Source organism: Streptomyces sp. NPDC089424 (genome assembly GCF_044749345.1).
In the GTDB taxonomy this organism is placed as follows: domain Bacteria; phylum Actinomycetota; class Actinomycetes; order Streptomycetales; family Streptomycetaceae; genus Streptomyces.
The window spans coordinates 1-54,831 of record NZ_JBIVHU010000005.1; the positions used below are offsets into that span (position 1 = coordinate 1).

The 54,831-nt window shown below is 71.9% G+C and carries 58 protein-coding genes (1 of these 58 only partly in view); 25 read left to right on the forward strand and 33 right to left on the reverse strand.

Going from position 1 to position 54,831, the window contains the following annotated elements; all coding sequences use genetic code 11:
- Nucleotides 1–333: 333 nt before the first annotated feature.
- Entirely contained in the window at nt 334–984 is a 651-nt protein-coding gene (locus ACIP2X_RS22550) for a DNA-3-methyladenine glycosylase (protein ID WP_401675850.1), read from the reverse strand.
- Between the two features lie 138 nt (nt 985–1,122).
- Between ACIP2X_RS22550 and ACIP2X_RS22555 the strand changes: the two genes are divergently transcribed.
- From ACIP2X_RS22555 to ACIP2X_RS22565, 3 genes are all read left to right on the forward strand, one after another.
- Nucleotides 1,123–1,905 (forward strand): sporulation protein, encoded by a 783-nt coding sequence (locus ACIP2X_RS22555; RefSeq protein ID WP_401675852.1) that lies wholly within the window; start codon nt 1,123–1,125, stop codon nt 1,903–1,905.
- Nucleotides 1,906–1,945: 40 nt separating this feature from the next.
- On the forward strand, nt 1,946–2,485 hold the full coding sequence (locus ACIP2X_RS22560) for a YbhB/YbcL family Raf kinase inhibitor-like protein (protein ID WP_401675854.1): 540 nt from the start codon (nt 1,946–1,948) through the stop codon (nt 2,483–2,485).
- Nucleotides 2,486–2,671: 186 nt separating this feature from the next.
- Nucleotides 2,672–3,178, forward strand: a complete 507-nt coding sequence (locus tag ACIP2X_RS22565; protein ID WP_401675856.1) for an HNH endonuclease — start codon at nt 2,672–2,674, stop codon at nt 3,176–3,178.
- 112 nt (nt 3,179–3,290) lie between these two features.
- Here ACIP2X_RS22565 and ACIP2X_RS22570 read toward each other — a convergent pair whose 3' ends face one another.
- The 3 genes from ACIP2X_RS22570 to ACIP2X_RS22580 all read right to left on the reverse strand — a co-directional run bounded on the left by ACIP2X_RS22570 (nt 3,291) and on the right by ACIP2X_RS22580 (nt 5,716).
- A complete protein-coding gene (locus tag ACIP2X_RS22570) occupies nt 3,291–4,232 on the reverse strand; it encodes an SPFH domain-containing protein (protein ID WP_401675858.1) in 942 nt (313 codons plus the stop codon).
- Between the two features lie 162 nt (nt 4,233–4,394).
- Complete coding sequence (locus ACIP2X_RS22575; RefSeq protein WP_401675860.1) at nt 4,395–4,826, reverse strand: NfeD family protein; 432 nt, start codon at nt 4,824–4,826, stop codon at nt 4,395–4,397.
- 92 nt (nt 4,827–4,918) lie between these two features.
- Entirely contained in the window at nt 4,919–5,716 is a 798-nt protein-coding gene (locus tag ACIP2X_RS22580) for an ABC transporter ATP-binding protein (RefSeq protein WP_401675862.1), read from the reverse strand.
- 150 nt (nt 5,717–5,866) lie between these two features.
- Between ACIP2X_RS22580 and ACIP2X_RS22585 the strand changes: the two genes are divergently transcribed.
- Nucleotides 5,867–6,649 (forward strand): hypothetical protein, encoded by a 783-nt coding sequence (locus tag ACIP2X_RS22585; RefSeq protein ID WP_401675864.1) that lies wholly within the window; start codon nt 5,867–5,869, stop codon nt 6,647–6,649.
- 188 nt (nt 6,650–6,837) lie between these two features.
- Here the strand turns inward: ACIP2X_RS22585 and chpE are convergent, their stop codons facing one another.
- From chpE to ACIP2X_RS22600, 3 genes are all read right to left on the reverse strand, one after another.
- The gene (chpE, locus tag ACIP2X_RS22590; RefSeq protein ID WP_401675866.1) at nt 6,838–7,083 is read right to left on the reverse strand and encodes a chaplin ChpE; all 246 of its coding nucleotides are present in this window, start codon (nt 7,081–7,083) and stop codon (nt 6,838–6,840) included.
- Between the two features lie 170 nt (nt 7,084–7,253).
- Complete coding sequence (locus ACIP2X_RS22595; protein ID WP_401675868.1) at nt 7,254–7,895, reverse strand: response regulator; 642 nt, start codon at nt 7,893–7,895, stop codon at nt 7,254–7,256.
- Nucleotides 7,888–9,033 (reverse strand): GAF domain-containing sensor histidine kinase, encoded by a 1,146-nt coding sequence (locus ACIP2X_RS22600; RefSeq protein WP_401675870.1) that lies wholly within the window; start codon nt 9,031–9,033, stop codon nt 7,888–7,890. The genes ACIP2X_RS22595 and ACIP2X_RS22600 overlap by 8 nt, the downstream gene beginning before the upstream one ends.
- A gap of 212 nt (nt 9,034–9,245) precedes the next feature.
- Here ACIP2X_RS22600 and ACIP2X_RS22605 point away from each other — a divergent pair, with 212 nt between their 5' ends.
- The 3 genes from ACIP2X_RS22605 (at nt 9,246) to ACIP2X_RS22615 (ending at nt 12,089) form a co-directional block, all read left to right on the forward strand.
- On the forward strand, nt 9,246–9,944 hold the full coding sequence (locus ACIP2X_RS22605; RefSeq protein WP_401675872.1) for an SDR family NAD(P)-dependent oxidoreductase: 699 nt from the start codon (nt 9,246–9,248) through the stop codon (nt 9,942–9,944).
- Nucleotides 9,941–11,089, forward strand: coding sequence for an S-adenosylmethionine:tRNA ribosyltransferase-isomerase (locus ACIP2X_RS22610; RefSeq protein ID WP_401675874.1), 1,149 nt, complete (start codon nt 9,941–9,943; stop codon nt 11,087–11,089). Before ACIP2X_RS22605 ends, ACIP2X_RS22610 begins: the two co-directional genes overlap by 4 nt.
- A gap of 274 nt (nt 11,090–11,363) precedes the next feature.
- Nucleotides 11,364–12,089 (forward strand): transglycosylase SLT domain-containing protein, encoded by a 726-nt coding sequence (locus ACIP2X_RS22615; protein WP_401675876.1) that lies wholly within the window; start codon nt 11,364–11,366, stop codon nt 12,087–12,089.
- A 125-nt stretch (nt 12,090–12,214) separates the two neighbouring features.
- On the opposite strand, the gene ACIP2X_RS22620 is transcribed toward ACIP2X_RS22615, so the two are convergent.
- On the reverse strand, nt 12,215–14,719 hold the full coding sequence (locus ACIP2X_RS22620; protein ID WP_401675878.1) for an FHA domain-containing protein: 2,505 nt from the start codon (nt 14,717–14,719) through the stop codon (nt 12,215–12,217).
- Nucleotides 14,720–15,053: 334 nt separating this feature from the next.
- On the opposite strand from ACIP2X_RS22620, the gene ACIP2X_RS22625 reads away from it, so the two are divergent.
- Together ACIP2X_RS22625 and serB are read left to right on the forward strand one after the other, a co-directional pair.
- Nucleotides 15,054–16,811: a streptophobe family protein gene (locus tag ACIP2X_RS22625; protein WP_401676552.1), complete on the forward strand. Its 1,758-nt coding sequence runs from the start codon at nt 15,054–15,056 to the stop codon at nt 16,809–16,811.
- Nucleotides 16,812–16,952: 141 nt separating this feature from the next.
- Nucleotides 16,953–18,161: a phosphoserine phosphatase SerB gene (serB, locus tag ACIP2X_RS22630; RefSeq protein WP_401675880.1), complete on the forward strand. Its 1,209-nt coding sequence runs from the start codon at nt 16,953–16,955 to the stop codon at nt 18,159–18,161.
- A 113-nt stretch (nt 18,162–18,274) separates the two neighbouring features.
- Here serB and ACIP2X_RS22635 read toward each other — a convergent pair whose 3' ends face one another.
- The 4 genes from ACIP2X_RS22635 to ACIP2X_RS22650 all read right to left on the reverse strand — a co-directional run bounded on the left by ACIP2X_RS22635 (nt 18,275) and on the right by ACIP2X_RS22650 (nt 20,793).
- Nucleotides 18,275–18,793, reverse strand: coding sequence for a SixA phosphatase family protein (locus ACIP2X_RS22635; RefSeq protein WP_401675882.1), 519 nt, complete (start codon nt 18,791–18,793; stop codon nt 18,275–18,277).
- Nucleotides 18,794–18,858: 65 nt separating this feature from the next.
- Nucleotides 18,859–19,065, reverse strand: a complete 207-nt coding sequence (locus tag ACIP2X_RS22640) for a hypothetical protein (RefSeq protein WP_401675884.1) — start codon at nt 19,063–19,065, stop codon at nt 18,859–18,861.
- A gap of 177 nt (nt 19,066–19,242) precedes the next feature.
- Complete coding sequence (locus ACIP2X_RS22645) at nt 19,243–19,359, reverse strand: SGM_5486 family transporter-associated protein (RefSeq protein ID WP_401675886.1); 117 nt, start codon at nt 19,357–19,359, stop codon at nt 19,243–19,245.
- 45 nt (nt 19,360–19,404) lie between these two features.
- Nucleotides 19,405–20,793 (reverse strand): CynX/NimT family MFS transporter, encoded by a 1,389-nt coding sequence (locus ACIP2X_RS22650; RefSeq protein WP_401675888.1) that lies wholly within the window; start codon nt 20,791–20,793, stop codon nt 19,405–19,407.
- A gap of 73 nt (nt 20,794–20,866) precedes the next feature.
- On the opposite strand from ACIP2X_RS22650, the gene ACIP2X_RS22655 reads away from it, so the two are divergent.
- Nucleotides 20,867–21,562 (forward strand): FadR/GntR family transcriptional regulator, encoded by a 696-nt coding sequence (locus ACIP2X_RS22655; RefSeq protein WP_401675890.1) that lies wholly within the window; start codon nt 20,867–20,869, stop codon nt 21,560–21,562.
- On the opposite strand, the gene ACIP2X_RS22660 is transcribed toward ACIP2X_RS22655, so the two are convergent.
- From ACIP2X_RS22660 to fabG, 3 genes are all read right to left on the reverse strand, one after another.
- Nucleotides 21,537–21,890, reverse strand: coding sequence for a hypothetical protein (locus ACIP2X_RS22660; protein WP_401675892.1), 354 nt, complete (start codon nt 21,888–21,890; stop codon nt 21,537–21,539). The genes ACIP2X_RS22655 and ACIP2X_RS22660 overlap by 26 nt on opposite strands.
- Nucleotides 21,891–22,105: 215 nt before the next feature.
- Nucleotides 22,106–22,873: an enoyl-ACP reductase FabI gene (gene fabI / locus ACIP2X_RS22665; RefSeq protein WP_401675894.1), complete on the reverse strand. Its 768-nt coding sequence runs from the start codon at nt 22,871–22,873 to the stop codon at nt 22,106–22,108.
- 5 nt (nt 22,874–22,878) lie between these two features.
- Nucleotides 22,879–23,583, reverse strand: a complete 705-nt coding sequence (fabG, locus tag ACIP2X_RS22670) for a 3-oxoacyl-[acyl-carrier-protein] reductase (protein WP_401675896.1) — start codon at nt 23,581–23,583, stop codon at nt 22,879–22,881.
- A 253-nt stretch (nt 23,584–23,836) separates the two neighbouring features.
- Here fabG and ACIP2X_RS22675 point away from each other — a divergent pair, with 253 nt between their 5' ends.
- Genes ACIP2X_RS22675 through tyrS form a run of 3 tightly spaced genes read left to right on the forward strand, consistent with a single transcriptional unit; the run spans nt 23,837 to nt 28,077 of the window.
- Nucleotides 23,837–25,360, forward strand: a complete 1,524-nt coding sequence (locus ACIP2X_RS22675; RefSeq protein ID WP_401675898.1) for a TldD/PmbA family protein — start codon at nt 23,837–23,839, stop codon at nt 25,358–25,360.
- The gene (locus ACIP2X_RS22680; RefSeq protein ID WP_401675900.1) at nt 25,357–26,751 is read left to right on the forward strand and encodes a metallopeptidase TldD-related protein; all 1,395 of its coding nucleotides are present in this window, start codon (nt 25,357–25,359) and stop codon (nt 26,749–26,751) included. Before ACIP2X_RS22675 ends, ACIP2X_RS22680 begins: the two co-directional genes overlap by 4 nt.
- Before the next feature lie 57 nt (nt 26,752–26,808).
- Nucleotides 26,809–28,077 (forward strand): tyrosine--tRNA ligase, encoded by a 1,269-nt coding sequence (tyrS, locus tag ACIP2X_RS22685; protein ID WP_401675902.1) that lies wholly within the window; start codon nt 26,809–26,811, stop codon nt 28,075–28,077.
- 63 nt (nt 28,078–28,140) lie between these two features.
- On the opposite strand, the gene ACIP2X_RS22690 is transcribed toward tyrS, so the two are convergent.
- Complete coding sequence (locus ACIP2X_RS22690; protein ID WP_401675904.1) at nt 28,141–28,416, reverse strand: GlsB/YeaQ/YmgE family stress response membrane protein; 276 nt, start codon at nt 28,414–28,416, stop codon at nt 28,141–28,143.
- Nucleotides 28,417–28,658: 242 nt separating this feature from the next.
- Here ACIP2X_RS22690 and ACIP2X_RS22695 point away from each other — a divergent pair, with 242 nt between their 5' ends.
- Together ACIP2X_RS22695 and ACIP2X_RS22700 are read left to right on the forward strand one after the other, a co-directional pair.
- Nucleotides 28,659–29,045, forward strand: coding sequence for a DUF3099 domain-containing protein (locus ACIP2X_RS22695; RefSeq protein ID WP_401675906.1), 387 nt, complete (start codon nt 28,659–28,661; stop codon nt 29,043–29,045).
- Between the two features lie 219 nt (nt 29,046–29,264).
- The gene (locus ACIP2X_RS22700) at nt 29,265–29,480 is read left to right on the forward strand and encodes a hypothetical protein (RefSeq protein ID WP_401675908.1); all 216 of its coding nucleotides are present in this window, start codon (nt 29,265–29,267) and stop codon (nt 29,478–29,480) included.
- Nucleotides 29,481–29,506: 26 nt separating this feature from the next.
- Here ACIP2X_RS22700 and moaA read toward each other — a convergent pair whose 3' ends face one another.
- From moaA to ACIP2X_RS22715, 3 genes are all read right to left on the reverse strand, one after another.
- Nucleotides 29,507–30,496 carry a GTP 3',8-cyclase MoaA gene (gene moaA / locus ACIP2X_RS22705; protein ID WP_401675910.1) on the reverse strand — a complete coding sequence of 330 codons (990 nt, stop codon included), beginning with the start codon at nt 30,494–30,496 and terminating at the stop codon, nt 29,507–29,509.
- A gap of 180 nt (nt 30,497–30,676) precedes the next feature.
- The gene (locus tag ACIP2X_RS22710; RefSeq protein ID WP_401675912.1) at nt 30,677–32,302 is read right to left on the reverse strand and encodes a cation acetate symporter; all 1,626 of its coding nucleotides are present in this window, start codon (nt 32,300–32,302) and stop codon (nt 30,677–30,679) included.
- On the reverse strand, nt 32,299–32,658 hold the full coding sequence (locus tag ACIP2X_RS22715) for a DUF485 domain-containing protein (protein ID WP_401675914.1): 360 nt from the start codon (nt 32,656–32,658) through the stop codon (nt 32,299–32,301). The genes ACIP2X_RS22710 and ACIP2X_RS22715 overlap by 4 nt, the downstream gene beginning before the upstream one ends.
- 335 nt (nt 32,659–32,993) lie before the next feature.
- On the opposite strand from ACIP2X_RS22715, the gene ACIP2X_RS22720 reads away from it, so the two are divergent.
- Together ACIP2X_RS22720 and ACIP2X_RS22725 are read left to right on the forward strand one after the other, a co-directional pair.
- Nucleotides 32,994–34,517: a S8 family peptidase gene (locus ACIP2X_RS22720; RefSeq protein WP_401675916.1), complete on the forward strand. Its 1,524-nt coding sequence runs from the start codon at nt 32,994–32,996 to the stop codon at nt 34,515–34,517.
- 136 nt (nt 34,518–34,653) lie between these two features.
- Nucleotides 34,654–36,168 carry a S8 family peptidase gene (locus ACIP2X_RS22725; protein WP_401675918.1) on the forward strand — a complete coding sequence of 505 codons (1,515 nt, stop codon included), beginning with the start codon at nt 34,654–34,656 and terminating at the stop codon, nt 36,166–36,168.
- A 3-nt stretch (nt 36,169–36,171) separates the two neighbouring features.
- Here the strand turns inward: ACIP2X_RS22725 and ACIP2X_RS22730 are convergent, their stop codons facing one another.
- Nucleotides 36,172–36,918 carry a lysoplasmalogenase gene (locus ACIP2X_RS22730; protein ID WP_401675920.1) on the reverse strand — a complete coding sequence of 249 codons (747 nt, stop codon included), beginning with the start codon at nt 36,916–36,918 and terminating at the stop codon, nt 36,172–36,174.
- Nucleotides 36,915–37,796 carry a sterol desaturase family protein gene (locus ACIP2X_RS22735; protein WP_401675922.1) on the reverse strand — a complete coding sequence of 294 codons (882 nt, stop codon included), beginning with the start codon at nt 37,794–37,796 and terminating at the stop codon, nt 36,915–36,917. Before ACIP2X_RS22735 ends, ACIP2X_RS22730 begins: the two co-directional genes overlap by 4 nt.
- Before the next feature lie 127 nt (nt 37,797–37,923).
- On the opposite strand from ACIP2X_RS22735, the gene ACIP2X_RS22740 reads away from it, so the two are divergent.
- The 5 genes from ACIP2X_RS22740 to ACIP2X_RS22760 all read left to right on the forward strand — a co-directional run bounded on the left by ACIP2X_RS22740 (nt 37,924) and on the right by ACIP2X_RS22760 (nt 42,783).
- Nucleotides 37,924–38,925, forward strand: a complete 1,002-nt coding sequence (locus ACIP2X_RS22740; protein WP_401675924.1) for a DEDDh family exonuclease — start codon at nt 37,924–37,926, stop codon at nt 38,923–38,925.
- Between the two features lie 79 nt (nt 38,926–39,004).
- Nucleotides 39,005–39,238, forward strand: a complete 234-nt coding sequence (locus ACIP2X_RS22745) for a hypothetical protein (RefSeq protein WP_365452796.1) — start codon at nt 39,005–39,007, stop codon at nt 39,236–39,238.
- Between the two features lie 88 nt (nt 39,239–39,326).
- Entirely contained in the window at nt 39,327–40,121 is a 795-nt protein-coding gene (locus ACIP2X_RS22750; protein ID WP_401675927.1) for an SURF1 family protein, read from the forward strand.
- 50 nt (nt 40,122–40,171) lie between these two features.
- Nucleotides 40,172–42,022 (forward strand): glycoside hydrolase family 15 protein, encoded by a 1,851-nt coding sequence (locus ACIP2X_RS22755; protein WP_401675929.1) that lies wholly within the window; start codon nt 40,172–40,174, stop codon nt 42,020–42,022.
- A gap of 5 nt (nt 42,023–42,027) precedes the next feature.
- On the forward strand, nt 42,028–42,783 hold the full coding sequence (locus ACIP2X_RS22760; protein WP_401675931.1) for an SDR family oxidoreductase: 756 nt from the start codon (nt 42,028–42,030) through the stop codon (nt 42,781–42,783).
- Between the two features lie 5 nt (nt 42,784–42,788).
- Here the strand turns inward: ACIP2X_RS22760 and amaP are convergent, their stop codons facing one another.
- The 5 genes from amaP to ACIP2X_RS22785 all read right to left on the reverse strand — a co-directional run bounded on the left by amaP (nt 42,789) and on the right by ACIP2X_RS22785 (nt 45,222).
- Complete coding sequence (amaP, locus tag ACIP2X_RS22765) at nt 42,789–43,376, reverse strand: alkaline shock response membrane anchor protein AmaP (RefSeq protein ID WP_401675933.1); 588 nt, start codon at nt 43,374–43,376, stop codon at nt 42,789–42,791.
- Nucleotides 43,373–44,047: a DUF6286 domain-containing protein gene (locus ACIP2X_RS22770; protein WP_401675935.1), complete on the reverse strand. Its 675-nt coding sequence runs from the start codon at nt 44,045–44,047 to the stop codon at nt 43,373–43,375. Before ACIP2X_RS22770 ends, amaP begins: the two co-directional genes overlap by 4 nt.
- Complete coding sequence (locus tag ACIP2X_RS22775) at nt 44,044–44,463, reverse strand: Asp23/Gls24 family envelope stress response protein (RefSeq protein WP_401675937.1); 420 nt, start codon at nt 44,461–44,463, stop codon at nt 44,044–44,046. Before ACIP2X_RS22775 ends, ACIP2X_RS22770 begins: the two co-directional genes overlap by 4 nt.
- On the reverse strand, nt 44,460–44,642 hold the full coding sequence (locus ACIP2X_RS22780) for a hypothetical protein (RefSeq protein ID WP_189701844.1): 183 nt from the start codon (nt 44,640–44,642) through the stop codon (nt 44,460–44,462). The genes ACIP2X_RS22775 and ACIP2X_RS22780 overlap by 4 nt, the downstream gene beginning before the upstream one ends.
- Nucleotides 44,643–44,739: 97 nt before the next feature.
- Nucleotides 44,740–45,222 carry an Asp23/Gls24 family envelope stress response protein gene (locus tag ACIP2X_RS22785; protein WP_401675940.1) on the reverse strand — a complete coding sequence of 161 codons (483 nt, stop codon included), beginning with the start codon at nt 45,220–45,222 and terminating at the stop codon, nt 44,740–44,742.
- Nucleotides 45,223–45,304: 82 nt separating this feature from the next.
- Here ACIP2X_RS22785 and ACIP2X_RS22790 point away from each other — a divergent pair, with 82 nt between their 5' ends.
- Nucleotides 45,305–46,045 carry a nucleopolyhedrovirus P10 family protein gene (locus ACIP2X_RS22790; protein ID WP_401675942.1) on the forward strand — a complete coding sequence of 247 codons (741 nt, stop codon included), beginning with the start codon at nt 45,305–45,307 and terminating at the stop codon, nt 46,043–46,045.
- A gap of 4 nt (nt 46,046–46,049) precedes the next feature.
- Here the strand turns inward: ACIP2X_RS22790 and ACIP2X_RS22795 are convergent, their stop codons facing one another.
- From ACIP2X_RS22795 to ACIP2X_RS22810, 4 genes are all read right to left on the reverse strand, one after another.
- Nucleotides 46,050–46,841 (reverse strand): enoyl-CoA hydratase/isomerase family protein, encoded by a 792-nt coding sequence (locus ACIP2X_RS22795; RefSeq protein WP_401675944.1) that lies wholly within the window; start codon nt 46,839–46,841, stop codon nt 46,050–46,052.
- A 131-nt stretch (nt 46,842–46,972) separates the two neighbouring features.
- The gene (locus ACIP2X_RS22800; RefSeq protein ID WP_018567695.1) at nt 46,973–47,194 is read right to left on the reverse strand and encodes a helix-turn-helix domain-containing protein; all 222 of its coding nucleotides are present in this window, start codon (nt 47,192–47,194) and stop codon (nt 46,973–46,975) included.
- Between the two features lie 393 nt (nt 47,195–47,587).
- Complete coding sequence (locus tag ACIP2X_RS22805; RefSeq protein ID WP_401675947.1) at nt 47,588–49,186, reverse strand: ABC-F family ATP-binding cassette domain-containing protein; 1,599 nt, start codon at nt 49,184–49,186, stop codon at nt 47,588–47,590.
- A 159-nt stretch (nt 49,187–49,345) separates the two neighbouring features.
- A complete protein-coding gene (locus tag ACIP2X_RS22810; RefSeq protein ID WP_401675949.1) occupies nt 49,346–50,053 on the reverse strand; it encodes a hypothetical protein in 708 nt (235 codons plus the stop codon).
- A 186-nt stretch (nt 50,054–50,239) separates the two neighbouring features.
- On the opposite strand from ACIP2X_RS22810, the gene ACIP2X_RS22815 reads away from it, so the two are divergent.
- A complete protein-coding gene (locus ACIP2X_RS22815; protein WP_401675951.1) occupies nt 50,240–51,130 on the forward strand; it encodes a neutral zinc metallopeptidase in 891 nt (296 codons plus the stop codon).
- A gap of 194 nt (nt 51,131–51,324) precedes the next feature.
- Entirely contained in the window at nt 51,325–51,738 is a 414-nt protein-coding gene (locus tag ACIP2X_RS22820) for a VOC family protein (protein WP_401675953.1), read from the forward strand.
- 10 nt (nt 51,739–51,748) lie between these two features.
- Here ACIP2X_RS22820 and ACIP2X_RS22825 read toward each other — a convergent pair whose 3' ends face one another.
- The 3 genes from ACIP2X_RS22825 to ACIP2X_RS22835 form a co-directional block, all read right to left on the reverse strand.
- A complete protein-coding gene (locus tag ACIP2X_RS22825; RefSeq protein WP_401675955.1) occupies nt 51,749–53,176 on the reverse strand; it encodes a hypothetical protein in 1,428 nt (475 codons plus the stop codon).
- Between the two features lie 189 nt (nt 53,177–53,365).
- On the reverse strand, nt 53,366–54,493 hold the full coding sequence (locus ACIP2X_RS22830) for an alpha/beta hydrolase family protein (RefSeq protein ID WP_401675957.1): 1,128 nt from the start codon (nt 54,491–54,493) through the stop codon (nt 53,366–53,368).
- A 138-nt stretch (nt 54,494–54,631) separates the two neighbouring features.
- Nucleotides 54,632–54,831, reverse strand: partial view of a class II aldolase/adducin family protein gene (locus ACIP2X_RS22835; RefSeq protein ID WP_401675959.1) — the 3' end only. The gene runs 565 nt beyond the window's last position; only the last 200 of its 765 coding nucleotides appear in the window; the start codon falls outside the window, past its right edge — the gene reads right to left on this strand; it ends in the stop codon at nt 54,632–54,634.

The window sequence follows — 54,831 nt, forward strand, 5'->3', positions numbered from 1 at the left end:
TGTACTCACCCGAGAATCTCTCTCGCGGCTTTCCTCCGGGCGCTTCCCTTCGGTCTTGCGTTTCCGACTCTATCAGATCTTTTCTCGATCCGATTCCCGGTCGGCGGGGTTTGTCTTTCGGCCTCGCGGCCTTTCGACATTCACTACGTTAACCGATTCCCCCGCCCGATTCATAATCGGGGGCTGCGGATTCGAATTCAGGCATGCGAACACACCGGAAACGACCCCGCTGAAGGGGTGCTCGTGAAGTAGTGGTTTGGCCGCTCCGGCTGCTGACGATCGCAGTACCCGGTTCAGCGGCTCGGGCTACATTACGCACCTTCCCAGGGCGCGTCAACTTCGGCGGCGCCTCGGCACATGGGCCCGATACGGGCTCACCGTCGGGTCGTTGGCGATCCAGAAGCGCCAGGGGTGTGCCTCGCCGTCGCCTCCGTCACCGGCCACTCCGGTGCGGGGGCCGTTGCGTACCTGGTCAGAGGGGGCCGGGGTGCCGCTCAGCATGCGCAAGGGGGTGTCACCGGAGGCACAGGCGTCGGTGCCGTCCAGGGCACGGTCCACCTCCAGGGCCGTGGCCAGACGGGCCGGGCCTTTGGCCAGTTCCTTGTCATTGCGGGCCGAGAGTCGACGTACGCGGGCCAGCTCGGCGCCCTCGACGATCTCGCCGGCGCGGAGCAGGACGGCGCTCGCCGTGTCCTCGGGACCGCACACCAGATTCATGCAGTGCCACATGCCGTAGGTGAAGTAGACGTACACATGACCGGGCGGACCGAACATCACGTCGTTGCGGGGAGTGCGTCCGCGGTAGGCGTGGGAGCCGGGATCGTTAGGGCCGTCGTAGGCCTCGACCTCTGTCAGGCGCAGCGCGATCGGACCGTCCGGCGTCGTGCGTACGAGGATGCGGCCGAGGAGGTCGGGGGCCACTTCCAGTACGGGCCGGTCGAAGAACTTCCGGGGCAGGGGCGTACGGTCGGGGGTCGCGATCATGCCGTCCGAGGGTAGTGGACACGGTGGGCGCGGACGGGGTGGTCACGGGACGTTCGTCTTGCCAGGGTGGGTTCCCGGAACCGGCCACGGCCGGATCGCGTTTGTAGTGATCAGAGACGTAGTGAACGAGGGAGAGACATGCCGTTCAAGAAGCTGCTCGCGAGTCTGGGGGCCGGTGGGGCCTCGGTCGAGACCGTGCTGACCGAGGTCAACGTCGTTCCGGGTGGCGTCGTCCAGGGCGAGGTGCGCATCCAGGGCGGGTCGGTGAACCAGCGGATCGAGGCGCTGTCCGTCGGGCTGCAGGCCAAGGTCGAGGTCGAGGGGCAGGACACCGAGTACAAGCAGGACATCGAGTTCACGAAGGTGCGCCTCGGCGGTGCCTTCGAGCTCCAGGCGAACGCCGTGCACGCGGTGCCGTTCGGGCTGGAGATCCCGTGGGAGACGCCGATCACGACGATCGACGGTCAGCCGCTGCGCGGAATGCACATCGGTGTGACCACCGAGCTGGAGATCGCGCGCGCGGTGGACTCCGGTGACCTGGACCCGATCAACGTCCACCCGTTGCCGGCGCAGAAGGCGATCCTGGACGCCTTCATCCAGCTGGGCTTCCGCTTCAAGAACGCGGACATGGAGCGCGGTCACATCCGTGGCACGCGTCAGAAGCTGCCGTTCTACCAGGAGATCGAGTTCCTGCCGCCGCAGCAGTACCGGGGACTCAACCAGGTCGAGTTGAGCTTCGTGGCCGACGCGCAGACGATGGACGTCGTGCTGGAGATGGACAAGAAGCCGGGCCTGTTCAGCGAGGGCAGCGACACCTTCCGCTCGTTCCAGGTGGGGCTGCACGACTACCAGGGCACCGACTGGGTGGCCTACCTGAACCAGTGGCTGTCCGAGGTCGGCAGCAAGCGCAACTGGTTCTAGGCTCGAAGCCCACTGAACCATCCGATCAGGAGGTACCGAGGTGACCGAGCTCAAGAGGCGGCCGCTCCCCCACGACTTCCATCCGCCCGTGCCGTCGTTCACGGTCACGAGCGAGGACGTGCAGGAGGGTGCGACCCTCAAGGACGCTCAGGTCCAGGCGGCCGGCAACGTCTCCCCGCACTTGCGGTGGGCGGGGTTCCCGGCCGAGACCAAAAGTTTCGCCGTGACCTGCTACGACCCGGACGCCCCCACGGGGAGCGGGTTCTGGCACTGGGTCCTGTTCGACATCCCGGTCTCGGTGACGGAGCTGCCGGAGGGTGCGGGCAGCGGCAAGTTCGAGGGCCTGCCGGAGGGCGCGGTGCACGCGCGCAACGACTACGGCACGAAGGACTTCGGCGGTGCCGCGCCGCCGCCCGGGGACGGGCCGCACCGCTATGTGTTCACGGTGTACGCCGTGGACCAGGAGAAGCTCGGTCCGGACGCGGACGCCAGTCCGGCAGTCGTGGGTTTCAATCTGCGGTTCCACACGCTGGGTCGCGCCCAGCTCATCGGTGAGTACGAGGTGCCCGCGGAATCCTGACGTTCACCGAACGTTTGCCCGTCTCTGGTCTGGGAGTGATCGGAGGCGGGCATTTTTGTCGCCAGGGGGACACGGGGTTCGACCCCATGGAGCAGCGGATATTGCGTTGTCCATCTCGGCGTGCACGGCCAGAGTTGATCCCAGCCCGCCATGGGGTGGGCCGGTGCACACGGGAGGTGGGCTGGTATGCGGGACACGCTGGTACTGAACGCGAGCTTCGAGCCGCTGTCGACGGTGACGTTGAACCGAGCCGTCGTTCTGGTGCTTCAGGACAAGGCCGTCGTCGAGCAGGCCCACCCCGAACTGCGTATGCGCGGAGCCGCGGTCGACATACCGGCGCCCCGGGTCATCAGGTTGTGCCGATACGTACGGGTGCCGTTCCGAAGACAAGCGCCGTGGTCGCGGCGGGGTGTGCTGGTGCGGGACCGGCACCGGTGCGCGTACTGCGGGCGTCGGGCGACGACCGTGGACCACGTGCTGCCGCGGTCCCAGGGGGGTCAGGACACCTGGCTGAACACGGTGGCCTCGTGCGCGGAGGACAACCACCGCAAGGCGAATCGGACGCCGGACGAGGCGGGGATGCCGCTGCTGCGGGAGCCGTTCGAGCCGACGCCGGCGGACGCGATGCTGCTGGCTCTGGCCCTGGACGACCACGAGGCGCTGCCCGAGTGGCTGGTGTCCGCCGCGGCCTAGGCCGTCGGGCGCGGGCCTGTTCCGTCGTCCGCAGGTTGTATGGCTTGTCGCGCGGTTCCCCGCGCCCCTCGATGACGGGGGCGCGGGGGGTGCCCGGTTGCTCCTGACTCCGTCAGTCGATCGACGGCTTCTCCCTGCGTTCCGTGCCGGAACCCGTGCCGTTGCCCGATCCACCCAGGCCCGAGCCGAAGTTGCCCATGGCGCCGGACAGGCCCTTGAGGGCGTCGCCGATCTCGCTGGGGACGATCCAGAGCTTGTTGGCGTCGCCCTCGGCGATCTTCGGCAGCATCTGGAGGTACTGGTAGCTGAGGAGCTTCTGGTCCGGGTCGCCGGCGTGGATGGCCTCGAAGACCGTACGCACGGCCTGGGCCTCGCCCTCGGCGCGCAGCGCGGCGGCCTTGGCCTCACCTTCGGCGCGCAGGATCTGGGACTGCTTCTCGCCCTCGGCGCGCAGGATCTCGGACTGCCGGACACCTTCGGCCTGGAGGATCGCGGCGCGCTTGTCACGGTCGGCGCGCATCTGCTTCTCCATCGAGTCCTGGATGGAGGTGGGCGGTTCGATCGCCTTGAGCTCGACGCGGTTGACGCGGATGCCCCACTTGCCGGTGGCCTCGTCGAGGACACCGCGCAGGGCCGCGTTGATCTCCTCGCGCGAGGTGAGGGTGCGCTCCAGGTCCATGCCACCGATGATGTTGCGCAGGGTGGTGACGGTCAGCTGCTCGATGGCCTGGATGTAGCTGGCGACCTCGTAGGTCGCGGCCCGCGCGTCGGTGACCTGGTAGTAGATGACCGTGTCGATGTTGACGACCAGGTTGTCCTGGGTGATCACCGGTTGCGGCGGGAACGGCACGACCTGTTCGCGCAGGTCGATGCGGTTGCGGATGGTGTCTATGAACGGCACGACGATGTTGAGGCCCGCGTTCAGCGTGCGCGTGTAGCGGCCGAAGCGCTCCACGATGGCGGCGCTGGCCTGTGGGATGACCTGGATCGTCTTGATCAGGGCGATGAAGACCAACACCACCAGAATGATCAGGACGATGATGACCGGTTCCATCGTCGCTCCCCGTACCCTTCTCCGCCTCGGCGCTTTCGGTGGATCCGCGCTGCGCGGATCCTATTGGTGCAGATCTTATGGTTGTTGAAGATCTTGCTGGTCGAGTCTGACAGACCGTCGCACAACAGGTGCGGTGTTCGGCCACGTTGGGGTCGGGCGAGGTCACATGACGATCGCCGTGGCTCCTTCGATGTCCACGACGTCGACCTGCTGGCCCACTTCGAAGACGTGGCCGCTGTCGAGGGCGCGGGCCGACCAGACCTCGCCGGCCAGTTTGATGCGTCCGCCCGATCCGTCGACGCGTTCCAGGACGACGGCTTGTCTGCCCTTCAAGGCGTCCACCCCGGTGACGAGTTGGGGCCGTTGGGCACGGTGCCGGTTGGCGATGGGGCGTACCACCGCGATGAGGGCGGTGGAGACGACGGTGAAGACCACGACCTGAGCGACGGCGCCCCCGCCGAAGATGCCGTCGGTCGCCGCGGCCGCGACGGCGCCCACCCCGAGCATGCCGAGTTCGGGCATCGCGGTGATCACCAACCCGATGCCGAGTCCTGCCGCCGCGATCAACCACCATACCCACGCGTCGATTTCCACACGGTCATCGTAGGACCGCGGCACGTGCGCGGACAGGGCGCGATCGGGTTTGCGCGGGCTGCTCGCCCGCGCCCGCGCGGGACTTCAGCGGCTCACGCCATCGGAAGGCCCTGCGCGGTCCAGCGGTCACCGACCTGCTCGACGACGAGCGGGAGGCCGAAGCAGAGGGAGAGGTTGCGGGAGGTGAGTTCGAGCTCCAGCGGTCCGGCGGCGAGCACCTTGCCCTGGCGGATCATGAGGACGTGGGTGAAACCGGGGGCGATCTCCTCGACGTGGTGCGTGACCATGATCATCGAGGGGGCGATCGGGTCGCGTGCGAGGCGGCCGAGGCGGCGTACGAGGTCCTCGCGGCCGCCGAGGTCCAGGCCGGCGGCCGGCTCGTCGAGCAGGAGCAGCTCGGGGTCGGTCATCAGGGCGCGGGCGATCAGGGTGCGCTTGCGCTCGCCCTCGGAGAGGGTGCCGAACCTGCGCTCCAGGTAGTCGGACATGCCGAGGCGGTCGAGGAAGGCGCGGGCGCGCTGCTCGTCGATCTCCTCGTACTCCTCCTGCCAGCCCGCGGTCATGCCGTAGGCGGCGGTAAGTACGGTCTCCAGGACCGTCTGGCGCTTGGGGAGCTTGTCGGCCATGGCGATGCCGGCGATGCCGATGCGGGGGCGCAGCTCGAATACGTCGGTGCCGGGGGTGCCGAGGGTCTCGCCGAGGATGGTGGCGGTGCCCTTGCTGGGGTAGAGGTAGCTGGACGCGACATTGAGGAGGGTGGTCTTGCCGGCGCCGTTGGGGCCGAGGATGACCCAGCGCTCGCCCTCCTTCACCGACCAGGAGACCTGGTCCACCAGAGCCCGGCCCTCACGGACCACGGATACGTCCTGAAGCTCCAGAACATCGCTCATGAGCGCGTTGTCTCCCCTTGCAGTGTGGCCGGTCTCGGCTGTCGCGTACGCCTGTGGCTCGGTCCGCCGCGCCGGTGGGCGAGCCCTCAAGGAAATCTACGCCACCGGTCGGCCGGTCCATTCCCTCGGTCCGGTACTTAGGCTGGGGGCATGCTCTCGGAACCGCGCTCTGGACGCCTCGCCGCTTGGGGAAATGCCCTTTTTGCCGGACTCGTTTCGCCGGACGACGCCGTGCTCGCCATCGTCGGTGAGGACGCCGTGCACCGGGTGGAGGGGCTCCCGGGTGAGTCGGCACCCGTCGGGCTCACGCTGGCGCTCGGGCGGCTGCGGGCGCTCGGCGTGACCGGTCTGCGCGTCGCGCTGCCGGCGCCCGGGCATCCGCTGGGGCTGAGCGGGCCACCGGAGTTCAACGCGCGCGCCCTGGAGGCCGAGGAGGCGGTGGTCTGCCACGGCGGAGCGCTGGGGCTGGTCCCGGAGGTGCGTGAGGCCGGGCCCGCCGGTGACGTACATGTCGAGGTGGTGTGGCACTGCCTTCCGGTGCGGGAGGCCCCGCCGGCGGACGTGCCCTCGCTCGGGGAGGCGGAGCGTGAGCTGGCCGAGGCGCTGAGGGAGGCGACCGAGGTGCTGACGCGGCTCGACGTCGCCGCGTCGGGGCCGGTGGCCGAGGCGGCGATCGACGCGTACCGGGCCCGGTCCGAACGAGGGCGGGAGGTGCTCGCTCCGGGGTATCCGGGACGTGCCGTGCGCGTGCTGGAGCTGGCACAGCGGATCGGGATGCTGGTCTCGGTCGCGTACGAGAACGGGCACGGGGGTGCGGTGAGCGCCTCGGAGATGGCCACGCGCGCGGAGGTGCTGCGGCCGGTGGAGCGGACGGCCCGGCGCGCGCAGGTCGCGGCGTACAACTCCGTGGTGGAGGAGCGGGAGCGACGCTGAATCACTCCGGGCCCGGCGTCCCCTGCCGGGGCCGGCGCACGGGGGCCGGGCGGGGCTCGTACGGCGAAGGGCCCCGCGAGTCGTCCCGTGACTCGCGGAGCCCTTCGATGCGGCCGGCGTCAGGCCGTGGGGACGTGGGGTGGGAGCTTGCCCGCGTCCTTCGGGCCGACGGCCGGCACGACGGAAGCTCAGCGGTTGATGCCGAGGTTGCCGAAGGCGGGGTTCAGCACGCCGACGACGTTCACGCTGTTGCCGACGGCGTTGACCGGGATGTGCACCGGGGCCTGGACGAGGTTGCCCGAGACGACGCCCGGCGAGCCCTCGGCCTTGCCGGTGGCCAGCGATCCGTCGGTGGCGGAGGCCATACCGGCGCCGGCGGCCATCAGACCCCCGGCCACCATCGTCACGGCCGCTGCCTTCTTCAGGTTCTTCACTTCGTAAGCCCTTCTGATGCGATCGCCACGGCCAGTCGCCGTAGCACGCACTGAAGAACGCCGCCGCCGCCCGGAGGATGCGCCATCCGGGGGACATTCCCACGACGGTATGAATCTCAGCTCGGAGCTAGACCCTCCGTATTGCCGTACGGAGTGCTTTTCTGCCTGTTTCAGCCAGTCACGCCATGGCGAACGGCCCACAGGGCCGCCTGGGTGCGGTCCGCCAGGTCGAGCTTCATCAGGATGTTCGACACATGGGTCTTGACGGTCTTCTCGGAGAGCACCAGCGCGCGGGCGATCTCGCGGTTGGAGCGGCCGTCCGCTATCAGACCGAGCACCTCGCGCTCCCGGTCGGTGAGCGAGCCGGCCCGGCCCTGGCCGGGGCTCGTCTCCTCCTGGGACAGCAGGGCGCCCGCCACCTCGGGCTGGAGCAGGATGTGCCCGGCGTGCACCGAGCGGATGGCGCCGGCGAGCGCGTCGGGGTCGACGTCCTTGTACACGTACCCGGCGGCGCCGGCGCGCAGGGCCGGGACGACCGTGCGCTGCTCGGTGAAGCTGGTGACGATGAGCACGCGCGCGGTGTTGCCCAGCTCGCGCAGTCTGCGCAGCGCCTCGACGCCGTCCATGCCGGGCATCTTGACGTCCATCAGGACGACGTCCGGCTTCAGTTCCTCGGCCTGGGCGACGCCCTCGGCGCCGTCCGCGGCCTCGCCCACGACCTCGATGTCGTCCTGCACCTCGAGGAACGTGCGCAGCCCGCGGCGGACCACCTGGTGGTCGTCGACGAGCAGCACCCTGATTGCGTCAGCCACCGGGGACCTCCATCTCGATCGTGGTGCCCTTGCCGGGCGCCGACTCCACGGTGAGCGTGCCGCCCACGCCGCCCGCCCGGTCCCGCATGGAGACCAGGCCGAGGTGGCGTCCGGCACGGCGGGTCGCGCGCGGGTCGAAACCGCCGCCGTCGTCGGTGACGCGCAGCACCACCGCGCCGTCGCGCCTGCACAGCGTCACGCCGACGCGCTGCGCACCGGAGTGCCGCAGCGCGTTGTGCAGGGCCTCCTGGGCGACGCGCAGCAGGGCCTCCTCCTGCGCGGCGGGCAGGGCGCGCACGCCCTCGGCGGTGAACGTGACGCGTGCGCTGTGGGCGCGGTCGAGGACGTGCACCTGGGTGCGCAGGGTGGCCACGAGGCCGTCCTCGTCGAGGGCCGCGGGCCGCAGCTCGACCACCGCCGCGCGCAGTTCGTCGGCGGCCTCGGCGGCGAGCACGGCCACCTGCTGCAGTTCGCCCTTGGCGCGGGCCGGGTCCCGGTCGACGAGGGCGGCCGCGGCCTGGGCGGTCAGGCGCAGGGAGAACAGCTTCTGGCTGACCGCGTCGTGCAGCTCGTGGGCCAGGCGTGAGCGTTCCTCGGCGATGGTGAGCTCGCGGCTGCGTTCGTAGAGCCGGGCGTTGGTGAGGGCGATCGCGGCGTGCTGGGCGAGGATGGCCAGCAGTTCCTCGTCGTCGGCGTCGAAGCCGCAGGTGCCCTCCGGTTTGGGGCAGTTCTTGTTGGCGAGGAAGAGGGCGCCGATCACCTCGTCGCCGTCGCGGATGGGCAGGCCCAGGAAGTCGGCCAGGTCGGGATGGGCGGCGGGCCAGCCCTCGAAGCGGGCGTCCGTGCGGACGTCGGCCAGGCGCTGCGGCTTCGCCTCGCGGAGCATCGCGGCGAGGACGCCGTGCTGGCGCGGCAGCGGACCGATCCGCTTCCACTGGTCCTCGCTCACCCCGTCGACCACGAACTGCGCGAATCCGCCGTGGTCGTCCGGGACGCCCAGCGCGGCGTACTGGGCGTCGAGCAGCTCGCGGGCCGAGGCGACGATCGTCTTGAGGACGTCGCGCACCTCCAGATGCCTGCTCATGGCCAGCAGCGCGGTGCTCACCGCGGAGAGGCCGGACCGGGGACCTTGACTCATGCCTTCCACGCTACCGGCGGGGTGTGACAGCGCGGATCGGACCGGTGACGGCCGCCGCCTAGGCCGCTGGGCCTAGGCCCGAGGTCCCGGCCCGCCGGCGTAGGTCGAAGGGCCCCGCCGCTCTGCGGCCCGCGTCCGAGGCGGAGCGGGGCCCGCGGTTCCTACGTTGAGGGCACGCCGATCGACGGCGTCGAGGACGAGGGGAACCTGTCATGCCGGTAGCGATCATCACGGGGGCGTCGAAGGGGCTGGGACGGGCGCTCGCCGAGGCCCTGGCCACGCGCGGCTGGGACCTGGTGCTGGACGCCAGGGGCGAGCGGGCGCTGAAGGAGGCGGCGGCGGCGCTCGCGACGTACGGGACGCGGGTGGAGGCGCTCGCCGGGGACGTCACGGACGCCGGGCACCGGGCCGGGCTGGTGGCCGCGGCCTGGAAGCTGGGCGGCGTCGATCTCGTGGTGAGCAACGCGAGCGCGCTGGGCGCCGAGCCCCTGGTGCGGCTCGACCACCTGCCCCTGGACGGGCTGCGGCGGGCGCTGGAGGTGAACGTGGTGGCCGCGCTGGGCCTGGTCCAGGAGGCGCTCCCCCTGCTGCGGGTCTCCCGGCAGGCCGCGGTGATCACGGTCAGCTCGGACGCCGCCGCCGAGGCCTACGCGACATGGGGCGGCTACGGGGCGTCGAAGGCGGCCCTCGACCATCTGGCGGCGGTGCTCGCCACCGAGGAGCCCCGGCTGCGGGTGTGGGCGGTCGACCCCGGGGACATGGCGACGGGGCTGTACGCGGCGGCCGTCCCGGAGGACGACGATCCGCGGCCGGAGCCGGCGAGTGTGGTGCCGGCGTTCCTGCGGCTGCTGGATGAACGGCCCGCGAGCGGCCGCTACGGGGCGCCCGCCCTGCTGGAGGAGGCGCGATGACGCCGGCGCCGGGGGTGACGCCGGTCGGGCCGGTCCGCCGCTGGGGGCGGGTGCCGCGGGAGCTGTCCGCGCGCGTGCCGGCGGAGCAGCGCGGGCCGGGTCTGGAGCGGGATGCCGTACGGCTGCTGGTGTCGCGCGGCACGGAGGTGTCGCACCACGCGTTCGCGGAGCTGCCGCGGCTGCTGCGGGCGGGCGACCTGCTGGTCGTGAACACCTCGGCGACGCTGGCCGCGGCGGTGGACGGATGGAGCGGGCGGACGCGGGTGGTGGTGCACTTCTCGACGCTCGGCGACGACGGGCGGTGGGCCGTCGAGCTGCGGGAACCGGACGGGACGGGCACCACGCGCGCGCGTGCGGGCGGTCCGGCGGGGACGCGGGTGCGGCTGCCCGGGGGCGGGCGGCTGGTGCTGGAGGCGCCGCTGAGCGACCGGGGCGAGCGGCTGTGGTGGGCACGGGCCGAGGGGACGGGGGTGTGCGAGCTGCTGCGTGAGTACGGGCGGCCCATCCGCTACTCCTACACGGAGCGCGATCAGCCGCTGTCCGTGTACCAGACGGTGTTCGCGCTGCCCGATCCCTCGGCCTGCGGGCCGGGCAGCGCGGAGATGCCGAGTGCGGCGCGGCCCTTCACGCACCGGATGGTGGCCGAGCTGGTGAGCCGGGGTGTGCAGTTCGCGCCGGTCGCGCTGCACACGGGGGTGGCCTCGGCGGAGGCGCACGAGCCGCCGTATCCGGAGCGGTTCGCGGTGCCGGAGGCGTCGGCGCGGCTGATCAACGCGGTGCGGGCCGGGGACGGCAGGGTGATCGCGGTCGGCACGACCGCCGTGCGTGCCGTGGAGTCGGCCGCGGGTCCGGACGGGGTCGTCCGGGCCGCCGAGGGGTGGACGGATCTGGTGGTCACGCCGCGGCGCGGTGTGCGGGTCGTGGACGGTCTGGTGACCGGGCTGCACGAGCCGGAGGCCTCGCATCTGCTGATGCTGGAGGCGGTGGCCGGGGGCGCGGCGATCGACCGCGGGTACGAGGAGGCGCTGCGCCGGCGCTACCTGTGGCACGAGTTCGGGGACGTGCATCTCCTCCTCCCGCAGGAGGCCGTGACGGTAGGCATTGCTCCCGCAACTCCCGGTGAGAATGGCGCGCCTCCGATGTGAGGCCGCACATAGGGCGCAAGTCACGTACGAAGGCAAATAGGAGATAAATACACCCAGAGCGAGCGGGAAGGACGCTCTGGTCTGTCCCGATTTGCCCCTACCTGATCCACTACCCGGCATCGTAGGTCACACCTTTGCCAGTGGATTTTGCGGCCGCTAAGAATGGCTGCCGTCGCTCAGCGCCGTGGGTTCTGCCCGCGGCGTTCACGCGGGAAGCACCTGGCCCCGCACCGAAGTGAGCGACCTCCGCGCTATTCGAAGAGGTCCACCTGCCATGCCCAAGAACACCCTTCGCGACCGCAGTCGCGCCCTGACGAAGACGAACAAGATCGCCCTCGCCGGTGTAGCCACGCTCGGCGCCGCCGCCGTCGCGTTCTCCGCGGTGCCCTCGGGTGGGCAGACCACCACCACCGACGCCGCCGCCCCGGCGAACGTCGCCTACAGCTCCGAGCCGGTCAAGGGCGTCAAGGCCAGCGTCACCGACCAGCTCGCCGGCGCCAGCCTGAAGGTCCAGGCGATCGAGGCGAAGAAGGCCGCCGCCCAGACCGCCGCCAAGAAGAAGGCCGCCGCGCAGGCCGCCGCCGCCAAGAAGGCGGAGCGTCAGCGCGAGGCGAAGGCCGCGGCGAGCCGCTCGGTCGAGCGCATCTCGTTCCAGCCCGTCGCCGCGAAGAAGGCGTTTGGCAACAACCTCGACGGCTGGATCCGCGAGGCGCTGTCGATCATGAAGGCCAAGGGCATCCCGGGCTCGTACCACGGCCTGCACAAGAACATCATGCGGGAGTCCTCGGGCAACCCGAACGCGATCAACAACTGGGACATCAACGCCCAGAACGGCATCCCGTCCAAGGGCCTGCTCCAGGTGATCCCGCCGACGTTCCAGGCGTACCACGTGTCGGGCACCTCCTGGAACATCTACGACCCGGTCGCCAACATCACCGCCGCCGCCAACTACGCGGCCGACCGCTACGGCTCGATCGACAACGTCAACAGCGCGTACTGACCGACGCACGCGGCGCGTGCAAAGGCAAGCGCGGGCCTCTGCCCGCCGTACGACGCCGGCCATACGACGCGAAGGGCGGCACCCTCCTGACGGGGTGCCGCCCTTCGGCGTGTTCACGGGACCGGTTACTTGCGCATGACCTCGGGCTCGTGGCGGCGCAGGAAGCGGGCCACGAAGATGCCGCAGATCACGCCGAGCACGAGCAGGGCGGCCATGTCCAGGCCCCACGCGCCGACCGTGTGCTCCCAGAGCGGGTCGTCGCTCTCGCCCTTGGCGGGCGGGCTGATGTTGTTGAAGTCGAGCGTGGCGCCCGCCGCGGCGACCGCCCAGCGCGACGGCATCAGGTACGAGAGCTCGTTCACGCCGACCGAGTTGGCCAGCGGGAACAGGCAGCCGGTGAAGACGACCTGGACGATCGCGAACATGACCAGCAGCGGCATGGTCTTCTCGGCGGTCTTCACCAGGGCCGAGATGATCAGGCCGAACATCATCGCGGTGAAGCCCAGCGCCATGATCGGGATGCACAGCTCCAGCAGGATCTGACCGCCGAGGACCAGGCCCTCGTCCGGGATCGTGCGGCTGGAGAAGCCGATGACGCCGACCATCAGGCCCTGGAGCACGGTGATCAGGCCGAGCACGAACACCTTGGACATCAGGTACGCGGACCGGGACAGGCCGGTCGCGCGCTCCCGCTCGTAGATGACCCGTTCCTTGATCAGCTCACGGACGGAGTTCGCGGCGCCGGCGAAGCAGGCGCCCACCGCGAGGATGAGCAGGACGGTGAGGGCCGTGCCGTTGGCGACGGGTTTGCCGGTGTTCGGGTTGATCTCCGTGTTGACCAGCAGGTCCTTGCCGGAGTCGATGAGCAGGCTCACCGAGCCGAGGACGAGCGGCAGGATGATCGACAGGGCCAGGAAGCCCTTGTCCGAGGCGATGACCGAGACATAGCGGCGCACCAGCGTGACGAACTGCGACATCCAGCCCTGCGGCTTGGGCGGCTTCATCGCCTGCATGGCCGGCATCGCTACGGCCTGCGGGGCGACGGCGTCGATGTCCGCGGCGTACATCTGGTAGTGCTGCGAGCCCTTCCAGCGGCCCGCCCAGTCGTAGTCGCGGTAGTTCTCGAAGGCGGAGAAGACGTCGGCCCAGGTGTCGTAGCCGAAAAAGTTCAGCGCCTCCTCGGGAGGGCCGAAGTAGGCGACCGAGCCGCCCGGGGCCATCACCAGGAGCTTGTCGCACAGTGCCAGCTCGGCCACGGAGTGGGTGACCACGAGGACGGTGCGGCCGTCGTCGGCGAGGCCGCGCAGCAGCTGCATGACGTCGCGGTCCATGCCCGGGTCGAGGCCGGAGGTCGGCTCGTCGAGGAAGATCAGCGACGGCTTGGTCAGCAGCTCCAGGGCGACGGACACGCGCTTGCGCTGGCCGCCGGAGAGGGAGGTGACCTTCTTGTCCTTGTGGATGTCGAGCTTGAGCTCGCGCAGCACCTCGTCGATGCGGGCCTCGCGCTCGGCGGCCGTGGTGTCGGCCGGGAAGCGCAGCTTGGCCGCGTACTTGAGGGCCTTCTTGACGGTCAGCTCCTTGTGCAGGATGTCGTCCTGCGGGACCAGACCGATGCGCTGGCGCAGCTCGGCGAACTGCTTGTAGAGGTTCCGGTTGTCGTAGAGCACGTCGCCCTGGTTGGCGGGCCGGTAGCCGGTCAGCGCCTTCAGCAGCGTCGACTTGCCGGAGCCGGAGGGGCCGATGACCGCGATCAGCGACTTCTCCGGGACGCCGAAGGAGACGTCCTTGAGGATCTGCTTGCCGCCGTCGACCGTGACGGTGAGGTGGCGGGCGGAGAAGGACACCTCACCGGTGTCGACGAACTCCTCCAGCCGGTCGCCGACGATCCGGAACGTCGAGTGGCCGACGCCCACGATGTCGGTCGGGCCCAGCAGTTGGGAGCCGCCCTTGGTGATCGGCTGGCCGTTGACGTACGTGCCGTTGTGCGAGCCGAGGTCGCGGATCTCCATGCGCCCGTCGGGCGTGGAGTGGAACTCGGCGTGGTGGCGCGAGACCTGCAGGTCGGAGACGACCAGGTCGTTCTCCAGGGCACGGCCGATGCGCATCACGCGGCCGAGCGAGAACTGGTGGAACGTGGTCGGGCTGCGATCGCCGTAGACCGGTGGTGCCCCCGCCGCACCGCCGGCGCCCTGCTGCTGCGGAATGTGCGGCGCCTGCTGCTGCGGCTGCTGCCACCCCGCCTGCGGCGCCTGCTGCTGCGGCGCCTGCTGCGACCAGCCCTGATTCGCGCCCTGCGCCGCGAGCGGCTGCTGCTGCCCCTGGGGCGCGGACGTGGCCGCGGCTCCGGAGAGGTTCAGCTGCGGCCCGTCGGTCGCGTTGCCGAGGTTGACGGCCGAGCCGGGGCCGATCTCCACCTGGTGGATCCGCTGGCCCTGCACGAACGTGCCGTTGGTGCTGCCGTGGTCCTCCATGACCCAACTACGGCCGTTGAAGCTGACCGTGGCGTGCCGCCAGGAGACTCTGGCGTCGTCGAACACGATGTCACCCTGTGGATCGCGTCCGAGTGTGTATGCCCTGGACGGGTCGAGCGTCCAGGTCCGTCCATTGGTTTGCAGTACGAGTTCCGGCACTCCATGCCCCACTGAGTTGTCCCCCGAGTTACCCCCGTCGCAGGGAGTCTAGGGATGTCGAACATCGGGGGGAACTATTTCAGTAGCGGCCCCCTGACCGAAAGTCGGGCCTTGTGAAGACCGCCTACGTCCGTGTCCCCGTGCGCCGTTGACGGGGTGGAAACCGGCCCGGAGAGTGGTAATCCCCCGCGAGGGGGACAGCGACGGCGGCGACGCCGTGCCGCGGATCGGGGGGTCTGCCGTGAGGGGCGACAAGGACGGGAACGGCGCGAGGCTGCCGTGGGCCGACATCCTGCTGTCCGCGATCGCGTCGGTGAGCTGGGCACTGATCGGCATGGCCGGCACGGCCGCGCTCGGACTGCGGCTGCTGGAGGCCGACTCGGCCGGTTCGCCGGGACCGATGACCGCGGCGGTGGTGGCCCTCGGGGCGGGTGGTTCGGTCACGCCCTCCGGTGACGTGTCCGCCTTCGGCCTGAGCGGCGCCGAGGCCACCACTGCCATCGAGATCACGCCACTGGGCGTGAGCCTGGTCGGCGCGCTGCTCCTGTCGTGGTTCTTCCTACGGACCCTGCGCACGGCCGGAGTTGTGATCGCCCCGTCCGAACTCCTCGCGCGCGCGGGTGCGGTGATCGCGCTGTTCATGGCGACCCTGGGCGGTCTGGCCTGGGCCGGGCACGACGTCGTCACGATCGACGGGGGCGCCCTCGGCCTGGACGAGCTGCCCGGCGGCTCGGGCTCCGGGGGCGTCGAGATTCCCGGGCTCGGTGACGTCGGGGACATCGGCGGGCTGCTGCCGGACCGGGTCGGGGACCTGATCGACGCGGAGGCCGCGGTGGGATTCCGCGTCGACACCGCGCCGACGCTGCTGGGCGGGGCGTGCTGGGCCGCCGGTGTGCTGCTGATCGCGCTGCTGGCCTCCCGCAGCACCCCCCTGCCGCGTGGCTGGGGCGTGCTGCACCGGGTCGTGCGGCCGGCCGTGTCCGCGCTGGTCACGGTGGTACTGGTGGCGGTGGCTGCGGGACTCGCGGCGGCGGCCTGGGCGGCGGTCGGCGACGACCACCCCCGGCGGATCGCCGGGGCGGCGCTGCTGGGCGCGCCGAACGGGGTGTGGCTGGGCCTCCCCGTGGGGCTGTTCGTGCCCTCGCACGGGGAGGCGTCGGGGGTGCTCACCCGCTTCCTGCCGGATCCGCTGGGCGAGCTGCTCGTCGACTCCGACCAGCCGGTGACACTGGCGCGGCTCGCGGAGCTGGACGGACGGGTGTGGCTGCTGGGCGTGGCGACGGCGGTCATGATGCTGCTCGCCGGGGTCCTGGCGGCGGTGCGGACACCGCCGGAGGCGGACGGCGGGGGCGTACGGGGTTCGGGTGCCCTGGGATTCGCCGGCCGGTGCGCGCTGCGGCTGGGGTGCGTGACCGCGGTGACGTTGCCCTTGCTGGGGTGGCTGACCGAGGTGTCCGTGGACGCCTCGCTGTCCGTGCTGGGCTTCGACGCGTTCGGGGCGGGGGTGGAGCTGCGCGGGGATCCGGGCATGGCGCTGCTGCTCGGGGCGCTGTGGGGGGCCGGTGCGGGGGGTGCCGGAGGGCTGCTGGCGTGCGCGACCGGGGCCGCCGGGCGGCGGGCGGCGCCCCTGGCACTCGGTGACGCGGCGGCGCGGGCGCGGGAGGTCGGGGCGGCCTCGGGGCCGTACGTGGTCCGTGCGCCGTACCGGCCGCCGAACCCCGACACGAATCCGTATCTGCGGCTGCCGGAGGGGCTGCGGGAGCCGGAGGACGCGCGGCCGGCGGAGGCACGGCACGCAGAGGCGCGGCCGGCGGAAGCACGGCCGGCCGAGGCGCGGCCGGCGGAGGCGCGGCGGTCGGACGCTGTGGCGGGCGCCGCCGAGTCCGAGGACGACGTGTACGGGGCTCCCACCGTGGCCCGGTACCGGCCGTTCCAGCCGCCGTCTCGGGAAACGCCGAGGGCGCCCGGGCCGGAGGAGGGCTCCTCGCCGCCCGGCCCCCCAGCACCTGGTCCCCCGCCACCCGGCGATCCGCCACCTGACCGCCCACCACCAGGTCCACCACCGCCGGGACGGCCGAGGCGTGGCCGGTGAGGCGGGTCGCGGGGCGGGAGCAGTGGTCGGCCCGTCAGGCGCCCGCCACCGGAGCGCCATCCAGGGTTATCGAGTGTTCGGTGTCCGTCAGGCGGACCTCGCGGGCGACGGGCACTGCGTGCCGGTTACCTTGGGAACACCATGAGCGCTTCGCAGACCTCTGACGTCCCGACTCTCCTCGTCAAGATCTTCGGCAAGGACAGGCCGGGCATCACGGCCGGACTCTTCGACACCCTCGCCGCCTTCTCCGTCGACGTGGTCGACATCGAGCAGGTCGTGACGCGAGGCCGGATGGTGCTCTGCGCGCTCGTGACCGAGCCGCCCCAGGGCCTGGAAGGCGAGCTGCGGGCGACGGTCCACAGCTGGGCCGACTCGATGAGAATGCAGGCCGAGATCATCTCGGGCCTCGGCGACAACCGCCCTCGCGGTCACGGCCGGTCCCTGGTGACGGTGCTCGGGCATCCCCTCACCGCCGAGGCCACGGCCGCGATCGCCGCCCGGATCACCAAGGTGGGCGGCAACATCGACCGTATCTTCCGGCTCGCCAAGTACCCGGTGACGGCGGTCGAGTTCGCGGTGTCCGGCGTGGAGACCGAGCCGCTGCGCACCGCCCTCGCGGTCGAGGCCGCGGCACTCGGCGTGGACGTGGCCGTCGTGGCCGCGGGCCTGCACCGGCGGGCTCAGCGGCTGGTCGTGATGGACGTGGACTCGACCCTCATCCAGGACGAGGTGATCGAGCTCTTCGCCGCCCACGCCGGCTGCGAGGCCGAGGTCGCCGAGGTGACGGCGGCCGCGATGCGCGGGGAGCTGGACTTCGAGCAGTCGCTGCACGCGCGCGTGGCGCTGCTGAAGGGGCTGGACGCCTCGGTGGTGGACAAGGTGCGCAGCGAGGTACGGCTGACGCCGGGCGCGCGCACGCTGATCCGCACCCTGAAGCGGCTCGGCTACCAAGTGGGGGTCGTCTCGGGCGGGTTCACGCAGGTCACGGATGACCTCAAGGAGCGCCTGGGTCTCGACTTCGCGCAGGCCAACACGCTGGAGATCGTCGACGGCCGGCTGACCGGCCGGGTCACCGGCGAGATCGTGGACCGGGCGGGCAAGGCACGGCTGCTGCGCCGGTTCGCCGCCGAGGCGGGCGTGCCGCTGTCACAGACGGTGGCGATCGGTGACGGCGCCAACGACCTCGACATGCTGAACTCGGCCGGCCTCGGGGTCGCCTTCAACGCCAAGCCGGTGGTCCGCGAGGCGGCGCACACCGCGGTGAACGTGCCCTTCCTGGACACGGTCCTCTATCTGCTGGGAGTCACCCGCGAAGAGGTCGAGGCGGCGGACGCGCACGAGGAGGACTGAGGGCCGCGGGGGCGGGACTGGCCCTCCGTAGCCGCGGGGGCGGGACTGGCCCTCCGTACACCTCCGAGGGGCCCGGCGCCGCGTGGTACCGGGCCTCCGGTGTGCGCGGGGGATCACTCGGACGGGGCCCAGTAGTCCACCAGGGTGGCCGCGCCCGGCTCCAGGGACTTCCAGGAGCCGGTGAAGGACAGCACGGCGAAGGCGGCGGCCGGGAAGCCGCGGCGGCTCATCCGCTCGCGCGCGCCCGCGTCGGCCGAGCCTGACAGCACCTCGGCGAGGCCCTGGACGCCGGGGTTGTGGCCGATCAGTACGACGTTCTGGGCGTCGTCGGGGGTCTCGTTGAGCACCGCGATCAGCTCGCCGGGCGAGGCCTCGTAGATCCGCTCCTCGTAGACCGTCCTCGGGCGGTGCGGGAACTCGTGGACGGCGAGCTTCCAGGTCTCGCGGGTCCGGGTCGCCGTGGAGCAGAGGGCCAGGTCGAAGGAGATGCCGGAGTCGGCCAGCTTGCGGCCGGCGACAGGGGCGTCCTTGCGGCCCCGCTCGGCGAGCGGCCGCTCGTGATCGTTCACCTGTGGCCAGTCGGCTTTCGCATGCCGGAAGAGGACAATCCTGCGGGGTTCAGCGACGCTCATGAGATCCAGCTTCGCATGAAACAGGCCACGGGGCGCCAGGAGTTGACGGGCCACCCGCGGCGTGCTCAGCGCGATATCAGCTGATGAGCGCGCTCCACGAGGTGGGTGATCGCCGGCTCGCCGCCCGCCGCGTGGGCCTCGGCGGGGTTCAGGATCAGCGTCAGCAGGGCGACGAAGGCCAGCGTCGGCAGGGCGAGCGCCCACCAGGGCAGCCGGATGTCGGCACGGCCCGGGTTCGCCGGGCGGGGCCGGGTGTGCGTGCTGGCCGACATGCTGCCTCCGTGGTCCGTCCTCGACGAGAGGTGGCCCGGGTCCCCCGGCCACACTTCGAAGTTACGGAATGTGGAGTCGCCAACCCATCCGGTGATCCACCCACTTGACCCTGACCCTCACCCCCTAGGGGATGGGGGGCTAGCCCCACCCTCCCGGTCCAGGAGGGACGGCCGACGTCAGGGAGAGGCGATCGACGCGATGACGGCGATGATCACGAAGATGGCGAGGAACGAGCCGAAGACGAGCAGCATCTTCTTCTGGCCGTTGGGGGGATTCGGGTCGAGCACTGGCATGCCGACAAGTCTCGCACCCCGCTCCCGGGCCGGATCCCGCGGGGGTCAGCCGGCCGCCTCGTCCTCCACCGTGCGGTTGCGGCCCGCCAGGACGCCCACGGCCATCTGCGGGACCATCAGCGCGGCCATCAGCGCGAGCGGCAGGCCCCAGCCCCCGCTGTGCTGGTAGAGGACACCCACCAGCAGCGGGCCGGGGATGGAGATCAGATAGCCGGTGCTCTGCGCGAACGCCGACAGCTGGGCGACGCCCGCGCCCGTGCGGGCACGCATCCCGACCATGGTGAGGGCCAGCGGGAAGGCGCAGTTCGAGACACCGAGCAGCAGCGCCCAGGCCCAGGCGCCCTGGGCGGGCGCGAGGTAGAGCCCGGCGTATCCGGCGAGCCCGCAGACGCCCAGCGCCAGCGCGATCGGGCCCTGCTGGGGCAGCCGGGTGGCGAGCCGCGGGATGACGAAGGCCAGGGGGACGCCCATGACCATCGTGACGGCCAGGAGCAGCCCCGCGGTGCCGGCGTCGACACCGGCGTCGCGGAAGATCTGCGCCATCCAGCCCATCGTGATGTAGGCGGCGGTGGCCTGGAGCCCGAAGAAGACGGCGAGAGCCCAGGCGGTACGGCTCCGGGTGATCCGCGGGGCGGGGGCCTGGCCGGCCTCCGCGCGCGGGTGCGGCAGCCGCGGGGCGGACCCGGACTGCCCGGTGCGTATGCCGTCCCGGTCCCGGACGAACGGAATCCACGGCACCACGGCCACCGCAGCGAGCGCCGCCCACACGGCGAGGCCCGTCTGCCAACCGCCCCCCATGGCCGCCGTCATCGGCACGGTCACCGCGGCCGCGAGGGAGGTGCCGAGGGCCAGCGCCATGGAGTACAGGCCGGTCATGGACCCGACCCGGTCCGGGAACCAGCGCTTGACGATGACCGGCATCAGGACGTTGCTGACCGCGATGCCCATCAGGGCGAGGGCGCTGGCGGCCAGGAACCCGGCCGTGCCGCCCGCGTACGGCCGGATGAGCAGGCCGGCGGCGATGGCCGCCATGCCGGCGCACACGACCGCGCCGAGCCCGAAGCGGCGGGCCAGCCGCGGCGCCATGACACCGAAGACCGCGAAGCAGAGAGGCGGCACGGAGGTGAGGAGGCCGGCCACGCTGCCGCTCATGCCGAGCCCGTCGCGGACCTCCTCCAGGAGCGCGCCGAGGCTGGTGATGGCGGGGCGGAGGTTCAGGGCGGACAGCACGATGCCCACGACGACCAGCCGCACGGCCCACGCGCGCGCGGGCGACGTCCCGGCGGCCGTGGAGCTCGCGTCGCTCGCTCCGCTCGCATCGCTCCAGGTGCGCATGGGTGAGCCTTCCGTCGCGCTGCGGTGCCCGTCCGTGGTCGCCGTGCCCATGCCCGGGTGGTCCTGTGTCCGGGTTTCCTCACTGGCCATGCCGCCCATCATAGAATCATGGGATGATTGGTGTTCCATCCCGGTGCGGTCCGAGGCCGCCGTTCCCGTGCGAAGGTGTGCCATGCCCCTGAGCCATCCCCGCCGCTCCGCGCTGTCCGAGCAGGTCATCGCCGCACTGCGCAACCAGATCGCGTCGGGCGAGTGGCCGGTCGGATCCCGCATCCCCACGGAGCCCGAGCTGGTCGAGCAGCTCGGAGTCGCCCGCAACACGGTCCGTGAGGCCGTCCGGGCACTGGCGCACAACGGTCTGCTGGACATCCGCCAGGGCTCGGGCACGTACGTCGTGGCCACCAGCGAGCTGGCCGGGGTGATGCACCGCCGGTTCACCGGGGCCGACCCCCGGGACATCGCGGAGGTGCGCTCCACGCTGGAGTCGGCCGCCGCGAAGCTGGCCGCCGAGCGGCGCACGGAGAAGGACCTCAAGCAGCTCGACGCTCTGCTGCTGCGCCGCGAGGAGGCCTGGGAGTCGGGGGACGCGGAGGCGTTCGTGGCGGCGGACGCCACCTTCCACCTGGCCGTGGTGGCCGCCTCGCACAACGACGTGATGACCGCGATGTACGCCGACCTCGGCGAGGTGATGCGGGACTGGCTGCGCGAGGACGTCGGGCAGGAGCTGACCCCGGAGACGTACATGGACCACGGCCGGCTGCTGGACGCCATCCGCGTGGGCGACGCCGGGACGGCGGCCTCGGAGGCGGCGGGCTATCCCTTCCAGTGCCGTCCGGGCCGGTTCAGCTCCCCCGGTTCTGGTGACTGACCCACACCGAGCGGACTTCCATCCAGCAGCGGCCGGTCAGGCGCACGGTCATCGCGGGCTCGGTGTCCACGGGCGCGCTGTCCGTGTCGAGGTCCCACCATCGTTCGCACTCGATGTGCAGCCGGACCCGGTCGACGTCCACGTAGGGGTTGTGGCAGTGGGCGACCACGTGGGAGCCCTCGACGCCGGTGCGGCACGTGGCACCGAACGGCGGCGCGTCGCGCGGTTCGCCGTCCGCCGCGCGCGCCTGGGGCAGCGCGTCGTAGGGCGTGGACAGTACGAGGGCCGCGGCGACGGTCATCGAGGCCAGGCAGCGGTACAGGCGCACAAGGGAAACCTCCTCGGCCGGGCTGGGGAGGGGTGCGTGGTGAACGCCTCTTCAGAATGCCCGGCCGCCCCCTGCCACCGCCCGGCCGGATAGCCCGTACGGGCGACGACCGAGCGACATGCGGGGCGCCGTGCGGGACGGCATGCCGAGGGCTCGCACCCGGAGCGGGTGCGAGCCCTCGAACAGCGGTGATCGGCCGATCACCGGGCGGCCGGTCAGGCGCCGATGGCGTGCAGCCCGCCGTCGACGTGGATGATCTCGCCGGTGGTCTTCGGGAACCAGTCGCTCAGCAGGGCGACCACACCGCGGCCGGCCGGCTCCGGGTCCTTCAGGTCCCACTCCAGCGGGGAGCGGTTGTCCCACACGGAGGCCAGCTCGGAGAAGCCCGGGATGGACTTGGCGGCCATGGAGCCGAGGGGGCCGGCCGAGATCAGGTTGCAGCGGATGTTCTGCTTGCCGAGGTCACGTGCCATGTAGCGGCTGGTGGCCTCCAGGGCGGCCTTGGCCGGGCCCATCCAGTCGTACTGCGGCCACGCGAACTGGGCGTCGAAGGTCAGACCGACGACCGAGCCGCCGTTCTGCATCAGCGGCAGGCAGGCCATCGTCAGCGACTTCAGCGAGTACGCCGAGACGTGCATGGCGGTGGCGACGGACTCGAACGGCGTGTTCAGGAAGTTGCCGCCGAGCGCGTCCTGCGGCGCGAAGCCGATGGAGTGCACCACGCCGTCCAGGCCGCCCAGCTCCTCGCCGACCACGTCGGCGAGACGGCCGAGGTGCTCGCCGTTGGTCACGTCCAGCTCGATGACCTTGGTGGGCTTCGGCAGCTTCTTGGCGATGCGCTCGGTCAGGGTGGGGCGCGGGAACGCGGTGAGGATGATCTCCGCGCCCTGCTCCTGGGCGAGCTTGGCGGTGTGGAAGGCGATGGAGGACTCCGTCAGCACACCGGTGATCAGGATGCGCTTGCCCTCGAGAATTCCGCTCATGGTGATCAGTGACCCATTCCCAGTCCGCCGTCTACGGGGATGACGGCTCCAGTGATGTACGAGGCGTCGTCCGACGCGAGGAACCGCACCGCCGCGGCGATCTCCTCCGGCTGCGCGTAGCGGCGCAGCGGTACCTGCGCCACGTACTCGGCGCGCTGCTCGTCGGTGAGGACCCGGGTCATGTCGGTGTCGACGAAACCGGGCGCGACGACGTTGAAGGTGATGTTGCGCGAGCCCAGCTCACGCGCGAGGGACCGCGCGAAGCCGACCAGCGCGGCCTTGGAGGCGGCGTAGTTGGCCTGACCCGCCGAGCCGAGCAGCCCGACCACCGAGGAGATCAGGACGACGCGGCCCTTCTTGGCGCGCAGCATGCCGCGGTTGGCGCGCTTGACGACCCGGAAGGTGCCGGTGAGGTTGGTGTCGATGACCGAGGTGAAGTCCTCCTCGGACATCCGCATCAGGAGCTGGTCCTTGGTGACGCCGGCGTTGGCGACCAGGATCTCCACGGGGCCGTGCTCGGCCTCGATCTCCTTGTAGGCCTGCTCCACCTGTTCGGTGTCGGTGATGTCGCACTTGACGGCGAGGAAACCCGTCGGGGGCTCACCCGAGCGGTACGTGATCGCGACCTTGTCGCCGGCGTCGGCGAAAGCGCGGGCGATGGCGAGGCCGATGCCCCGGTTGCCTCCGGTGACGAGAACCGAGCGGCTCAACGGATCACCCTTTCGATAGCTGTCTGGTACGCCCGCCCGAACACCGGTTCACAGGCGGCGATGACAGGCGGCTACACCGAAAACCTATCGGTCGGCACGCTTCCCGGGACATTCGGGCACCGACAGTGGCAAGGGAGCCGCACTGTCGAATCCCTACAGAAAGTTGCGTTCGCGGCCTGGAAACGTGTGGTCCGCGGGACCGCTCCCGCGACATGATCGGACCCGACAGGCGACGACAGCAGGGAGACCCTCGGTGCCTCATACCATCGACGAAGCCTTCACGGCACTTCCGCTCCGCGCCCTCGCCGACGCCGCGCTCGCCCGCGCGCGGGCGCTGGGGGCGGAGCATGCCGACTTCCGGCTGGAGCGGGTGCGCAGCGCGTCCTGGCGGCTCAGGGACGGAAAGCCGTCCGGGTCCTCGGACACCACCGACCTCGGGTACGCGGTACGGGTCGTGCACGGCGGGACGTGGGGGTTCGCGTCCGGTGTGGACCTGACCATGGACGCCGCCGCCAGGGTGGCGGGGCAGGCCGTCGCGATGGCGAAGCTGTCCGCACAGGTGATCAAGGCAGCCGGGTCGGACGAGAGGGTGGAGCTCGCCGGCGAGCCCGTGCACGCGGACCGGACGTGGATCTCGTCGTACGAGATCGACCCCTTCACCGTGCCCGACGCGGAGAAGACGGGGCTGCTGGCCGAGTGGAGCGGGCGGCTGCTCGCGGCCGACGGGGTCGACCACGTCGACGCCTCGCTGCTCACGGTGCACGAGAACAAGTTCTACGCCGACACCGCCGGGACCGTGACCACGCAGCAGCGCGTACGGCTGCACCCGCAGCTGACGGCCGTGTCGGTCGACGAGTCGACCGGCGAGTTCGACTCCATGCGCACCGTGGCACCGCCGGTGGGCCGCGGCTGGGAGTACCTCCGGGGCACCGGCTGGGACTGGGACGACGAACTCGAACGGTTGCCGGGGCTGCTCGCCGAGAAGATGCGCGCGCCGAGCGTGCGGGCGGGTCTGTACGACCTCGTCGTCGACCCGTCGAACCTGTGGCTGACCATCCACGAGTCCATCGGGCACGCCACCGAGCTGGACCGCGCGCTCGGCTACGAGGCCGCCTACGCCGGCACCTCCTTCGCCACCTTCGACCAGCTCGGCAAGCTGAGGTACGGCTCCGAGCTGATGAACGTCACCGGCGACCGCACCGCCGAGCACGGGCTCGCCACCATCGGGTACGACGACGAGGGCGTCGAGGCGCAGTCCTGGGACCTCGTCAAGGACGGCACCCTCGTCGGCTACCAGCTCGACCGCCGCATCGCCCGGCTGACCGGGTTCGAGCGCTCCAACGGCTGCGCCTACGCCGACTCCCCCGCCCATGTGCCGGTGCAGCGGATGGCCAACGTGTCCCTGCAGCCCGATCCGGCCGGCATGTCGACCGAGGATCTCATCGGGGGTGTGGAGCGGGGCATCTACGTCGTCGGGGACCGGTCCTGGTCGATCGACATGCAGCGCTACAACTTCCAGTTCACCGGGCAGCGCTTCTTCCGGATCGAGAACGGACGGCTCGCCGGCCAGCTGCGGGACGTCGCCTACCAGGCGACGACGACCGACTTCTGGGGCTCGATGGCCGCCGTCGGCGGTCCCCAGACCTATGTCCTCGGCGGCGCCTTCAACTGCGGCAAGGCCCAGCCCGGCCAGGTCGCGGCCGTGTCCCACGGCTGCCCCTCCGCCCTCTTCCGGGGTGTCAACATCCTCAACACGACGCAGGAGGCCGGTCGATGAGCGCCGCGACGAACAAGCCGCACGAGATCGTCGAGCGGGCCCTGGAGCTGTCCAGGGCCGACGGATGTGTCGTGATCGCGGACGAGCACTCGACCGCCAACCTTCGCTGGGCGGGCAACGCGCTGACCACCAACGGCGTCACGCGCGGACGGACGCTCACCGTCGTCGCGACCGTCGACGGCGGTCAGGGAACGGCGTCCGGCGTGGTGTCCCGGTCCGCGGTGACGGTCGCCGAGCTGGAACCGCTGGTGCGGGCCGCGGAGGCCGCCGCGCGGGGCGCGGGCCCGGCCGAGGACGCCCAGCCGCTGGTGAGGGACGTGCCCGCGTCGCCCGACTTCACGGACGCGCCGGCCGAGACGTCGTCCGCCGTGTTCGCCGACTTCGCCCCGGCCCTGGGCGAGGCGTTCGCCCGCGCGCGCGGGGGCGGCCGCGAACTGTACGGCTTCGCCAACCACGAGCTGACGTCCAGCTACCTGGGCACGTCGGCGGGGCTGCGGCTGCGGCACGACCAGCCGAACGGCACGCTGGAGCTGAACGCCAAGTCCCCCGACCGGACCCGCTCGGCGTGGGCCGGCCGCTCCACCCGGGACTTCAAGGACGTGGACCCGGCGACGCTCGACGCCGAGCTGGCCGTACGCCTGGGCTGGGCCGGGCGGCGCGTGGAGCTGCCCGCCGGGCGCTACGAGACGCTGCTGCCGCCGACCGCCGTCGCGGACCTGCTGATCTACCAGATGTGGTCGGCGTCGGGCCGGGACGCGGCGGAGGGCCGGACGGTGTTCTCCAAGCCGGGCGGCGGCACGCGCGTGGGCGAGCGCCTCACCGACCTGCCGCTGACCCTGCGCAGCGACCCGAACGAGCCGGGCCTGGAGTCCGCCCCGTTCGTGCTCGCGCACGCCTCCGGGGGCGACTCGTCGGTGTTCGACAACGGTCTGCCGCTGTCGCCCACCGAGTGGGTGGCCGAGGGCGAGCTGAGGCATCTGCTCACCAGCAGGCACAGCGCGGGCATGACCGGGCTGCCGCTCGCCCCGCACATCGACAACGTGATCCTCGACGGCGGCGAGGACCGCTCCCTGGAGGAGATGGTCGCGAGCACCGGCCGCGGGCTGCTGCTGACCTGCCTGTGGTACATCCGCGAGGTCGACCCGGCCACCCTGCTGCTCACCGGCCTGACCCGGGACGGCGTCTACCTCGTCGAGAACGGCGAGGTGACCGGCGAGGTGAACAACTTCCGCTTCAACGAGTCGCCGGTCGGCCTGCTGGGCCGGGCCGTCGAGGCCGGCCGCACCGAGAAGACCCTGCCCCGGGAGTGGAGCGACTGGTTCACCCGGGCCGCGATGCCGCCGCTGCGCATCCCGGATTTCAACATGAGCTCGGTCAGCCGGGGCGTATAACCTCGTAGGCGGCGGTCACCCGACTGCCCGAAGATCATTCGAGGAGACACGAGAACCGTGACGGACATCGTCGACGAGCTCAAGTGGCGGGGGCTGTTCGCCCTCTCCACCGACGAGGAAGCACTGCGCAAGGCGCTCGCGGACGGTCCCGTCACGTTCTATTGCGGCTTCGACCCGACCGCGCCGTCCCTGCACGTGGGCCACCTGGTGCAGGTGCTCACGGTACGCCGGCTCCAGCAGGCCGGTCACCGGCCGCTGGCGCTGGTCGGCGGCGCGACGGGGCTGATCGGCGACCCGCGGCCGACGGCCGAGCGCACGCTGAACGACCCCGAGACGGTCGCCGGCTGGGTGGACCGGCTGCGCCGCCAGATCGAGCCGTTCCTGTCCTTCGAGGGCGAGAACGCGGCCGTGATGGTCAACAACCTCGACTGGACGCAGAACCTCTCCGCGATCGAGTTCCTCCGGGACATCGGCAAGCACTTCCGTGTCAACAAGATGCTGACGAAGGACTCCGTGGCCCGGCGTCTGGAGTCCTCGGAGGGCATCAGCTACACCGAGTTCAGCTACCAGCTCCTGCAGGGCATGGACTTCCTCCAGCTCTACCGGAGGTACGGCTGCACCCTCCAGCAGGGCGGCAGCGACCAGTGGGGCAACCTCACGGCCGGCCTGGACCTGATCCACCGGCTGGAGCCGGACGCCGACGCGCACGCGCTGGCGACCCCGCTGATGACCAAGGCGGACGGCACCAAGTTCGGCAAGACCGAGGGCGGCGCCGTGTGGCTCGACCCGGAGATGACGACGCCGTACGCGTTCTACCAGTTCTGGCTGAACGTGGACGACCGGGACATCTCGACATACATGCGGATCCTGTCCTTCAAGTCGCGTGCCGAGCTGGAGGAGCTGGAGGCGCAGACGCAGGAGCGTCCGCAGGCGCGGGCGGCGCAGCGCGCGCTGGCCGAGGAGCTGACGACGCTGGTGCACGGCGCCGACCAGACGGCGGCCGTGATCGCCGCGTCCAAGGCCCTGTTCGGGCAGGGCGAGCTGGCCGGTCTGGACGAGCGGACGCTGGCCGCGGCGCTGTCCGAGGTGCCGCACATCCGGGTCGCCGAGCCGGGTCCGGTGGTGGACCTGTTCGCCGAGGTCGGCCTGGTGCCCAGCAAGTCGGCCGCGCGCCGCACGGTCAAGGAGGGCGGCGCCTACGTGAACAACACGAAGGTCGACTCCGAGGACGCGGTTCCGGCCGCGGAGGACCTGCTGCACGGGCGCTGGCTGGTGCTGCGGCGTGGGAAGAAGAACCTGGCGGCGGTCGAGGTCACGAGCGCCTGAGAGGTGACACGCACGGGCGGGGCGGCACCGCGGGCAGCGCGGGGCCGCCCCGTCCGCCGTGCGTCAGGCGTGTCGCTTGTGGCCCCTGAGCTGCATGTACGCCATGTCGCCCAGGAAGACGAGGATGATCGCGGCCACCAGCTGGAAGATGTGGCGGCTCCAGTCGATGCCGGGCGTCTCGGCGACCCCGAAGCCCCGGGCGATGGCGTTGCCGGCGATGGCGCCGATCATGCCCAGGATGGTGGTCAGCCAGAGGGGCATGTGCTGCTTGCCGGGGATGATCGCCTTGGCGATCAGGCCCAGCACGAATCCCACGATGATCGCCCACAACCAGCCCATGGCTGCCTCCTCGTACGGCTCGACGTGAGCATTACGCCCAGTGTCGGGGCGTACCCCGTACGGCGCATGTCGGGTGCCGCCGTACGCGCTACGTCCGACGGCGTTCGCCCAGGCAGGACGAGGACCCGGTCTCGTGGGCGGAGCGACGGCGGCGTACCGTGGACGGTGTCCGGCACCGGTGGGGCCGGGTGTGGAGCTGGAAGGGCCGGGAGGGTCCCGAGGCGGGCGGATGGTGGAATGCGATGCGGAACAGGCACGGTGACGGCAACGGCCAGGTTTTCCGGATCACCGGAGCCCGGCAGGGCCTTCAGGACGACGTCCGCGGCCGGCAGCGCCGCTATGTCATCTCGATGTCGGTCCGCACGCTCTCGGTGATCCTCGCGGCGACCTTGTGGAACGTGGAACGGCACGTCGCGATCGTGGCGCTGGTGCTGGGCATCCTGCTTCCCTACATCGCGGTGGTGATCGCCAACGCGGGCCGGGAGAACGTGCCGTCCCTGCCGTCGACCTTCGTGGTCGCACCGCCCCCGGTGCGGGAGATCGCGCCACCGCGTGCGGAGGGTGACCGTTTCACGGAATCCGTACCGGAGGACAGGGCGGGTGATCATGCGAAGGGGCGGTCCGAATAGGACGTCGGTCCTCCGCATCAAGGCCCTGTACGGACTCCGGAAAAGCCCGGATCAATCATGTTGTTCCGGTGCCCGGTGACGGGTTACGCGTGACATACTTCGTAGGCGCTCCGCATCCCCCGTCGGAGCGACAGACCGACGCCGGGCAGCTCCCCCCGTGGCTGCTCGGCGTCGCCTTTTCCGTGCGGCCGCCTTTCCGTGCAGTGGTGAGACGAACCTGTGAGTGACGAGACCCCGATCTGCTCCGCCAAGGGCTGCCGCGTCGCCGCCGTGTGGGTGCTGGCGTGGAACAACCCGAAGATCCACACGCCGGAGCGGCGCAAGACCTGGCTCGCGTGCGAGGAGCACCGGGAGCATCTGTCGCAGTTCCTCGGGGTGCGCGGGTTCCTGAAGGACGTCGTCCTCCTCCAGGAATGGCAGGAGCAGGAGGCCTGATCAGGCCTCCCACCCACCCCCGGCCGTCAGCCGCCGATCGCGGACATCGGGCGGTCCGGCTGGACGAACGTCGGGTCGTCGAGACCGGCGCCCGCCTTCTTGCCCCACATCGCCAGGCGCCAGATACGGGCGATCTCCTCGTCCGGGGCGCCCGAGCGCAGGGCCGCGCGCAGGTCGGTCTCCTCACGGGCGAACAGACAGGTGCGCACCTGTCCGTCGGCCGTCAGACGGGTGCGGTCGCAGGCGGAGCAGAACGGGCGGGTGACGGAGGCGATGACACCCACACGGTGCGGGCCGCCGTCGACCAGCCAGCGCTCGGCGGGGGCCGAGCCGCGCGCCTCGTCGCCCTCGGGAGTGAGGTCGAAGCGGGTGCGCAGGGAGGCCAGGATGTCGCCGGCGGTGATCATGCCGTCGCGCTTCCAGCCGTGCTGGGCGTCCAGGGGCATCTGCTCGATGAAGCGCAGCTCGTAGTCGTGCTCGACGGCCCAGGCCAGCAGGTCGGGCGCCTCGTCGTCGTTCAGGCCCGGCATCAGCACCGAATTGACCTTCACCGGCGTCAGGCCGGCCTCGCGGGCGGCGTCGAGGCCCGCTATGACGTCGTGGTGGCGGTCGCGCCGGGTCAGGGTCTTGAAGACCTCGGGGCGCAGGGTGTCCAGGGAGACGTTGACCCGGTCCAGGCCCGCCGACTTCAGGGCCGCGGCCGTGCGCTTGAGGCCGATGCCGTTGGTGGTGAGGGACATCTGCGGGCGGGGGTCGAGAGCGGCCACGCGCTCCACGATCCCGACCAGGCCGGGGCGCAGCAGGGGCTCGCCGCCGGTGAAGCGGACCTCGTCGACGCCGAGGGTGGTGACCGCGATGTCGATGAGCCGGACGATCTCGTCGTCGGTGAGCAGATCGGGTTTCGCCAGCCACTGCAGGCCCTCCTCGGGCATGCAGTACGTGCAACGCAGGTTGCAGCGGTCGGTCAGCGAGACCCTCAGATCGGTGGCCACCCGGCCGTAGGTGTCGATGAGCACGTGGCCCCCTCCCTCGTGGTGGATCACACGCAGCGGAGCATCAGCACAACTTTCTCCGACACCTGTGAGCCTACGTGACCTCACCGACAACGGCTAAGGCCTGATCCCACGAGGTGGGACGCGGCCGCGTCGTAGGGACCCACAGGGGGCACCGCGACGCGGCCGCTGTGAGGCGCTCGCTCAGTGGGCGCCGGTGCCGGTCAGGGACCTGACCTCCAGCTCCGCGTACTTGCCGGTGTCCGGCCCCTCCTTCGACAGGACGGTGCCGAGCCAGCCCATCAGGAAGCCGAACGGGATCGAGATGATGCCCGGGTTCTTCAGCGGGAACCAGGCGAAGTCGACGTCGGGGAACATCGCCTTGGGGTCGCCGGAGACCACGGGCGAGAACAGCACCAGGCCGACGGCGACGATCAGACCGCCGTAGATCGACCACAGCGCGCCCTGGGTGGTGAAGCGCTTCCAGAACAGGCTGTAGAGGATGGTCGGCAGGTTGGCGGAGGCAGCGACCGCGAAGGCGAGGGCGACCAGTCCCGCGACGTTCAGGTCGCGGGCGAGGGCGCCGAGGCCGATGGAGACGATGCCGATGAAGACGGTCGCCCAGCGGGCCGCGCGGACCTCCTCCGCGCCGGTGGCCTTGCCCTTGCGGATGACGTTGGCGTAGATGTCGTGCGCGAAGGACGACGAGGACGCCAGGGTCAGACCGGCGACCACGGCGAGGATCGTGGCGAAGGCCACGGCCGAGATCGTGGCCAGCAGGATCGCGCCCCATGCCGAGTCGACGCCGCCGAGGTGCAGGGCGAGCAGCGGGGCCGCCGTGTTGCCGGACGGGTTGGACTCGATGATCTCGTCCTGGGAGATCAGCGCGGCGGCGCCGAAGCCGAGCGCGATGGTCATCAGGTAGAAGCCGCCGATGATGCCGATCGCCCAGTTCACGGACTTACGGGCGGCCTTGGCGTTCGGGACGGTGTAGAAGCGGATCAGGATGTGCGGCAGGCCGGCGGTGCCGAGGACGAGCGCGATGCCGAGGGAGATGAAGTCCAGCTTCGAGGTGCCGGTGGCGCCGTACTGGAGGCCCGGCTCCAGGAAGGCGGCGCCCTTGCCGCTGTTCTCGGCGGCCGAGCCCAGCAGGTCGGAGATGTTGAAGTTGAACTTCAGCAGCACCAGGAAGGTGATCAGGAGCGTGCCGCCGATCAGCAGCACGGCCTTGATCATCTGGACCCAGGTGGTGCCCTTCATGCCGCCGATGGAGACGTAGACGATCATCAGGATGCCGACCAGCGCCACGATGGCGACCTTGCCCGCGTCCGAGGTGATGCCGAGGAGCAGCGAGACGAGGACGCCTGCGCCCGCCATCTGGGCCAGCAGGTAGAAGATCGACACGACGATCGTCGAGGTACCGGCCGCAGTGCGGACCGGGCGCTGGCGCATGCGGTACGCGAGCACGTCGCCCATGGTGTAGCGGCCGGAGTTCCGCAGCGGCTCGGCCACCAGGAGCAGGGCGACCAGCCAGGCGACCAGGAAGCCGATGGAGTACAGGAAGCCGTCGTAGCCGAACAGGGCGATCGCGCCGGCGATGCCGAGGAACGACGCGGCGGACATGTAGTCGCCGGAGACGGCGAGGCCGTTCTGGAAGGCGCTGAACTGGCGGCCGCCCGCGTAGAAGTCGGCCGCGTCCTTGGTCTGGCGGCCCGCCCAGATCGTGATGACGAGGGTCGCGACGACGAACAGTCCGAACAGCGTGATGATGAGCGGGCGGTGTTCGCTGGCCTCGTTGGCCGCGAGAACGGTCTGCTGAACGGGGCTCACGCGCCGCCCTCCATCCGGGTCTTGATGGCCTCGGCCTTGGGGTCGAGCTTCGCGGCGGCGTGCCGCGAGTACCACCAGGCGATGAGGAACGTGGTGACGAACTGGGCGATGCCGAAGACGAAGGCGACGTTGATGTTGCCGAACAGCTTGGTGCCCATGAAGCCGCCCGCGTAGTTGGACAGCAGGACGTACAGCAGGTACCAGGCGATGAAGCCGACGGTCAGCGGGAAGGCGAAGGAACGGTAGGAGCGGCGCAGATCACCGAACTCCGCGCTGCTTTGCACCTCGACGAACTCCTCGGTCGAGGGGAGTCGATGTTCTGTTTCCTTCGAGGGTGGCGGTGCTTCGGTAGACACGGAGTCTCCTCGTGTTGCGGCTGCTGTGCTGTTGCCAGTGATGTGGATCACGTGAACCGGGCGGCGATGCCAGTGGCCGGGAGCGTGATCCGACAGGGGGCCGCCTCGATCGTGCTCGGGCTCCCTGTTCAACGTCACGGCGCCACGCGAGAACCGGTTCAACCGCCCTGCGTTCTTTCGGAAGTCATCGGCGGAAAACTCCGAAGTCATCCCCGGAAGTGATTGCTGGCCAGCGAGGTCGGGAGATAGCTTCACCCTGCACCACCCGTCATGTACCTGCCCGAGCGCCACCTGTGTCTCGGGCCGGTTTCGTTTCCGGATGATGTGGAGACCCCATGGCTCATCTGCGTTCCAGACGCCGGCTCGCCCTCGCCGTACCCGTCGTGCTGTCGCTGACCGCCTCGCTCGGCTTCCTGCCCGCGTCCGCCACGGCCGCCCCGCGCGCGGAGCCCGCCGTGCAGGCCGCGGACTCGCCCCAGCTGGCGTACGTCGTCAACACCAAGACGGACCGTCACACGCTCGCGTCGGTACGCAGGGCCATCGCCGCGGCCGCCGGAACCGTCGTCACCACGTACGACAGAATCGGCGTCATCGTCGCGCACTCGGCGAACCCGGACTTCGGCGCGCAGATACGCAAGGCCCGCGGCGTGCAGTCGGCGGGTGCCACCCGTACCGCCCCGCTCGTCGCCGCGGGCACCACCGACGAGGGCGCCGCGGACTATCTGACCGGCGCGGAGGCGGCGAAGGTGAAGGCCGCCGCCACGCCCGGGAGCGAGCCCCTCGAGGCCGACCAGTGGGACCTGCGCGCGATAGGCGCCGACAAGGCCGCGCAGATCAACCCGGGCAGCAGCCGGGTCACCGTCGCCGTGATCGACACCGGCGTCGACGACACCCACCCCGACCTCGCCCCCAACTTCTCGGCGAGCCAGTCCGCCAACTGTGTCGGCGGCGTCGCGGACACCAGCGAGGGCGCCTGGCGGCCGTACACCGCGGACGACTACCACGGCACGCATGTCGCCGGTGAGATCGCGGCGGCCCGCAACGGGATCGGCGTGGCCGGCGTGGCGCCGGGGGTGAAGGTCGCCGGCATCAAGGTGAGCGACCCGCACAACGGGCTCTTCTACCCGGAGAACGTCGTGTGCGCGTTCGTGTTCGCCGCCGACCACGGCGTCGAGATCACGAACAACAGCTACTACGTCGACCCCTGGCTCTACAACTGCATGGACGACCCGGACCAGCGCGCGATCGTCGACGCGGTCAACCGGGCCCAGCTGTACGCCCAGAAGAAGGGCACCCTGCACCTGGCGTCGGCCGGCAACTCGAACCACGACCTGGACTCGGACGCCATCGTCGACAGCAGCAGCCCCGACGACTCCACCCCGGTCGAGCGCACCGTCGACCCGCACGAGTGCTTCGACGTGCCGACGCAGCTCCCGGGGATCGTCACGGTCAGCGCCACGGGCGTGCAGAACCTCAAGTCGTACTACTCCTCGTACGGTGAGGGCGTCGTCGACGTCGCGGCGCCCGGCGGCGACCGGCTCTACCAGATCCCGGACACGCCGTCGAAGAACGGCCGCATCCTGTCGACCATGCCGAACAACCAGTACGGCTTCCTGCAGGGCACCTCGATGGCCTCGCCGCACGCCGCGGGCGTCGCCGCGCTGCTGAAGTCCGAGCACCCCTGGGCGAGCCCGGCGCAGTTGCAGTGGCTGCTCAAGGCCCAGGCGGACAAGACGGCCTGTCCCGAGTCGTACGACCAGAACGGTGACGGCACGCAGGACGCGGTGTGCGAGGGCGGCAACCGCGTCAACGGTTTCTACGGACACGGCATCGTCGACGCGCTGCGCGCGGTCAAGTAGCCGCGCCTGTCGCGGCGGCGGCCGGGTCGCCGGGCGCCGCCGCGGTCACCCCCGCACGCCGGACTCCCCCACGTCGAACCCCCCGCACGTCCGCTCGTACCGCCTCTCTCGCGAACGAACTGGAGACATGCTCACCATGACAGTGCCTCACTCCCGTTACCGCCGTGCCCTGGTGATCCCGGTCGGGATGGCCATGGCGACCTCTCTCGCCTTCCTGCCGGGCGCCACCGCGTCCGCGGCGCCCGCCCCCGCGCCGGTCACGGCCGACGCGACCTCGTTCAGCTATGTCGTCAACGTCCGCCCCGGAAGCGACTCGGGGCAGGTGAAGAAGGCGATCGCCAAGGCCGGCGGCACGGTCGTCATGTCGTACCAGCAGATCGGCGTGATCGTGGTGCACTCGGCGAACGCCGACTTCGCCCCGACGATCCGGAAGGTGCGGGGCGTGCAGTCGGCCGGCGCCACCCGGACGGCGCCGCTGCCCGCGCAGTCGACCACCGACGTCGGCACGCCGAAGGTGCTCACGGCCGACGACCTCGCCGAGGTCGAGGCCGTCCAGGGCCAGGACCCGCTCCAGCCGCTGCAGTGGGACCTGCCGGCGATCAAGGCGGACAAGGCACACGAGAAGTCGCTCGGAAGCGACAAGGTGACCGTCGCCGTGATCGACACCGGTGTGGACGACACCCACCCGGACATCGCGCCGAACTTCGACCGCAAGGCGTCGGTCAACTGCGTCACCGGCAAGCCGGACACCACCGACGGCGCCTGGCGGCCGAGCGCGGCGGAGAGCCCGCACGGGACGCACGTGGCCGGGGAGATCGCGGCCGCCAAGAACGGCGTCGGCATGACGGGCGTGGCGCCGGGCGTGAAGGTGTCCGGCATCAAGGTCTCCACGACCGCCGGCTACTTCTACACCGAGGCCGTCGTCTGCGGCTTCGTCTGGGCGGCCGAGCACGGCGTGGACGTCACGAACAACAGCTATTACACCGACCCCTGGTACTTCAACTGCAAGAACGACCCGGACCAGAAGGCGCTCGTGGAGGCCATCACCCGGGCGTCGAAGTACGCGGAGAGGAAGGGCGCGGTCAACGTCGCCGCGGCCGGCAACGAGAACTACGACCTCGCGGCCGACGAGATCACCGACCCGGTCTCCCCCAACGACTCCACGCCCACCGAGCGGGTCATCGACCCGTCCGAGTGCTACGACATACCGACCCAGCTGCCGGGCATCGTCACGGTCGCCGCCACTGGCGCCAAGGGCCTGAAGTCGTCCTTCTCGAACCACGGTCTGGGCGTCATCGACATCGCCGCGCCCGGCGGCGACTCGACGGCCTATCAGACGCCGGCGCCGCCCGCGACCAGCGGTCTGATCCTGGGCACGCTGCCCGGCGGCAAGTGGGGCTACATGGCCGGTACGTCGATGGCGTCGCCGCACGTCGCGGGTGTCGCCGCCCTGATCAAGTCGACGCACCCGTACGCCCCGCCGGCGCTGGTGAAGGCGCTGCTGTACGCCGAGGCGGACGGCACGGCGTGCACGGACCCGTACGACATCAACGGTGACGGCAAGGTCGACGCGGTGTGCGAGGGGCCGAAGAACTACAACGGCTTCTACGGCTGGGGCACCGCGGACGCGCTGGACGCGGTGAGCCGGTAGGGCTCAGGCCCGGTCGAGCGGAGTTGAGGTGCGGGCGCCCCACCCGGGGCGCCCGCCACTGCCGTCCGACGCCGGTGCGCGCCCGGCGGCGAGCGTGCCCCAGGTCAGCAGGGACTGCGCCGCGAGGTACGTGAGCATGATCCAGAAGTCCGGCGCGGGCGGCTGCGGCCAGTCGGCGAGACCGGTGGCGATGAGCGTGTCGGACAGCATGAACAGCGCGCCGCCGCACCCGGCGACGGGACCGAGCCGGGTGCGGGCGCCGTACGCCATGGCCGTGAGCAGCGCGCTGTAGGCGGCCACGGGCACGCGCAGTCCGGCCGGCAGGCCGGGCAGGAGCAGGGCGACGACACCGGTGAGGACGACGGCGTAGCCGAGGGCGATGAGGCCCGCACGCGCGCGTGGGACGGGGTGCGGCCGGCCGTGCGCGGCGAACAGGGCGAGGTAGCACACGTGTCCCAGGGCGAAGGAGCCCATGCCTGCCAGGAAGGCGGGCTCCGCGTCCGACAGCAGCAGCACGTCCCCGCCCCAGCCGAACAGCAGGGCCGCGACGAGCAGCCGGGGCGCGCCGCACAGGTGGGCCCACAGGGCGAGCAGCGGCATCAGGAGCGGCTTGGCGGCGGTGTGGCCGGGCTCGAAGCCGACGGCGAGCGAGACGAGGTCGACGGCGGCGGCGACGCCTAGAACGGCGAGCACGGCGAGCACGGCGACCGGCGGGACGGGTGCGGCGGGTCGGGCAGGCGAGGTGCTCACGCGGCGGCGCTCTCGCCGGCCGGTTCCGCCGCCGCGGGTGCCGGGGCCGGTGCCGGCTGCCAGCCGGGGCCGCGGAAGAGGCGTCCGGCGCGCTCGCGCCAACCGCGTGCCGCCTTCAGGTCCCTGGCGATGGCGGCGTACTCGTGGGTGGCGACCCGCAGCGGGTTGTACGTGCCGATGTTCTTGGTCAGCCCGTACACCGGCCGTTCCGTCTCGGCGACGAAGGTGCCGAAGAGGCGGTCCCAGACGATGAGGATGCCGCCGAAGTTGCGGTCGAGGTAGCCGCCCTGGGACGCGTGGTGCACCCGGTGGTGGGACGGCGTGTTGAAGGCGTACTCGAACCAGCGGGGCATCTTGTCGATCCGCTCGGTGTGGATCCAGAACTGGTAGACGAGGTTCGCGGACGAGCAGAAGGCCAGCGCGGCCGGGTGCACACCGGCGACGATCAGGGGGACGTAGAACGGCCAGCCGGTCAAGGACGTCCACGGCTGGCGCAGCGCGGTGGTGAGGTTGAACTTCTCGCTCGAGTGGTGCACCACGTGACAGGCCCACAGGATGCGGATGACGTGGTGGCCGCGGTGCGACCAGTAGTAGAAGAAGTCCTGCGCGAGCAGCATCAGCACGACGGTCCACCACAGCACGGGCACCCGGAGCGGCGTCAGCTCGTGCAGGGCCGTGTAGAGGGCGACGACCGGGATCTTCCAGATCAGGTCGAAGAACAGGCTGCCGAGTCCCATGGTGACGCTCGTGGCGGCGTCCTTGGCCTCGTATCCGGCCGCGTCCTCGTCGGGATGGAGGCGGACGCCGATCATCTCGATCACGGCGAGCAGCACGAAGGCCGGTATGGACCAGAGCACGACGTCGGGCAGGTTCGGCATGGGTGCACCGTAGGACCCCGGAAGGGGCACGGCTAGAGGTTGTTACCCACAAGTATTGCCAACAGGCCGCCGGGGCCGGAGTCCTGACGGACAGGGATGTCGGTCCGGGCCCGTATCCTCAATGACCATGCTCGAAGACCGTGCGACCGCAGCGTCCTCCCCGACAGTCTGGCCGACCGCGTATCCCCTGGGATACGCGGTCGTTGACGTGGAGACCACCGGCCTGGCCCGGGACGACCGGATAATCTCCGCGGCCGTCTACCGGCTGGACGGGCGCGGCGAGGTCGAGGACCACTGGTACACGACGGTCAACCCGGAGCGCGACCCCGGCCCCGTGTGGATCCACGGCCTGACGAGCGAGGCGCTCGAAGGGGCGCCGCTCTTCGAGGACATCGCCGAGGAGTTCGCGAGCCGGCTGGAGGGCCGGGTGCTCGTCGCGCACAACGCCGTCTTCGACTGGCAGATGATCGCCCGCGAGTACGCGCGCGTGCGGCGCGAGGCGCCGGTGCGTCAGCGGCTGTGCACCATCGCCCTGTCCAAGGCGCTGGAGCTTCCCCTGCCCAACCACAAGCTGGCGTCGCTGGCCGCGCACTACGGCGTCGTGCAGCAGCGGGCGCACCACGCGCTGGACGACGCCCGCGTGCTCGCGGAGGCGTTCCGGCCGAGCCTGCGGGCCGCGGCCGAGGGCGGCGTACGGCTGCCGCTGCACGAGTGCCGGCCACTGACGGAGTGGGTCGAGCGGCCCTCGGCCCTCATCGGGCAGCAGGCGACCGGAGGGGGCGGCTACGGCGGCTACCGGCCGGGCAGTTGGCGCCCGTCCCGCAAACGGCCCGCCTGCCCCTACCCCAACCCGGGGCGGTACGAGGAGGGCAAGCGCCTCAAGCAGGGCATGCGCATCGCCTTCTCCGGGGACACCTCGGTCGAGCGCGAGCTGCTGGAGGACCGCGCCGTCGAGGCCGGGCTGCACGTCGCCACCAGCCTGTCCCGGCTGACCAGCCTGCTCGTCACCAACGACCCGGACTCGGGCACGTCGAAGGTCGTCAAGGCCCGGCAGTACGGCACACCCGTGGTCGACGAGGCGGCCTTCGGGCAGCTTCTCGGGGACGTGGAAGCGGCCCCGGAGACGTGACCGTACGGACGGGTGATTGGTGGGCGACTCGCCCGGCGCCCGCTCGCCCGTGCCCCGGGGACGGCTCACCCTGTGGCGCATGGCGAATTGCGAAGTTTGCGGCAACAACTACGGAATGACCTTCGAGGTCCACGCGCAGGGCGCGGTGCACGTCTTCGACTGCTTCGCCTGCGCGATCCACCGCATGGCACCCATCTGCGAGCACTGCCGGGTACAGATCATCGGCCAGGGCGTCGAGGTCGAGGGCCACTGGTACTGCGGTGCGCACTGCGCCCGCGCGGAGGGGAGGGTGGGCATCGTCGACCGCGTCTGAGCCCCGGGAGCCCTCCCGCGCCCGCCTCCACCCCGCCTCCCCGCACCCCACGCATCGCACCCCACGGCCCGAGATGTACGGTCGTGGGGTGTACCGCTTCCTGTTGTCCCGGCAGTGGGTGATCCTCACCCTTGTCGCCCTCGCCCTCATCCCGACGATGATCGAGCTGGGCTTCTGGCAGCTGCACCGGCACGAGCGCAGGGTCGCGCTGAACGGTGTGATCGCCGCGTCGCTGGCCGCCGCACCGGTCCCCGTCGAGTCCCTGACCGCGCCCGGAGCCGAGGTCGACGACGCCGACCTGTACCGGCGCGTCACGGCGCGGGGACAGTTCGACACCGCGCACGAGGTCGTCGTACGCCGCCGCACCAACGCGGACGACGAGGTCGGCTACCACGTCCTCACCCCCTTCGTCCTGGACGACGGCAAGGTGCTGCTCGTCAACCGGGGCTGGGTGCCCACGGACGGGCTGAGCCAGACGGCGTTCCCGAAGCTTCCCGCACCCCCGGCGGGTGAGACGACGGTCACCGGGCGCCTGATGCCCGACCAGACCACCGCGGAGAGCGGCATCAAGAACGTGCAGGGCCTGCCGGACCGCCAGATCATGCTGATCGACAGCGCGCGGGAGGCCGAGCGCCTCGGCAAGCAGGTCCTCGGCGGCTACGTCGAACTGACCGCGCCCGAGCCGAAGGGCGACACACCCGAGCTGATCCCCGCCCCGGACCACGACGGCATCGGCAACCACATGGCGTACGCCGTCCAGTGGTGGCTGTTCTCGGCGGGCGTCCCCGTCGGCTGGGTGATCCTCGCCCGCCGCGAGGCCCGGGACCGCGCGCAGGCGGCGGCCGGGGAGCGGCACGAGGAGACCGTGCCCGCGCCGGTGTGACCCGCGAAGAGCCCGGATTGCCCGGCGGTTCCCCCGGGAACCCGCACTCCGTGCACCCGCCCACCAGAGAACCCGCCGAGGACATCACCGACCGCCGCATCGAGGACTACGCCCTCATCGGTGACGAACAGACCGCCGCGCTCGTCGGCATCGACGGCTCCATCGACTGGCTGTGCCTGCCCCGCTTCGACTCCGCCGCCTGCTTCGCCCGGCTGCTCGGCGACGAGGACAACGGCCACTGGCGCATCGCCCCCGTCGCCGCCGCGGAACCCGACGGCACCGACGGCACGCGGCCCACCTGCGCCCGCCGCGCCTACCGCCCCGGCACCCTGGTGCTGGACACCGAGTGGGACACCCCCGAGGGCTCGATCCGCGTCACCGACCTGATGCCGCAGCGCGACCGCGCCCCCGACGTCGTCCGGATCGTGGAGGGGCTCAGCGGCCGCGTGACCGTCCGCAGCACCCTCCGGCTGCGCTTCGACTACGGCTCGATCGTGCCGTGGATGCGCCGCACGGACGGGCACCGGGTCGCCGTCGCGGGCCCGGACTCGGCGTGGCTGCGCAGCGAGCCGCATGTGCACACCTGGGGCGAGGACTTCGGCACGCACTCGGAGTTCACCATCGGCGCGGGCGAGAAGGTCGCGTTCGTGCTCACCTGGCACCCCTCGCACGAGCCGCGCCCGCCCCTCGTCGACCCCCACGAGTCGCTGCGCCACAGCGTCGCGGACTGGCAGGCGTGGTCGGCCCGCTGCCGCTACCGGGGCCCGCACCGGGACACCGTGCTCCGCTCGCTGATCACTTTGAAGGCCCTCACCTACGCGCCGACCGGTGGCATCGTCGCCGCCGCCACCACCTCCCTTCCCGAGGAGCTCGGCGGCGTGCGCAACTGGGACTACCGGTACTGCTGGCTGCGTGACTCCACCCTCACCCTGGGCGCGTTGCTGGCGGCCGGGTACCACGAGGAGGCGGAGGCCTGGCGCGACTGGCTGGTGCGCGCGGTGGCGGGCGCCCCCGCGGACATGCAGATCATGTACGGGCTCGCGGGTGAGCGACGCCTCCCCGAGGCCGAGCTGCCCTGGCTCGCCGGATTCGCCGGTTCCGCCCCGGTGCGCATCGGCAACGACGCCGTGCTGCAGTTGCAGCTGGACGTGTACGGCCAGGTGATGGACTCGCTGTCGCTGGCGCGGATCTCGGGCATGACCGTCAAGCCGCACATGTGGCAACTGGAGTGCGCCCTGATGGAGTTCCTGCGCTCCGAGTGGCGGCAGCCGGACGAGGGCCTGTGGGAGGTGCGCGGCGGCCGCAAGCAGTTCGTGCACTCCAAGGTGATGGTATGGGTGGCCGCCGACCGCGCGGTGCGCGCCATGGAGCGCGATCCTGAGCTGAAGGGTGATCTGGAGGGCTGGCGGGAGTTCCGCGAGGAGGTGCACCGGGAGGTGTGCGAGCAGGGCTACGACCCGGAGCGCAACACCTTCACGCAGTACTACGGCTCGCGCGAACTGGACGCCGCCACGCTGCTCATCCCGCGCGTGGGCTTCCTGCCGCCGGACGATCCGCGGGTGAGGGGCACCATCGACGCGGTCCGCGCCGAGCTCTGCCAGGGCGGCTTCCTGCACCGCTACAGCGCCGAGCGCACGGGCGTCGACGGGCTGCCCGGCGGTGAGGGCACCTTCCTGGTGTGCTCGTTCTGGCTCGCGGACGCGCTGCACATGACGGGCCGCACACGGGAGGCCCGGGAGTTGTTCGAGCAACTGGTGGGGCTCACGAACGACGTGGGGCTGCTGGCGGAGGAGTACGACCCCGTGGCCGGCCGCCAGCTCGGCAACTTCCCGCAGGCGTTCAGCCACATCGGACTGGTGAACACGGCCCTCGCCCTGTTCGGGGACGAGGAGGCAGGATAGGGCGCATGGATCTTGGACTGAAGGACCGGGTGTACGTCGTCACCGGGGCCACCCGCGGGCTGGGCAACGCCTCCGCGCGTGAACTGGTGGCCGAGGGCGCGAAGGTCGTCGTGACGGGGCGGGACGAGAAGCGCGTCGCCGACGCGGCCGCCGAGCTGGGGCCGAACGCCCACGGCGTGGCCGTGGACAACGCCGACCCGCAGGCTGCGGCACGGCTGATCGGCGCGGCGCGGGAGCGGTTCGGCGGGTTCGACGGGATTCTCGTCAGCGTGGGGGGTCCGCCCGCGGGGTTCGCCGCCGACGTCACCGACGAGCAGTGGCAGACCGCTTTCGAGTCGGTGTTCCTCGGGGCGGTGCGGCTGGCCCGGGCGGCGGCGGCGGAGCTGGAGGACGGGGGTGTCGTCGGGTTCGTGCTGTCGGGCTCGGTGTACGAGCCGATTCCGGCGCTGACGATCTCGAACGCCCTGCGTCCGGGGCTGGCCGGGTTCGCCAAGTCGCTGTCGGACGAGCTGGGGCCGCGGGGCGTGCGGGTGGTGGGCGTGCTGCCCGGGCGGATCGACACCGACCGGGTCCGGGAGCTGGACTCGCTGTCGGCCGACCCGGAGGCCACCCGGGCGGCCACCGAGTCGCGGATTCCGCTGCGGCGCTACGGAACCCCGCAGGAGTTCGGGCGGACGGCGGCCTTCCTGCTGTCGCCGGCCGCGTCGTACGTGACCGGGGTCATGGTGTCGGTGGACGGCGGCGCCCGGCACGGCTTCTGAGGCCGTCAACTGACCCTTTCCGCACGGTGCCTGACGCCCTTCAGCCGGACCTTCGCCGGCAGCGACGCCAGCCCCGCCGAGTTCCGGGCGTGGGTGAGCGCACGGGTCGTCAGATGGTGCAGCGCCTCCCCCGGGTCCACGTCGGGTTCCAGCAGGAGCCTGGCGCGGGCCTCGGGGGCGGTGCGACGGCCCCTGAGGCGGACGTGCGCGCGGGCCACACCGTCCAGGGTGGTCGCCTCGGCGCCGAGCACGTCCTCCAGGGCCCGCCCGCGCAGCAGGGCGCCCTCCCCGTCGCCGGTGTCGACGAGCACCTCGGCGAGCCGGTGCCTTCGCACCGCCGCGACCAGCCACCACAGGGCGAGCAGGAACAGCACCGCGAGCCCGCCGAGGACGGCCGGCCACCACCAGCCCGCGTCCCGCCAGCGGGTCCGTTCGGCGCCGGCCAGCAGTACGTCGTCCCGGCCGGTGTGGATCCACCAGGACGGTGCCTCCACCCCGAGCCCGACGGCCAGCACCGCACCGCCCAACACGAGCAGCACGAGTCCCACGACGCCGAGCAGTACCCGGTTGACCGTCCTGAGCATTCCCCTCACCCCTTCCGGCCGGGCCGGCGGACGTGCACCGACAGCGCGGGGCTCCGGGACAGGCCCAGGGCCCGGATCGCGTCGGCGAGCACGTCGTCCAGGTCGGCGCGTACGTCGTCGAGTTCACGGAAGTGCGACACCGCGCGGACGTCGGCGCGCCTGCGGCCCATCCGCACCCGCGCCGACTGCACGCCGGAGACCTCCATGGCCCGGTCGCGCAGGACGGTCGCGGCGGCGGCGCGGTCCAGTCCGGCGCGGACGTCGGGATGGGTGCGCCGCATGGGCAGGACGGCGCGCAGTCCGGGCGTCGCCGCGAGCACGAGCAGCCAGAGGCCGAGGGCGGCGGCGACACCCGCGCCGAGCAGGACCCAGATGTCGTCGAGGGGGCGTGCGGCGAGCTGCCGGGCCAGTTCGCGACGCCACCACATGGCCTGCCGTCCGGCCCGTACGGCCGCGACGTCGTAGAGGAAGGCGCCCGCCAGGACCAGGATCAAGGCGGCGGTGAGGGCCGCGGGGACACGGCGGGCCGACCAGAAGCGGCGCGTCCTGCCGTCCTCGCCGTCGGCACCCGGCCGGGGTTCGTAGGCCGCGGCCGACGCGGACTGGCCCAGCGCCGGCTCGGCCTTCTCGATGACCGGCAGTCTCTGTGTGGTGCCCTCGGAGCCCTCGGGCTCGCTCATCGGGTCCTCCCCTGCGCCGTGTGCGCCGCCGCCAGGTGCAGCCGCTCCACCTGGACCGCGACCTCCGGAACCTCCATTCCCACCAACGCGCCTACCCGCTCGACCACATGACGACGCACCCCGGCGCACCGGGAACCGATGTCGCTCGGGTAGTCCAGTTCGAGATGGACCCGGACCCGGGCGGTGTCGGCGGGCGTTCCCGCCGGTCCGGCGGCGCCGTGGGACTGGGGGCGCACCACGACCGTCGCCTGTGGACGGGCGGCCTCCTGCGGCAGCGGCCCGAGCGCCTCGCGGGCGGCCTGGGCGGCGATCTTCGCGACCACCCGGTCGGCGATCGTGGTCTGCCCGCGTTCACCCGCCGGGGTGACGCCGCTCGTCCCGTGAGGTCCGTCCGTCCCACCGCTCACGGACGTCACCGCCGCCGGTCGCGAGTACGGAAGAAGTCGCCGACTTCCAGATCCCCTTCCAGGAACCGGCCGACGACGAACCCGACGGCGCCCAGCGCCGCCACCAGCACGAACGCGCCGAACCCACCGAAGTATCCGGCGAAGCCCAGCGCCATTCCGGCGATCATGCCGACCACGGCCCTGCTCATCGTGCGCTCCTCAGCTCGTAGCCGTGCGGGTCGTTCGGGCCCGTAAGGATGCTTTCCCTGCCATTGTGGTGCATTCCGGTCGCCGCGTGACGGTACGTCACTGGATCCGTGGCTCCGGTTCCTCGTCCTCCTCGTCCGGCAGCTTGACGTCGCTCACCGCGATGTTGACCTCGACGACCTCCAGGCCCGTCATCCGCTCCACGGCCGCGACCACGTTCTCCCGGACGGCGCGCGCGACGTCCGCGATGGACACCCCGTAGTCGACGACGATCTCCAGGTCGAGCGCGGTCTGCACCTCGCCGACCTCGGCCTTCACACCCCGCGTCACCGACTTCGACCCGCCGGGCACCCGGTCCCGCACGGCCCCCAGCGTGCGGCTCAGTCCGCTGCCCATCGCGTGGACGCCCACGACGTCCCGGGCGGCGAGGCCGGCGATCTTCTCCACGACGCCGTCGGCGATGGTGGTCCTGCCCCGGCTCCCGGGGTCCCCGCCGCCCCGCCTGACGGGCCTGCGGGTCTGCGCCGCCGACTCGACCTCCCCTTCGGAGGTCTGTGTCCGGTCCCGGTCCATGTCGGTCATCGCCGTGCGTCCTTCCGTAGTCCTGCGACCACCGTAAGTGAGGCTTCACCGGCCCGCGCCGGGAATACGGCAGGCTGGAGCAATGACGGCGGACCGATGGACGCAGGCAGTACGACAGCAGCTGAACCTCGGCAGACTGCTCCCGCTGGGCGGGCCGAGCGACGGCGCGTGGATCACGGAGGAGGCGGCCGGGGCGGTCCTGCGCCGCGCGGCGAGTGCGGTCCCGGGGGTACGTCCCGGGGCGCTCCGGCTCACGCTCGGGGATCCGGACGCCGCGCCCGCGCCCTCCGTACCCGCGCCGCCGAGCGCCCTGCCGCCCGGACCGCTCCGGGTGACGGCCGACTTCGCGGCCACGGCCGCCGAGCCGCTGCCGACCACGGCCGACCGGTTGCGCACGGCCCTGTCGGCGGCGGCGGAGCAGCGGCTCGGGCTGACGGTGGCGGAGGTCGACCTGCGGGTCACCGCGCTCGTCGACGCCCTCGTCGACGAGGAGACGGAATCCGAGGCCGTGCCACCACCGCCGCAGCCGCAGCAGGCCCGCCCGCCCGTGGACGGCGAGGCAGGGGCCGCGGCCGCCGCGGCGCTGGCGGTGCCGGGGGTGTCCTGCCTGACCGGCGTGCTGGGCGGGACGGGCCGTGCGGTGCACATCGACGACGGTCCGGGGGATGCCGCGTCAGCGCGCCGGCACGTCCGCGTGGAGCTGGCCGTCGACGCGGACCACCGGGCCCTGGAGGTGGCCCGGAAGGTCCGCACCAGGGTGGGCATCGCCCTGCCGGATCATCCGACGGTGGCCGTGCTGGTCACGGCGGTCGTGCTCGGCTGAGGCGTCACTCGCCGAGCCCCGCGAGGTCGCGCAACCTCCGTGCCTGCGCCGCGCGTTCGGCGACGCGCTGCTCCTCGTAGCTCCGGCCGCCCGCACCCCGCAGCAGCGCCTTGGTCTCGATCACGGCGTCGCGGGGCGCGGCCAGGAGCGCCGCCGCCAGGTCATGGACGGCGCCGTCGAGCTCGGCCCCCGGCACGGCGACGTTCGCCAGGCCCGTCTGCACGGCCTCGTCCGCCTGCACGGAGCGTCCCGTGACGCAGATCTCGAGCGCGCGGGCGTAGCCGACGAGCCCGACCAGCGGATGCGTGCCGGTCAGGTCGGGGACCAGGCCCAGGCTGGTCTCGCGCATGGCGAACTGCACGTCGTCGGCGACGACGCGCAGGTCACAGGCGAGGGCGAGTTGGAAACCCGCGCCGATGGCGTGCCCCTGCACGGCGGCGACGGAGATGATGTCACTGCGCCGCCACCAGGTGAACGCGTCCTGGTACTCGGCGATGGTCGCGTCCAGCTCCGCGTCGTCGCCGCGCGCGAGGTCGATGAAGGACGGCTCGCCGTCGAAGCCCTCGGGGGTGAAGGCCTGCCGGTCGAGGCCCGCCGAGAAGGACTTGCCCTCGGCGCGCAGCACGACCACGCGGACGGTGCCCGGCAGCAGCCGGCCCGCCTCGGCCAACGCCCGCCACAGAGCGGGGCTCTGCGCGTTGCGCTTGGCCGGGTTGGTCAGCGTCACGGTCGCGATCGCGTCGTCGACGGTGAGCCGTACGCCGTCCTTGTCGAGTACCGGGTCGAGCGAAGCCATGGGGCGCCTCCGATGGATGCGGTCATCGCGAGTGCCGTACCGAGCACTCCTAAGTGACTGCACAGTAACCACCCGGCCGATCACCGGACCGACCGGGTGGTCACCATCGAAGTCGAGGGAACACCCGGGCGTCAGGCCGAAGCGGCCTTCTTGCCCCGGGTCGCCCCGCCACGCCCACGAAGCGTGACGCCCGACTCGCTGAGCATGCGGTGCACAAAGCCATACGAGCGGCCGGTCTCCTCGGCCAATGCCCGGATGCTCGCACCGGCGTCGTACTTCTTCTTCAGGTCTGCCGCGAGCTTGTCGCGCGCGGCGCCGGTCACCCGGCTGCCCTTCTTCAGAGTCTCGGCCACCCGTGCCTCCTCATGGGAAGTGCGCTCTGGTCCCCTCATGATCACCCCTCCGGGCCCTCATGGCCACCCATTCGGCAAGGTCCGTGGGTGAGGGTTGTGACGACAGGAGCACATCCCCACAAGAGGAATTCATGGTTCCGCCGCGCGGTGCGCATGCAGCCGAACGGGTTGTTCCGTGAAGTGCCAGGTCAGGCCCGCGGCGCCGCCGAGCCCTTGTCGATAAAGGGATGCGGCCGGGAATCGGTGTAGGACACACCGGGGTACGAGGAGATCTCACACAGATGATGGATCACGGCTAGGCCGAATGATCCATAGGCAGTGGATCAACCATTCGGTCAAGCGGAACTGACCGATCGGTCGGGCGACCGATCGGTCATCGAACGGGCGGGGCGGTCAGGCGAGGGCGACCAGATCCGCGTAGTCCGCGCCCCACAGGTCCTCCACGCCGTCGGGCAGCAGGATGATCCGCTCCGGCTGGAGCGCCTCGACGGCGCCCTCGTCGTGGGTGACGAGCACGACCGCGCCCTTGTAGGTGCGCAGCGCGCCGAGGATCTCCTCGCGGCTGGCCGGGTCGAGGTTGTTGGTGGGCTCGTCCAGGAGCAGCACGTTCGCCGAGGACACCACGAGGGTCGCCAGGGCGAGACGGGTCTTCTCGCCGCCGGAGAGGACCCCGGCCGGCTTGTCGACGTCGTCGCCGGAGAACAAGAAGGAGCCGAGCGTCTTGCGGACCTCGACGAGGTCGAGGTCGGGGTTGGCCGAGCGCATGTTCTCCAGGACCGTGCGCTCGGGGTCGAGGGTCTCGTGCTCCTGCGCGTAGTAGCCGAGCTTCAGGCCGTGTCCCTCGATCACCTGTCCGGTGTCCGGCTTCTCCACACCGCCGAGGAGCCGCAGCAGGGTGGTCTTGCCGGCGCCGTTGAGGCCGAGGATGACGACCCGGGAGCCCTTGTCGATCGCCAGGTCGACGTCGGTGAAGATCTCCAGCGAGCCGTACGACTTCGACAGCCCCTCGGCGGTGAGCGGCGTCTTGCCGCACGGCGAGGGCTCGGGGAAGCGGAGCTTGGCGACCTTGTCGGACTGCCGGACGGCCTCCAGGCCGCTGAGCAGCTTGTCCGCGCGGCGGGCCATGTTCTGCGCGGCGACCGTCTTGGTGGCCTTGGCGCGCATCTTGTCGGCCTGCGAGTGCAGCGCGGCGGCCTTCTTCTCCGCGTTCTGCCGCTCGCGCTTGCGGCGCTTCTCGTCGGCCTCGCGCTGCTGCTGGTAGAGCTTCCAGCCCATGTTGTAGACGTCGATCTGGGAGCGGTTGGCGTCCAGGTAGAACACCTTGTTGACGACCGTCTCGACCAGGTCGACGTCGTGGGAGATGACGATGAAGCCGCCGCGGTAGGTCTTGAGGTAGTCCCGCAGCCAGACGATCGAGTCCGCGTCGAGGTGGTTGGTGGGCTCGTCGAGCAGCAGGGTGTCGGCGTCCGAGAACAGGATCCTGGCGAGCTCGATCCGGCGGCGCTGACCGCCGGAGAGCGTGTGCAGGGGCTGCCCGAGCACCCGGTCGGGCAGGTTCAGCGCGGCGGCGATGGTGGCGGCCTCGGCCTCGGCGGCGTACCCGCCCTTGGTCAGGAACTCCGTCTCCTGGCGCTCGTACTGCTTCATCGCCTTGTCGCGGGTGGCGCCCTTGCCGTTGGCGATGCGCTGCTCGTTGTCGCGCATCTTGCGGATCAGCACGTCGAGGCCGCGCGCGGACAGGACGCGGTCGCGGGCGAGCACGTCGAGGTCGCCGGTGCGCGGGTCCTGGGGGAGGTAGCCCACCTCGCCGGAGCGGGTGACCGTGCCGCCGGCGGGCTGGCCCTCGCCTGCGAGGACCTTGGTGAGGGTGGTCTTGCCGGCGCCGTTGCGGCCGACCAGGCCGATGCGGTCGCCCTTGGCGACACGGAAGGTGGCGGACTCGATGAGGACGCGGGCGCCGGCGCGCAGCTCGATGCCGGAGGCGGAGATCACGGACAGACTCCTGGGGCGGGTGGTTGGCGGGATGGGCGGCTGAGGACGTTTCCCGCCGTCTAATGCGCGAGGAGAATGGCCATGGAGCCAGTCTAACGGGGCGATGCAACCCGTTTCGGCGGCTGCGTCTGTTCCGGCGGCGGGTGCGGGCCCTCCTTCTCACCGTCCCGGGCCCTGGGGGGCGATCCGGCCGAGGTCGTCGACGGCGACGAGCTGGCTGGTCCAGGCGGCGCGGGCGCAGGGCTGGGCGAGCAGCAGGGCGCCGCCCCGGCGCAGCGCGTGTTCCGGCCGGAACACGCACCCTGGGCGGGCGGGCAGTACCCAGCGCAGGTCGCCGTCGGCGGTCCGGTACGCCGCGACGCGGCCCGGGGTGACCACGGCGAGGATGCCGCGTCCCAGGGGACGCAGGACGCCCTCGCCGCCGTGTGCGGCGAGCCAGCCGGCGGTGGCCGGGAGCGCGCGGTGCCAGCGGACGCCGGAGCCGTCGGTGCGGGTGTCGGTGACGAGTCCGTCGTCCCACAGCGTGATCGCCTCCCCGCGCGCGGGCAGCACGGTCAGGGGCAGGGCTCCTTCGCGGCTGTAGCGCCAGCGCACCCGCCCCGTGGTCCGCTCGTACGCCTCGACGGCTCCCCCGCGCAGCCGCAGCTCCGCCGCAGGGTGCTGCACGCGCGCGTGCACGATGAGGCGGTCGCCGTAGGGGGCCGGTCGGGCCTGGTGGGCGGCCGCCAGGAGCGGGGCCGCAAGCAGGAGGGCGGCGACGGCTGCCGGGAGGCGGCGGGGTGCGCGTCGCGGGGGCGGGAGCGGGGCGGGTCCCGTGCCCGGGGTGAGGGGATCGGTCGGCTTCGCCACGGCCGGCAGGACGGCCACCGGGCTCCCTTCGTCGGCCGTGCTCGCGGACAGGCGCAAAAGCGTAACCAGGGGTGCCGGGTGCCCCCGGGAGGTGCCGGGCCCGCGGTGGGCACGTCGCCCGTTCGGACGTCCGTCCGGCGCCGGGAGGCCCGGGGCCCGTGAGGATGGCGTCAGGGGGACTGTGCGGCTGAGGGTGGTGCGTTCATGCAGTTCGACGACGACGCCAGGCTGGACACGTCCGAGGTGCAGGACGTGCGCGGCAGCAGGATCCCCGGTGGCAGGGCGACCGTCGGCGGTGGCCTCGCCGGTCTGCTGGCGCTGCTCCTCGGCCTCTTCTTCGGCGTCGGGCCGGACCAGCTGGGCCTGACCGACGGGAGCGCGCAGCCGGTGCCCACGTCGTCCTCGCTCGCGCAGGTGCAGCAGAACTGCCGTACCGGGCAGGACGCGAACACCAAGGACGACTGCCGGATGGTGGCCGTCGTCAACAGCGTGCAGGACTTCTGGGACGAGGAGTTCCAGCGGCGCAGAGGCACCTACTCGCGCTCCCCCACCGTCTTCTTCAGCCAGCGGGTCGGCACCGCGTGCGGCGCGGCGACCTCGGCGGTCGGGCCGTTCTACTGCCCCGGCGACCGGAAGGTCTACCTGGACCTGGGGTTCTTTGACGAGCTGCGGACGAAGTTCGGCTCCAGCGGCGGGCCGTTCGCACAGGCGTACGTGGTGGCCCACGAGTACGGGCACCACGTGCAGGACCTGATGGGCACCCTCGGCCGCGCGCAGGACGGCGGGACGGGCGCGAACAGCAACGCGGTGAAGGTGGAGCTCCAGGCGGACTGCTACGCCGGGGTGTGGGCGCACCACGCCACGACGACCCCGGACGAGTCGACCGGGCGGCCGCTGATCACCAGCCTCACCGAGGCCGACATCCGGGACGGCCTGGACGCCGCGGCGGCCGTGGGCGACGACCGGATCCAGGAGCGGTACCAGGGACGGGTGACGCCGGAGACGTGGACGCACGGGTCGGCGCAGCAGCGGCAGGCGTGGTTCGAGCAGGGCTACCGGACCGGGGACATGGCCCGGTGCAACACCTTCGGCTGAGGCCCTGCCCGCCGACTCGGCCCGGCACGGGGCGATTTCGGCCGCTCTCGCCGTGACCGGCCATAGGACGGCGGCTTTCGGGCGTATCGGGCGGCGTTGTCGGTGGCGGGTGCCAGGATGAAGGCACCGGGCGGGTCCCCCGACGGCGGCCGCGGCCCCGGCGCACAGCCCCGACGCACGAAGGAGTGATCGGCATGGCAGGCACGAGCGGTGGCGGTCCGAGCATCTACCCGACGTTGCTGTACGCGGACGCCAAAGCGGCGATCCGCCAGCTCACGGAGGGCCTCGGTTTCACGGAGCTGGCCCTGTACGAGGGCGAGGGCGGCACGGTGACGCACGCCGAGCTGGTGCAGGGCAACGGCGGGGTGATGATCGGCTCCAAGGGCCGCGGCGGGCTCTTCGACACGGTGATGAAGGACGCGGGTCCCGCCGGGGTGTACGTCGTCGTGGACGACGTCGACGCGCACCACCAGCAGGCCGTGGACCACGGCGTGGAGATCCTGATGCCCCCGACGGACCAGGACTACGGCTCACGGGACTACATGGCCCGGGACGCCGAGGGCAACGTCTGGAGCTTCGGCACCTACGCGCCGCGCACGACCGACTGACCGCGCGGCCTCAGCTGCCCCCGGTGTGCACCTGGAAGGCCGCGCGGCGCACGGCCTTGGCCAGCGCGGGATCGGGGTGCGCGGCGGCCAGCGCGACCAGGACCTGCACGGTGCGCGGATGGCCCACGGCGCGCACCTCGTCGAGCAGGGCGGGCACGGTCGGCTGCACGGCGGACTCCAGGTGCCGCACCAGGAGAGGGGCCTCGCCGTGGTCGGCGACGGCGGCGGCCGTGTCGACCCACAGCCAGGTGGCCTCCTCCCGGGTGAGCACCTCGTGGGCGTCCTCGGGATCGGCGCCGTCGTGCTCGGCGAGCCAGAGCAGCGCGTACGGCCGCAGCGTCGGCTCGTCGACCACCCCGCGGACGTCGGGCTCGGCGGGGGCTCCGACGACGCGCAGCGCCTCGAAGGCCAGGCCGCGCAGCAGGGCGTCCTCGCCGCGGGCGGCGTCGAGGAGTTCGGTGACGGCGCTGCCGACGGGCCGGGCCGCGAGCCATGCGCGGTACTCGGCGCGGGCGGCGTTGGGGCGCAGCTGGGCGCAGCCGCGCAGCATGTCCTCGGCGACGGCCTCGATGTTCCCGGCGGGGCTCTGCGCGGCGACGCAGATCTGCTCCAGCTTGACCCAGACCGCCCAGCTGCCCAGGGGGGTGAGGGTGGCCTGCCCGTCTCCGTAGGTGAGGGCGCCGACGGAGGCGAGGGCGTGCAGGGCCCAGTCGAGGAGGGGGGCGAGCTCGGTGTCCTCGGGTGCGGCGTCGACGTCCGCCGTGCCGGGGGGCGGGGGGCTCGCCGGTTCGCGCTGGGGGCCGTAGGGGACCTCGCAGCGCTCGGTGCGCAGTTCCGTGACCCGCTGCTGGAGGAGGTCGAGGAGCTGCTCGACGGGGACCGGGCCGGCCGAGAGCTGGAGGAAGGAGAGCACCTGCGGCATCGCCGAGACGACCTCGGCCACCGAGGCAGGCTCGTGGTGGGCGGGTTCCGGGTGGGCGAGCGACCAGGCGTCGAAGAAGGCGACCCAGCCGCGCAGGACCGCGGTGTCGTCGCGGTTCCAGGCGCGCAGCCGCCAGCCGGGGCGGGCGCTGTCGCCGTGCACCTCGACGAGCCCGGCGAGTCGGGCGGTGTCCCACTCGGCGCGGATCTGGGCCGGCGTCAGGCCCAGTTCGTGCGCGGCCCGTTGGGCGGTCGCGTCGGCGAGGGTCGCCTTGCCGTCGGAGGTCGCGTTGCCCTTGCCGGGGCGCAGGGCGGCATCGGCCCAGAGGGCGACGCGGGCCGCGCCCGCCAACCGGGAGCGCGCCATTCCGGCCAGCTCCGCGGGGGCCGGGGTGCCCTCCGGCGGGCGGGGGGCGGGGCGGCGCGAGCGCTGCTGGTTCATCGCTCGGGGGGCGGCGGCCAGGGGTCGCGGGCGGACGAGTCGGAGCCTGGAGTCGCGCGGGATACGGGACGTCACGGGTGCAGTCTTCCGGTTGACGGTCCGAAAACCCAAACGGAATGTCACGTGGGGCGACGGGAGTGGCCAAGGGACGGCACCGGGGAGGGGGTGCCGGCCGGAATCCGGACAGTGGTACGGCGTTAAACGGAACCGTGGGCCCCGGTGCGGCGGCCCGGCCCACCGGCCCGCCGGGAAGGTGCCGCGGCGTCACATCAGAGGGGTCAGGAAGCGGCGCACCGCCTCTTCGTAGCCGCTGGGGTCCACGTTCCACATGGCGTTGTGCGGGGCCTGCGGGACGGTGTGGAGGGTGACCAGGTCGGGACGGTGCTCCGCCAGGCGGCGGGAGTAGGCCCAGGGGGCCACCAGGTCGTCGGGGCCGTGCAGGATCAGGGCCGGGAGCGTCAGGCGCTCGGGGTGGGCGGCCTCGTCGATGCGGTCGCCGTAGAGACCGGTGCGGCCCTGGGCGGCGCGGACCGCGAGCGGCAGGAGCGGGCTCGGGGTGCGCCGGGCGGCGGCGAGGGCGCGCAGGGTCGCCTCCCAGTTGAGCACGGGGGAGTCCAGGACGAGCCCGCTGACGCGGTCCCGGGCCGAGGAGTGCGCGGCGGCGCGCAGGGCCATGGTGGCGCCGGTGGACCAGCCGTACAGGACGACGCGCGCGGCGCCCTGGGCCGTCGCGTGGCGGACCGCGGCGTCCAGGTCGCGCCACTCGGTCTCGCCGAGGTGGTTCAGTCCGTCCGGGGGGCGGGGAGCGCCGGGGTCGCCGCGGTAGGCGAGGTCGAGCACCGGGAAGCGCAGGCCGTGCAGGAACGCCAGGATGTTCAGGGGGAGTTCCCGGCCGGCGCCCAGGCCGTGCACCGTGATGATCCAGGTGTCCCGGGCCCCCGGCACGAACCAGGCGGGCAGCGGCCCGAGTTCGCCGGGGATCTCGACGTCGGTGCAGTCCAGGCCGAGGGCGGTGCGGGGGTCGCCGATGTGCAGGCTCGGGGTGAGCCGGACCTTGTCGCCGGGCTCCAGGGTGCCGTGGGTGACGCGTTCCAGGCGGCGTACGACGGAGTCGGGCGGGTGCGGGACCGTGTCCAGGACGGGGCCGACCACCGCGTGGGAGCCGTTGCCCGCGAGGCCGTAGCTGCCGGGGCGCACCGAGGCGAGGGTGCGGGTGAGGGTGACGCGGCCCGCGGCCGTGCCGTGCACGGTGAGCCGGGGCTCGGTGGGCAGCGGTCGGCCGGGCGGCGCCTTCAGTGCCGCGTCACTGGCGAACCGGCCGGCGGCCACCGCTGCGGCCCCGGCCACCGTCACGGCGGTGACGGCAGCGGCCGTCGCTCTGACAGTGCGCACGCGTCCAGTGTCCTGTCCCGCCCGTCCGGCGGCCAGCGGAACGGCGGGGCGGGGTGAGGCGACGCGGCGCACGGAAGGGGCGCCCCGGGTGGTACGGGCGAGCGCCCCGGGTGGTACGGGCGAGCGCCCCGGGTTCCGTCAGCCGCGCTGCCCGTATCCCCGCAGCCGCTCGGTCGCTTCCGCCAGCTGCTCCCGGGACAGCAGGGACGGTGTGCGGCCCGGCACGGCGGACGCCGTCAGCCACAGGCGGCACATCCATTCCAGCTGGGCCGTGCGGTCGTAGGCCTGGGCGAGGGACGCGCCGTAGGTGACGGTGCCGTGGTTCTGGAGGAGGCAGC

Coding starts and splice junctions, on each gene's coding strand:
- ACIP2X_RS22550 (WP_401675850.1), bottom strand. CDS start 984: ATGATCGCGACCCCCGACCGTACGCCCCTGCCCCGGAAGTTCTTCGAC.
- ACIP2X_RS22555 (WP_401675852.1), top strand. CDS start 1,123: ATGCCGTTCAAGAAGCTGCTCGCGAGTCTGGGGGCCGGTGGGGCCTCG.
- ACIP2X_RS22565 (WP_401675856.1), top strand. CDS start 2,672: ATGCGGGACACGCTGGTACTGAACGCGAGCTTCGAGCCGCTGTCGACG.
- ACIP2X_RS22570 (WP_401675858.1), bottom strand. CDS start 4,232: ATGGAACCGGTCATCATCGTCCTGATCATTCTGGTGGTGTTGGTCTTC.
- ACIP2X_RS22580 (WP_401675862.1), bottom strand. CDS start 5,716: ATGAGCGATGTTCTGGAGCTTCAGGACGTATCCGTGGTCCGTGAGGGC.
- ACIP2X_RS22585 (WP_401675864.1), top strand. CDS start 5,867: ATGCTCTCGGAACCGCGCTCTGGACGCCTCGCCGCTTGGGGAAATGCC.
- ACIP2X_RS22600 (WP_401675870.1), bottom strand. CDS start 9,033: ATGAGTCAAGGTCCCCGGTCCGGCCTCTCCGCGGTGAGCACCGCGCTG.
- ACIP2X_RS22605 (WP_401675872.1), top strand. CDS start 9,246: ATGCCGGTAGCGATCATCACGGGGGCGTCGAAGGGGCTGGGACGGGCG.
- ACIP2X_RS22610 (WP_401675874.1), top strand. CDS start 9,941: ATGACGCCGGCGCCGGGGGTGACGCCGGTCGGGCCGGTCCGCCGCTGG.
- ACIP2X_RS22615 (WP_401675876.1), top strand. CDS start 11,364: ATGCCCAAGAACACCCTTCGCGACCGCAGTCGCGCCCTGACGAAGACG.
- ACIP2X_RS22625 (WP_401676552.1), top strand. CDS start 15,054: ATGGCCGGCACGGCCGCGCTCGGACTGCGGCTGCTGGAGGCCGACTCG.
- serB (WP_401675880.1), top strand. CDS start 16,953: ATGAGCGCTTCGCAGACCTCTGACGTCCCGACTCTCCTCGTCAAGATC.
- ACIP2X_RS22635 (WP_401675882.1), bottom strand. CDS start 18,793: ATGAGCGTCGCTGAACCCCGCAGGATTGTCCTCTTCCGGCATGCGAAA.
- ACIP2X_RS22640 (WP_401675884.1), bottom strand. CDS start 19,065: ATGTCGGCCAGCACGCACACCCGGCCCCGCCCGGCGAACCCGGGCCGT.
- ACIP2X_RS22645 (WP_401675886.1), bottom strand. CDS start 19,359: ATGCCAGTGCTCGACCCGAATCCCCCCAACGGCCAGAAGAAGATGCTG.
- ACIP2X_RS22650 (WP_401675888.1), bottom strand. CDS start 20,793: ATGGGCGGCATGGCCAGTGAGGAAACCCGGACACAGGACCACCCGGGC.
- ACIP2X_RS22655 (WP_401675890.1), top strand. CDS start 20,867: ATGCCCCTGAGCCATCCCCGCCGCTCCGCGCTGTCCGAGCAGGTCATC.
- fabI (WP_401675894.1), bottom strand. CDS start 22,873: ATGAGCGGAATTCTCGAGGGCAAGCGCATCCTGATCACCGGTGTGCTG.
- ACIP2X_RS22680 (WP_401675900.1), top strand. CDS start 25,357: ATGAGCGCCGCGACGAACAAGCCGCACGAGATCGTCGAGCGGGCCCTG.
- ACIP2X_RS22690 (WP_401675904.1), bottom strand. CDS start 28,416: ATGGGCTGGTTGTGGGCGATCATCGTGGGATTCGTGCTGGGCCTGATC.
- ACIP2X_RS22695 (WP_401675906.1), top strand. CDS start 28,659: ATGCGGAACAGGCACGGTGACGGCAACGGCCAGGTTTTCCGGATCACC.
- ACIP2X_RS22720 (WP_401675916.1), top strand. CDS start 32,994: ATGGCTCATCTGCGTTCCAGACGCCGGCTCGCCCTCGCCGTACCCGTC.
- ACIP2X_RS22725 (WP_401675918.1), top strand. CDS start 34,654: ATGACAGTGCCTCACTCCCGTTACCGCCGTGCCCTGGTGATCCCGGTC.
- ACIP2X_RS22735 (WP_401675922.1), bottom strand. CDS start 37,796: ATGCCGAACCTGCCCGACGTCGTGCTCTGGTCCATACCGGCCTTCGTG.
- ACIP2X_RS22740 (WP_401675924.1), top strand. CDS start 37,924: ATGCTCGAAGACCGTGCGACCGCAGCGTCCTCCCCGACAGTCTGGCCG.
- ACIP2X_RS22745 (WP_365452796.1), top strand. CDS start 39,005: ATGGCGAATTGCGAAGTTTGCGGCAACAACTACGGAATGACCTTCGAG.
- ACIP2X_RS22760 (WP_401675931.1), top strand. CDS start 42,028: ATGGATCTTGGACTGAAGGACCGGGTGTACGTCGTCACCGGGGCCACC.
- ACIP2X_RS22770 (WP_401675935.1), bottom strand. CDS start 44,047: ATGAGCGAGCCCGAGGGCTCCGAGGGCACCACACAGAGACTGCCGGTC.
- ACIP2X_RS22780 (WP_189701844.1), bottom strand. CDS start 44,642: ATGAGCAGGGCCGTGGTCGGCATGATCGCCGGAATGGCGCTGGGCTTC.
- ACIP2X_RS22785 (WP_401675940.1), bottom strand. CDS start 45,222: ATGACCGACATGGACCGGGACCGGACACAGACCTCCGAAGGGGAGGTC.
- ACIP2X_RS22790 (WP_401675942.1), top strand. CDS start 45,305: ATGACGGCGGACCGATGGACGCAGGCAGTACGACAGCAGCTGAACCTC.
- ACIP2X_RS22795 (WP_401675944.1), bottom strand. CDS start 46,841: ATGGCTTCGCTCGACCCGGTACTCGACAAGGACGGCGTACGGCTCACC.
- ACIP2X_RS22815 (WP_401675951.1), top strand. CDS start 50,240: ATGCAGTTCGACGACGACGCCAGGCTGGACACGTCCGAGGTGCAGGAC.
- ACIP2X_RS22820 (WP_401675953.1), top strand. CDS start 51,325: ATGGCAGGCACGAGCGGTGGCGGTCCGAGCATCTACCCGACGTTGCTG.